Here is a 55,772-nt window from a genome sequence, read left to right as displayed (position 1 = left end):
GCGGCGCGGGTTCCAGCCGCGCGGCCGCGCGCTTGGGGGCTCCTCGGCGATCAACGCGATGCTCTACATTCGCGGCCATCCCGGCGATTACGACGCCTGGGCCGAGGCCGGATGTGACGGGTGGGACTGGCAGAGCGTGCTGCCCTATTTCCTGAAATCCGAAAACAACCAGCGCGGCGACAGCGATCTGCACGGCGCGCGTGGGCCGCTGGTGGTGTCCGACCAGTCCGAGCCGCGCGCCATCAGCCGCGCCTTTGTCGATGCCTGCGCGTCGCTGCAGATCCGCGAGACGGATGATTTCAACGGCCCCGAGCAAGAGGGCGCGGGGCTTTACCAGGTCACCCAGTTCCATGACGGTCCGAACCGGGGCGAAAGATGTTCGGCCGCCGCGGCCTACCTGCGGCCCAACCTCAATCGCCCGAACCTGACGATCCTGACAAAATGCCCGGTTCAAAAGGTTCTGTTCGATGGCAAACGCGCCACCGGCCTCCTTGTCCGCCACCAGGGCAAGGAACAGGAGATCCGCGCGCGTGCCGAGGTCATCCTTTCGGGCGGCGCTTTCGGGTCGCCGCAGATGCTGCTGCTGTCGGGGGTAGGGCCGCGTGACGAACTGGCCGCGCACGGGATCGAGGTGACGCATGAATTGCCAGGGGTCGGGCAGAACCTGCAGGATCATCTCGACTACATCATCAGCTACCATTCCAAGCGGCGCGACGTGGTCGGCCTGACGCCCGGTGGGCTGCGCGATCTCGCCCGTGACGGGATGCGGTGGCGACGCGAAGGCACCGGCCCTTTCGCCTCTCCCTTCGCCGAAGGCGGGGCCTTTTTGCGGTCCGATCCGGGGCAGGACCGCCCCGATCTGCAACTGCATTTCGTGGTGGGCATCGTCGACGACCACATGCGCAAGATTCACGTCAAGCACGGGTTCTCCTGCCATGTCTGCGTGCTGCGCCCCCACAGCCGCGGCCATGTCGGGCTGACCTCGACCAGGCCCGCCGCGCCACCGCGTATCGACCCGGCCTATCTCTCCGACCCGCGTGATCTGGACCTGCTCAAGAAAGGCGCCCGCATCATGGAGGGTATCCTCGAAGCACCCCCGCTGGAGCCGTGGCGGGGCAAGCGTCTTTACCCGCATGACGGCAGCGACACCGCGCTCGAGGCCGATATCCGCGCCCGTGCCGACACGATCTATCACCCCGTGGGTACCTGCCGGATGGGCACCGACGAGATGGCCGTGACCGACAGCGCCGGCCGCGTTCACGGGCTGGAAGGGCTGCGCGTGGTCGATGCGTCGCTGATGCCGACCCTGATCGGCGGCAACACCAACGCGCCGACCATGATGATGGCGGAAAAGATCGCCGCGGGCATGACCGGGACGCAGCCACACGGGGCCACTGGACCGGACCACGCATTTGTCGCAGGTTGAGCGCGAAATCGTGCAGCAGGAAAGAGAGACTGAAAGATGGAAGACATGATGGCCGAGGCAGCCCTTCTGGGGCCGCTGATCCTCAACGCGATCAAGGCGCTGATCGTCCTCGTGGTGGGCTGGATGGCCGCGGGCGCGATCTCGGGCGTCGTACGCCGGCGCATCAACAAGACGCCGCGCATCGACCCGACGCTTGGCAATTTCGCGGCAGGCGCGGTGAAATGGATCATCCTTGCCATCGTTCTGGTCGCGGTCCTCGGCCTGTTCGGAATTCAGGCGACCAGCATCGTCGCCATCCTCGGTGCCGCCTCGCTGGCCATCGGCCTGGCGCTTCAGGGCACGCTTGCCGATCTTGCCGCCGGGGTGATGCTGGTGGTGTTCCGCCCCTACAAGCTGGGCGATTTCGTCGATATCGCGGGCACTTCGGGCACGGTCAAGAACCTCGACCTCTTCACGACGGAACTGGTGACGCCGGACAATGTGCAGATCATAGTGCCCAACGGCAAGGCGTGGGGCCAGATCATCACCAATTTCTCGGCCCACCCGACCCGGCGGCTCGATATGACCTTCGGCATCGATTACGATGACGATCCCGAAAAGGCGATGGCCATCATCCTCGACATCGCCCGAGCCGAGCCGCGCATCCACGACGACCCCGAGCCGTGGGTCCGCGTCACCAACCTCAATGACAGCTCGGTCGATCTGACCGCGCGGCTGTGGTGCGATGCCGCCGATTACTGGGAGTTGAAGTTCCTGCTCTACAAGGAGGTCAAGAAATCCTTCGATGCGCAGGGAATTTCCATCCCCTATCCCCATCAGGTCATCAAGCAGGCCTGACCGCGACCGAAAAAAACGACGGTGCCGGACGGAAAGTTTCATATTTCCGTTTGACACCGCCCGTCAGCTTGGGTACCTGACGCGCCGTGGATACGGCGTGATAGCTCAGCTGGTTAGAGCACAGCACTCATAATGCTGGGGTCGGCGGTTCAAGTCCGCCTCACGCTACCATCCTCCCCCCGTATCCCTCCTGACAGACACGCCCCGCGCTGCTAGTCTCGCCTCTGGTGACAGAGGAGGCGCGCGCGATGATCACCGGAGAATGCCTCTGTGGTACGGTGCGCTGGCGCGTTGTCGGGCCGCTTGCACCACTCAGTCATTGCCACTGCGCGATGTGCCGCAAGGCTCATGCCACGCCTGTCGTCAGTTTCACCGCCTGTTCCGCCGATGCCTTCGACTGGATCTGCGGCGAGGATGCGATCGTCGCCTATGCCTCTTCGGCGGGCTTCATCCGCCCCTTCTGCGGCCATTGCGGGTCCTGCCTGCCGGGTACCACGCCCGACCCGAACGAGATCTCGCTGCCCGTGGGTACCCTGCAAGGCGATCCCGGCCTGCGCGGCGGGCGGCATATCTTCACCGCCGACAAATTGCCCTGGGTGACGATCTCCGCCTTCGCCGAAACCATCGCGGGCCATCCTCCGGGGACCGACCTGCCTGAACAGCCCGGCCCGGACCGGGCCGATGCCGCACCCGGCGGTCCGTTGCGCGGTTCCTGCCTCTGCGGCGCTGTGGCCTATGAACTGTCCCAGCTGCCCGAGTTCTACAACTGCCATTGCTCGCGCTGCCGTCGCGCCCGTGCCGCCGCCCATACGACCAATGGCGTTGTTGCGATCGACGCGCTGCGCTTCACGCATGGAGAAAACAACGTGACCACATTCCGCCTACCGGGGGCTCGGCGTTTCGGCCAGGCGTTCTGCCGGACCTGCGGCTCAGGGCTGCCCCGGCGGGACGTGAGCTTCGGCACCGCGATCGTGCCGCTTGGCAGCCTCGACAGCCCCGCGCCCGGACCTGGCTGGCACATCTTCACTGCCTCAATGGCACCATGGTGGCAGATCTCGGACGATCTGCCCCGATTTCCCGGTGCGCGCCCTACTTGATGACGAGCGAGGGTGAAACCACGTCAATCCCCAGCGCCCGGCCCACCGCGTAATAGGTCAGCTGCCCCGCGTGCACGTTCAACCCGTTCAGCAGGTGCGGATCCTCGGCACAGGCCTGTTTCCAGCCCTTGTCGGCCAGGTTCAGCAAAAAGGGCAGGGTGGCATTGCCCAGCGCGATGGTCGAGGTGCGCGCCACTGCGCCCGGCATGTTGGCGACGCAGTAATGCATGATCCCGTCCACCTCGTATATCGGGTCGGCATGGGTGGTTGGCTTCGAGGTCTCGAAACACCCGCCCTGGTCGATGGCCACGTCCACCAGCGCCGCCCCCGGCTTCATTTCGGACAGCTGCGCCCGGCTCACCAGCTTGGGTGCGGCGGCGCCGGGGATCAGCACCGCGCCGATCACCATATCCGCCTGAGCTACCAGCTCGGCCGTCGCCCCGGCCGTCGAATACTGGTTCTTGAACTGACCGCCGAACACGTCGTCCAGGTAACGCAGGCGCGGCAGCGATCGGTCCAGCACTGTCACATCCGCACCCATACCCGCGGCGATCCGCGCCGCATGGGTGCCGACAACGCCGCCACCGATCACGATGACCCGCGCCGGGCCAACGCCCGGGACACCGCCCATCAAAACGCCGCGACCGCCATTGGCCTTTTGCAACGTCCACGCGCCGACCTGCGGCGCCAGCCGCCCGGCGACCTCGGACATCGGCGCCAGCAGGGGCAGCCCGCCCCGGTCGTCGGTCACCGTTTCATAGGCGATGCAGGTCGCGCCCGAGGCCAACAGGTCATGCGTCTGCTCGGGGTCCGGGGCGAGGTGCAGATATGTGAACAGGACCTGGCCTTCGCGCAGCATCTTGCGCTCTCCCGCCTGCGGCTCCTTCACCTTCACGATCATGTCGGCGCGGGCGAACACCTCCTCGGCGGTCTGCACGATTTCGGCGCCCGCATCGACATAGGCCGCGTCGTCAAAGCCCGAGCCCGCGCCAGCCTGCGTTTCGATCAGAACCTCGTGGCCATGCGCCACCGCCTCGCGCGCCGCGTTGGGGGTCATGCCCACGCGGAACTCCTGCGACTTGATCTCTTTCGGACAGCCGATCTTCATGACGTTTCCTCCCGTCGTGCCTTGGCCAGAATCATGCCTGAAACGGTCCGGAATTTCTCTGAAATTCCGCTCGCCAAACTCGGCGTATGCGCGATATTGTTGCGTGTTACTGGCACTCTACGCAAAGGAAACGCGCTATTGGCCCTCGACGCGACCGACCGCAAGATTCTCACCGCGCTTCAGCGCAAAGGGCGGATGTCCAACGCCGAACTCTCCGAGACCGCGAATCTCTCGCCGTCGGCCTGTCACCGGCGCGTCCAGCGGCTCGAATCCGAAGGGTACATCCGTGATTACGTGGCCCTGCTCGACGCGCGCAAGCTGGGCGTGCCCACCACGGTCTTCGTCGAAATCACGCTGCAAGGCCAGGCCGACGACCTGCTCGAAGCCTTCGAAAAGGCGGTCGCGCGTATCCCGGACGTGCTCGAATGCCACTTGATGGCGGGTACTGCGGATTACATCCTCAAGATCGTGGCGGAAAACACCGACGATTTCGCCCGCATCCATCGACAATACCTGTCGCGACTACCCGGCGTCGCGCAAATGCAAAGCTCGTTTGCGCTGCGCACCGTGTTCAATACCACGGCGCTTCCTGTATGATGGCGCGGATTGATCTGGCGCATTCCGCAACCCGACACGATCACGTTACAATCAGACGATAGCGGGACCCAACCCGCCGAGACATGAGGAGACGACCTTGACCGAGCGATCCGACAACGAACCCAAGGACTGGCTCGAAGCCGAGCTCGAAGACACGCTCGACGAGGATTTCGAGATCGAGTTCAGCGAACCGATGCTGTCGATGGAGATCCGCAAGATCTACAACAAGCAGCACCCCGACATGCTCGACCGCAAGGTCTATTTCCGAAACCTGCTGCGCTTGCAGGCGGAACTGATCAAGGTGCAGGACTGGGTTCAGCACACCGGCGCAAAGGTCTGCATCCTGTTCGAGGGCCGCGACTCCGCTGGCAAGGGCGGGGTGATCAAACGTATCACCCAGCGCCTGAACCCGCGCGTCGCCCGCGTGGTGGCGCTGCCCGCGCCCTCGCGCCGCGAGCAGAGCCAATGGTACTTCCAGCGCTACGTCCCACACCTGCCGGCGGCGGGCGAAATCGTGCTTTTCGACCGGTCCTGGTACAACCGCGCCGGGGTTGAGCGGGTGATGGGTTTCGCGACCGAGGATCAGGTCGAACAGTTTTTCCAGGACGTTCCCGAATTCGAACGCATGCTCGTGCGATCCGGCATCATCCTGCTGAAATACTGGTTCTCGATCACTGACGAAGAACAGCAGCTCCGCTTCCTCATGCGTATTCACGATCCGATGAAACAGTGGAAGCTCTCGCCAATGGATCTCGAATCCCGCATCCGGTGGGAGCAGTACACGAAGGCCAAGGAGGACATGTTCGCCCGTACGAACATCCCGGAGGCGCCCTGGTACATCGTGGAGGGGAACGACAAGAAACGCGAGCGGCTCAACTGCATCGAGCATCTTCTGACCAAGATCCCTTACGAGGACGTGCCGAGCGAAAAGGTCACCCTGCCGGATCGCAAGTACAATCCGGACTACGAAAGACAGGTTCTGCCGGACGAGCTCTACGTCCCCAAGATCTACTGAGCCGGGCGCCGAAGTTTTGCGAGGCTCTGCCTCGCGCTCCGGGATACTTCTAGCAAGAGGAAAGACAAACGCGCACCCAGCCTCCTTCCTCTTGCCCAAAATATCCCGGGGGAGACGCCCGGAACGGGCGGCGGGGGCAGCGCCCCCATAGCTAGTTTTCGGCTTGGCTCAGACGGTCGATGTTTCCAAGAAACCGGCGCAGGTAGTCCGTGAAAGCTTCGACGTCCTGCGGGGTAAATCCGTCGAGCAGGTCGCGTTGCCGTCTCAGCGCGCTGTCGAGGATCCGCCCGTGCAGGTCCCGCCCCAGATCCGTTAGCGCCCAGTCCTTGCGCCGGTCGTCTCCCGGCTGGGCTACGGAGCTGACATATCCCTTTGTTTCGAGACGGCGCAGCGACCGGCTGACCGCGGCCTTGTCGATGCCGATGATCCGCGCGGCATGGGAGACAGAGCTTCCTGGCTCGCGCGTCAGCATCACGAGGATGCGCCAGTCCATCGCGCCGATCCCGAATTCTTCCTGGTAGTGTCGCGCCGCCGCACGCGTGAAGCGGTTGCCGGCAAAGGTGATCAGCACCGTCGGTGAACGCGAAAAACTGAGCGTGGCGGCCGCCGGGCCGTCGTCTTCCTTGTCCGGATGGACGAGAAACAGGTCGTCAGGGAGTGGCTCGGGATCCGTCATGGTCAGAGCCTAGCGAAAATGTGTTGACATGACAACACGTGTCGCGCACCGTGATATGAGTTGACATGACAACAGTGAGGAGGGGCCATGTCCAACGCACCGGTATTCGAGATCGAACCGCAGGCCTTCTGGCGCGATCCCTATCCCACTCTCAAGCGCATGCGCGCAAAGGCTCCTATCGCTTACGTACCGCAATTGGGCGCGACCCTGATCACCCGCCGTGACGACATCTTTGCAGAGGAAAAGCGCGTGGAGGTTTTCTCCTCGGATCAGCCCCAGGGTTTGATGACGGTGTTGATGGGGCAGAACCTGATGCGCAAGGACGGGGTGGACCATGCAGCGGAACGGCGCGCGATTTTCCCCACAGTCTCGCCTCGCACGGTCAAAGAGGTCTGGACCGAACAGTTCCGTCTCGCCACCACGCGCATCCTTGATGATCTTGCAGCGGGTGCAAACTGTGACCTGGTGCGCGATTACGCGATGCCCGTTTCGGGTGAGGCGCTCAAGGCGATCACCGGATTGACGCAGATCACCGCAGCCGAGATGGACAGGGTCAGCCAGGGCATGATCGATGGCTGCGCCAACTATGCCGGGGATCCGCAGGTCGAGGCCACTTGCCATGACTGTACTGCCGCCATCGACCGCTACATCACCGAGCGGCTTCCCGCATTGCGTGCTACGCCGGATCATTCGCTGATCTCGGTCCAGGATCGTGCGGGCCTGTCGGAGGCGCAGTTGCGCGCGAATGTGAAACTGGCCATTTCCGGGGGGCAGAACGAGCCGCGGGACGCCATTGCCGGTACTGTCTGGGCCTTGTTATCTCATCCGCACGCCCTGGCGCGGGTGCGGGCAGGGGAGGTCTCGTGGTTGGCAGCCTTCGAGGAATACGGGCGTTGGATTTCCCCTATCGGCATGTCGCCGCGCCGCGTCGCGACGCGTTACGAGAGGGACGGCATCGTCTTTGAGCCCGAGGACCGCGTTTTCCTGATGTTCGGCTCCGGCAATCGTGATGAAACGGTGTTCACCAATCCCGATGCCTATGACCTCGACCAGGACAATTCTGGTGCGATCACCTTTGGCGCGGGTCCGCATTTCTGCGCCGGCGCCTGGGCCAGCCGCGCGCTGATTGCCGATGTCGCCCTGCCATTGCTGTTCGACCGCTTCCCGGGACTGGCGCTGGACGGCGAGACCGAGTTCGGCGGCTGGGCCTTTCGTGGTCCGCTGCGGATGCCTGTGCGATTGATTTAGGGGGTACCGTTAAGGGATCGATAAGTACAAAACGGCCATACCGCGCCCGGAACCGTGTACAAAACGGTCAAACCGGGCGGTACCCATCTTGTCATCGGTCGGGAGCTCAAAAAAGACAAACCCCCGGGGCGGGGCCGCGGGGGTCGTCACATCTTCAAGTGTTCCAAACGGAAGGTAGCTTAGAGCATGCCTTCGCGCTGGGCTTTCTTGCGTGCCAGCTTGCGGGCCCGGCGAATCGCCTCGGCCTTCTCGCGCGCTTTCTTCTCGGACGGTTTCTCGAAATGCTGCTTGAGCTTCATTTCACGGAACACGCCTTCGCGCTGCAGCTTCTTTTTCAGGGCACGAAGCGCCTGATCGACATTGTTGTCGCGAACACTAACCTGCATGTGGTTGTCACCACCTTTCTAAGTTTCGGGTTGCAAGGAAATTTGCAGGAGTTGGGCGTATAACAGTGCTTTTCGCGTTTGTCCAGCCTGCACGGGGGTGGTCGCAGGGTCTGCCTTGCGCCATATCAACAGGAAGACACCCAATGGCGAAAGGGTATGACATGACCGACACGACAGAAGAGATCATCGACAAACTCCTCGACGCGGCGCTGGCGCATGTGCCTTTCGACGGCTGGTCCGAGGCAAGTTTCCGGGCCGCCATTGACGATAGTGGCGTAGAGGAGTCGGTGGCACGGGCAATCTGCCCACGCGGCGCTGTGGATCTGGCGCTTGCCTTCCACGCGCGTGGCGACCGCGCCATGTTGGAGCGTTTGCAGGCCACCGACCTCGACGCGATGAAAATCCGCGACAAGATCGCCTTTGCGGTCAGAACGAGGCTTGAGGTCATCGAAGATCGCGAAGCCGTCCGCCGCGGCGTGACCCTGTTTGCATTGCCAGCTTATGCCGGGGACGGGGCCAAGGCGGTCTGGGGCACTTGCGACCTGATTTGGACAGCGATCGGAGACAGGTCCGACGATGTCAACTGGTACACCAAGCGCGCTACACTCTCGGGGGTCTATTCCTCGACCGTGCTTTACTGGCTGGGCGACGATTCGCTCGATCATCAGGCGACGTGGGAGTTCCTCGACCGCCGGATCGCCGACGTCATGCTGTTCGAGAAATTCAAGGCGCAGGTCAACGGGAACCCGTTGCTCAAGCCCTTGCTCGCGGGACCGAACTGGCTGGCCAGCCAGATCAAGGCCCCCGTGCGGCTGACCGAACGCCAATTCCCCGGCCAGCTGACCCCTCGGTCCTGACCCGTTTCCACCCGCCCCGCGCAGTGCTAGGCAATAGGAAACGGAAAAGGATGCTCAAATGACAGAGATGATGCGCGCGGTCGAGATCACCGAACCTGGCGGACCGGAAGTACTGAAGCCGACCGAGCGGCCCGTGCCGCAACCGGACCATGGCCAGGTGGTGATTAAGCTCGCTTATGCCGGGGTAAACCGACCTGATGCGCTGCAACGGGCGGGTTCCTATGCGCCTCCGCCCGATGCAAGTGACCTGCCGGGTCTCGAAGGGGCGGGCGAGGTCGTAGCGGTCGGCGCCGGAGCCGAGGGGGTGGCCGTGGGCGACAAGGTCTGCGCTTTGCTGCCCGGTGGTGGATATGCCGAATATGTCGCGACAGCTGCCGCGCATTGCCTTCCTGTGCCCAAGGGCATGAGCCTGAAGGACGCGGCCTGCCTGCCCGAAACCTTCTTTACCGTCTGGTCCAACGTCTTTACGCGTGGTGGCCTCAAGGCTGGCGAACGTTTCCTTGTTCACGGCGGGTCCAGCGGTATCGGGACGACGGCCATCCAGCTGGCCAATGCCTTTGGTGCGCGCGTCTTCGCGACCGCCGGGTCCGAAGAAAAGTGCGCGGCCTGCCGCAAGCTCGGTGCCGAGAGGGCCATCAACTACAAGGATGAGGATTTCTCCGACGTTCTGAAACAGGAAGGCGGCGCCGACCTGATCCTTGACATGGTCGGTGGCGATTACATTCCCCGCAACATCAAGGCCTTGGCCGAGGATGGTCGCCTCGTGCAGATCGCATTCCTTCAGGGGCCGGTTGTCGAGGTCAACTTTGCCATGATGATGGTGAAGCGTCTTACCATCACCGGAAGCACCCTGCGTCCGCAAAGCGTGCTGGCCAAGGCGCGCATTGCGCAGGACCTGCGCGAAGCGGTTTGGCCGCTGCTCGATGCCGGGCGCATTGCCCCGGTCATGGACAGCGAGTTCGACCTCGATGATGCGGCCAAGGCCCACGCCCGCATGGAAAGCTCGGGCCATATCGGCAAGATCGTCCTCAAGATCGGCGGCTGAGAATTCGCGATTGCCCGGACGGGCATTGCTGCTACCCTCCGGCAAAATCTGCGGGAGGGTAGACATGACCGATAAAGCGCGCACCGTCGTCTTTCACGAAACCGGAGGCCCCGAGATCCTGAGACTGGAGGATCGGACGCTTGGCGAACCGGGGGCGGGGGAAATTCGTATCCGGCAAAAAGCCTGCGGTCTGAATTTCATCGACACCTATCAGCGCAGCGGGCTTTACCCGATGGACCTGCCGCATGCCTTGGGAATGGAGGCCGCCGGTGTCGTCGAAGCCGTAGGGCCCGGCGTCGATCATCTGAAACCGGGAGATCGGGCCGCCTATGCCGCAACGCCACCCGGCGCTTACGCCGAGGCGCGCGTGATGCCCGCGGCGCAGGTCTGTCCGCTGCCCGAAGGGATCGGGTTCGACACCGGCGCGGCGATGATGCTCAAGGGTTTGACGGTCGAATACCTGTTTCACCGAACGACCCCCATTTCCAAAGGCGATACGGTCCTGTTCCATGCCGCTGCCGGCGGTGTCGGATTGATCGCCTGTCAATGGGCGCGATCCGAAGGCATCACATTGATCGGGACGGCGGGGACGGACGAAAAGTGTCAGCTGGCGCTCGATCACGGTGCCACGCATTGCATCAACTACCGGACCGAAGATTTTGCAGCGCGGGTTCGGGAATTGACCGATGGCCGGGGCGTGGATGTCGTGATGGACTCGGTCGGCAAGGACACGTTCGAGGGATCGCTCGACTGCCTCAAACCTCTTGGGATGATGATTTCCTTTGGCAATGCGTCGGGGCCGGTGCCGCCGGTCAACCTTGGATTGCTGGCTCAGAAGGGATCGTTGAAGGTCACGCGGCCGACGCTGTTTACCCACATTGCCGATCACGACACCTGCCAGTCGATGGCAATGACGTTGTTCGACAAGGTCAAAACCGGTGCCGTCGAGATCCGGATAGATCAGCGGTTTCCTCTGGAACAAGTGGCCGAAGCACATCGCACGCTGGAGGCGCGCAAGACGACCGGCTGCACGATTCTGACGCTTTAGGGGCTGGCAGAACTGGTCTGCGCGGGCGGACGGAGGCCTCGACATAAAAAAGGGGACCGATGCCTACCGCGCCGGTCCCTTGTTTGGTTCATGACCTTGCTTGTCAGCCGAACACGCGGCCCAACGCGCCGTCCACCGCTTCGGTGATGCGGTCGATGTCGTCGGCGGTCGCGATCAGTGCGGGCGAGAAGCACAGCGTATTGTTCTTTCCCGGGACCGACCGGTTGGTGACGCCGATGATGACGCCCTGCGCCATGCAGTCGGCGACCACGGCCTGACCCAGTTTTTCGTCAACCGGCTCCTTGGTGTCGCGATCCGCGACAAGCTCGGCCCCCTGGAACAGGCCTTTTCCACGCACGTCGCCGATTACCTTGTGCTTGCCCATGAGTTCGCGCAGGTTCGCATCCAGCCGCGCGCCCATGTCGGTGCAGTTTTGCAGCAGGTTCTCGTCCTCGATGATCCGCATGTTCTCGATCGCGGCAGCGGGGCCTGCCGTGCAGCCTCCGAAGGTCGAGATGTCGCGGAAATAGTTCAGCGGATCGCTGGCATCGTCCTTGAACATGTCGAAAACGCGCTCGGTCGTGACCATGCAGGCGATGGCTGCATAGCCCGAGGCGACGCCCTTGGCCATCGTCACGAAATCGGGTTCGACCCCGTAGTGCTGGTAGCCGAACCACTCGGTGCCGGTGCGGCCGACGCCACAGACGACCTCATCGATGTGCAGCAGGATATCGTATTTGCGGCAGATCTCTTGCACACGCGGCCAGTATCCCTCGGGCGCCTCGATCACGCCACCGCCGGCGGTCACAGGCTCAAGGCAAAGCGCGCCCACCGTGTCGGGGTCTTCGCGAAGGATGACCTCTTCGATCAGGTTGGCAGCCGCGATGCCGAAATCCTCACCCGACAGATTCTCGAGCCCCAGTTCGTGCTTGCGGTATTCCATGCAATGCGGCACGCGGACGAAGCCCGGCGCGAACGGGCCATATTGCACGTTCCGTTCATCCTGTCCGCCTGCGGACATCGCCGCCAGCGTGCCGCCGTGATAGTCGCGGTCGCGGTAGAGGATCTTGTACTTCTTGCCGCCATAGCGCTTGTGCGCGATCTGGCGCACCATCTTGAACGCTTTCTCGTTCGCCTCGGAACCCGAGTTGGTGTAGTAGACCCGGCTCATCCCCGGCATCTTGTCGATCAGCATTTCGGCAAAGATCGAACCCGGGATGGAACCTGCCGACTGCGCGAAATAGTTCATCTTCATCAGCTGGTTGTAAACCGCCTTGCAGATCGACTCGCGGCCATAGCCGACGTTGACCGTCCACACTCCTCCGGAGACGGCGTCGAGATGCTCCTTGCCCTTCTGGTCCCAGACACGCATGCCCTTGCCCTCGACAATGATGCGGGGATCGTTTGTTTCCAGCGGCTTGTGCTGGAACAGGTGATGCCAGATATGGGCGCGATCAGCTTCGACCACGCGGCTGATGTCATTCTCGTTGAACGTGCCGTCCATGACATGTTCCTTTCTAGAAAAAATAACGGACCGTCCCGTCCGAGCACAGCTTGCACTTACAGGATATCAAAATCCAGAGGGGCCGAACCTCGTCCGTGATGATAGGGCCAGAGCATCCGCAATTCTATGTCCAGTGGCCGGTCAAGCACGGACTAATCTTTGGCAGACAAGCGGAATTCCTTGTCGCAGGGGGCTTGCACACTTCAATTTCGTCTTTCCGTAGCACCGGAATCTGCCTAGATTGGCCGTTGATCAGGGGGCAGGACAGGTCGCCGATCGCAACGGATCGTGGGCCCGCGGGTCGACTGCCGGATCACTGGAAGGCGGAAAACCGCCAAGACTTTAGGCCGCCCATACGGCGGATGAACAGGGAGACGACGAATGACTTCGAAACACAAGCTGATGGGGGCGGCTGCGGCATTGGCGATGATCGCCGGGGCAAGCCAGTCCCTCGCCGAGGAAATCACTGTCGGCTATTTCCTGGAGTGGCCGATGCCGTTCCAGTACGCCAAGGTCAACGGGACCTACGACGAGGAAATGGGCGTGACCGTGAACTGGGTCAGCTTCGACACCGGAACCGCGATGAGCGCTGCTATGGCCAGCGGCGACGTTCAGCTTTCCGTCAGCCAGGGTGTACCCCCCTTCGTGGTCGCGACCAGCGCGGGTCAGGACCTTCAGATCCTTGACGTGGCGGTCAGCTATTCCGACAACGACAACTGCGTCGTCCGCTCCGATCTTGAAATTGACAAGGACAGTGCGGGCGAACTGGCTGGCAAGAAGGTCGCGGTTCCGCTGGGCACCGCTGCGCATTACGGCTTCCTCAAGCAGATGAACCATTTCGGCGTCGATATCGGGTCGATGGAAATCGTGGACATGGCTCCGCCCGACGGTGCCGCCGCGATTGCTCAGGGGTCGGTTGACATGGCCTGTGGCTGGGGCGGTTCGCTGCGCCGCATGAAAGAGCACGGCAACGTCCTGCTGACGGGTGCCGAGAAGGAAGAGCTGGGCATCCTGGTCTTCGACGTGACCTCTGGTCCGGCCAGCTGGGTTGCAGAGAACTCCGACCTCGTGGCGTCCTTCCTCAAGGTGACGGCCGATGCCAACGCCATGTGGAATGCAGGCGGCGCCGATGCCGAAAAGATGCTTCCGATCATCGCCAAGGACGCGGGTATGGATGAAGAGGCCACGAAGGCCACGATTTCGACTTTCGTGTTCCCCTCGGTCGAAGAGCAGATGAACGAAAAGTGGCTTGGCGGTGGCGCTCAGGAATTCATGAAGGGCGTAGCGGATGTGTTCGTCGAGGCGGGCAGCATCGACGCTGCGCTGGACAGCTATTCCGATGCCGTGAACACCGGCCCGCTGGGCGGCGTGTCCAACTAAGCGCAAGGCAACCGGCGGCGGGTTATTGACCGCCGCCAGGGAATGGGCGCTCGTCCAATTGTGGATGGGACCCATTCCCGCTTCATTTTCAAGAAAGGTAAAGATGTCGGGATTGGCGATCGACAAGATCTCGATGCGTTTCGATTTGGCGAACGGAACCTCTGTTCAAGCCTTGAAGGATGTATCGCTGTTTCTTGAGGAAGGCGAATTGATGAGCGTGCTGGGGCCATCCGGCTGCGGAAAGACGACGCTCCTCAACATCGTGGCAGGATTTCTGGCGCCCACCGAGGGACAGATCGTGATGAACGGTCACACGGTGACCGGACCGGATGCCGAACGTGGCATGGTGTTTCAGCAAGGCGCCCTGTTCGAGTGGATGAGCGTGCGCGAGAACGTCAGTTTTGGCCCGAGGATGGCTGGACAGCGTGAGAAGGAATGGGGCGGCAATGTCGACCACCTTCTCGATGTCGTGGGCCTTCGGGATTTCAAGGAAAAGGCTGTTTATGAACTGTCGGGCGGTATGCAGCAGCGTGTGGCGCTGGCCCGTTGCCTTGCCAACGACCCGGACGTCATCTTGATGGACGAACCTCTGGGTGCGCTTGACGCGCTGACCCGCGAGAAGATGCAGAGTCTGGTTCTGAAGCTGTGGAAAGAGACCGGCAAGACGATCATCCTGATCACCCACTCGGTCGAGGAGGCGCTTTTGCTTGGCGAACGCCTGCTTGTCATGGCGCCACGCCCGGGACGCATCCACCGTGAATATCGGCTGCCCTTTGCCGATCTGGGCGTCGGCCAGGACCTGCGCGAGGTCAAGAAGCATCCCGAGTTCAACGAACGCCGCGAAGAAATCCTGGGCATGATCTGGGACATGGAAGAAGAGATCATGGGCCGGACGGAGGAAGCGTCATGATCGTTTTCCTTATCTATGTTGCGATCTTTGTCGCGTCATTCTTCATCGTCAAGTTCGTCGCGCGGAAAACGGTCACCGATTACACCTCGCTCAAGACAGTGACATTCGGTGACGAAAGCGCGGTTACACCGAACCGTGTGGCGTCTGTCATTTCGGTTCTGACGATATTTCTGCTGTGGGGGGCGTTCACCGGTTCCAAGCTGGTGCCGGGGTTCCTGCATGCGCCTGGCCCGTTCATCGGCGATGCCACTTTTAGCTACACGGCCGAGGCCGATGACGGCACACAGGACGATGCGACGGTTACGGTGCGTGTCTTCGAAGTCGGGACCGAGGTCGATGCGCCCGATGTCGAACCGGGCGAAGGCTGGGCCAAGAACGACGCCGAAACTGTGGGCGCTTGGCGCTCCGGCCTGATCCGCGTCGACCAGAACGATGAGAAGGGCCGTGACCAGGGTCACCGCGTGGTCGCGGTAAACGGCGAAGCCATTGCGCCCGGCGGGAGCGTTCAGACCGAGTTTGGCCGTGTCGGCATGTCGCCAAAGGGAACGCTGAACTTCGAACCGGCGAAGGGATGGCAGATGGAGCCGATCTGGCTCCCCGCGCCCGAGGCTGTCTGGGCGCGTTTCCTTGAAATCGCGTCCGAAGGGTTCCGAGGCTCAACGCTGTGGGAGCATCTGGGCTATTCGCTGATGCGGGTCATCGTGGGCTTTTTCTTCGGCGCTTTGGTCGGCATCCCCCTTGGATATGCCATGGGGCTGAGCGACTGGTTCCGCGGCTGGTTCGACCCGATCGTCGAATTCATGCGCCCCGTGCCGCCGCTGGCGCTGATCCCTCTGGTCATCATATGGGCCGGCATCGGCGAAGTGGGCAAGATCATCCTGCTGTTCCTTGCCGCACTATGGATCATGGCGATCGCAGCACGATCGGGTGTCTCGGGCGTCCGAATTTCCAAGGTTCACGCCGCCTATTCGCTCGGCGCGAGCAAACCCCAGATCATGCGCCACGTGATCATGCCGAACTCTTTGCCCGAGATCTTTACCGGGGCGCGGGTTGCGATGGGTGTCTGCTGGGGCACGGTGGTTGCGGCCGAACTTGTCGCGGCCGAGAAGGGCGCGGGCATGATGATCATGGTCGCGTCGAAGTTCCAGAATACGGACATCGTGATCATGGGTATCATCCTGATCGGCATCATCGGTTTCGGTATCGACATACTGATGCGCTGGGCCGAAAGGGTCCTGGTTCCTTGGAAGGGTAAGGGCTGACGCCCTGTTCAACTGTCAGGAAACAGACCGGGGCCAAGGCGGCCCCGGTTTTTTGTTGCGGAACCTGCGTAGTTTTACGATCTTTTCTTGCCGGTGATACTTGTGGCAGATCTCCGGCCAGACCGCTCAAGGGAGGAAAGCAAGGTGACAGGGACCAGCATCTATGACCGTGATCTCGACAGGACGGCGGCAAACTTCGCCGCTCTGACACCGCTGAGTTTTCTCGAGCGCACCGCGCGCGTCTATCCGGATTACCCCTCGGTCGTCTACGGCGCGCGGCGCTATACTTGGGACGAAACCTATGCACGCTGCCGCAAGCTGGCCTCGGCGCTGCGCGCGCGTGGCATTGGCCAAGGCGACACCGTATCGATCATAGCTGCGAACATCCCCGAGATGTACGAGGCGCATTTCGGCGTGCCTATGTCGGGCGCGGTCCTGAATACGATCAACACGCGGCTTGATGCACACATCATTGCCTTCATCCTCGATCATGCCGAATCCAAGGTGCTGATCGTCGATCCGGAGTTTTCGGATGTCGTGGCCGAGGCGCTTGAGGAGGTGGGTCACGACATGCTTGTGGTCGACATTGTGGATGAAAGTTTCGACGGGGGAACCCGGATCGGCGCGCTGAGCTATGACGAGTTGCTGGCCGAAGGGAACGCCGAGCAGGATTGGGATTTGCCTGCGGATGAATGGGACGCCATTGCGCTGAACTATACATCCGGCACCACGGGCAACCCCAAGGGGGTCGTCTATCACCATCGCGGCGCGGCGCTGAACGCGATGTCGAACATCCTGACCTGGGGCATGCCGCAACACTCAGTCTACCTGTGGACCCTGCCGATGTTTCACTGCAATGGCTGGTGCTTTCCCTGGACCATGGCCGCCAATGCGGGCACCTCGGTCTGCTTGCGCGCGGTAAGGGACGAACCGATCTATCGCGCCTTTCGCGAAGAGAAGGTGACGCATTTCTGCGGTGCGCCGATCGTCTTGAACATGCTTGCGAATGCACCGGACGAGATGAAGGACTTTACCCATCAGATCAAGGTGATGACCGCAGGTGCACCGCCACCGGCAAAGGTGATCGCGGGGATGGAGGAAATGGGCATCGAGGTCACCCATGTCTATGGTCTGACCGAGACCTATGGCCCGTCCGTCGGCTGCGCCTGGAAATCGGAATGGGACGCCCGTAGCGTCGAGGAGCGCGCGGCGCTCAAGGTGCGTCAGGGCGTCAAGTACATCGCGTTGTCAGGGCTCATGGTCGCCGACCCTGAAACGCTGGAACCGGTTCCGTCGGATGGCGAGACGATCGGCGAGATTTTCATGCAAGGCAACATTGTCATGAAAGGATACCTCAAGAACCCCGACGCGACGGCCAAGTCGTTTCGCGGCGGCTGGTTTGCAAGCGGCGACCTTGGGGTGATGCATCCTGACGGCTATGTGCAGATCAAGGACCGGTCCAAGGACATCATCATCTCGGGGGGCGAGAATATCTCTTCGGTGGAGGTGGAAGACATCCTTTACAAGCATCCCGCGGTGATGGAGGCCGCGGTTGTCGCCCGTCCAGACGAGAAATGGGGTGAGACGCCTTGCGCTTTTGTCGAACTGAAGCCGGGAAAAGAGGTCAGCGAAAGCGAACTGATCTCGTTCTGTCGCGATAACATGGCGCATTTCAAGGCCCCCAAGACTATTGTGTTCGGGGCGCTTCCAAAGACCTCGACCGGCAAGATCCAGAAATTCGTGCTGCGCGATCAGGCCCGCAATCTGTGATCTTTCGGACGCCATTGGCGGATTGCCGCCATTATGCGCCCGTCTTGCAGGAGAGGGGCGTGGCATACGGGGCGTCGCCTCGACTCGGACCTGTGGGCCTTTATACTCGGCAGGAAACCGTCCGGTGCCGACCGGCCCGAAGCGGTGGCAGTTTCACCCCGGAACGCAACGTTCCCAAGTTGAGGTAAGCCCATGCGTCATATTGTTTTCGCCCTTTCCGCTCCTGCTCTGATTTCTCTGGCGGCTTGTTCCAATGTCGGGGCAAATTACCAGCCTGTGGTCGATGGTCCGGTCGGGCCCAACTATAACGCCGATCTCGCGCAATGTCAGGCGCTCGCCCGTTCGCAACCCACAATCAACGAGCGCACGGCGGCCTCGGCCCTGACGGGTGCTGCGACAGGGGCCGCTGCCTCGGCGATCATCAATGACAGCAGCGACGATCTGGGACGCTCGGCCGCGGCCGGTGCCCTTGTCGGCGCCACGGCCAGCGCGATCCAGCAGACCCAGAACCAAGAGGTCATCGTGCGCAATTGCATGCGCGGGCGTGGATATAACGTCGTAGGATAATGAACCGGCAGGCGCGGCAAGGTCCGGGCCTGCCTCATCCGACCGGGGTCAGGCGTTTTTGGTGCGGTGATGCAGAACACGGCCCAAGGCGTTCATCAGAAGCTGCGCGGCGAGGATCGACGTGCTCCCGGTCGGGTCATAATCTGGAGCAACCTCGACAAGGTCGATCCCGACGATCTCTCCGCGTTGAGCCAGCCCGTCGATGAATTCCAGCACTTCGTAATAGAGAAAACCCCCATCGCTGGGTGTCCCGGTCCCGGGCGCAATGGACGGGTCGAACGCGTCGATATCTATGGTGAGGTAGTAACGCTCACCTGCCGGAATTCGTTCTAACAACTTCTCAATGCCCAATTGTCGCACGTGGCGGACCGACAAGATGTCGGACCCCATGCGCCGTGCATCCTCGTACCCGTCGCGTGCGGTTGAGGACACGTTGCGGATTCCGATCTGGGTCAGACCGCTGACATAGGGTTTCTCGGCGGCACGCCGCATCGGATTGCCGTGGCCATGACGCACACCATGACGCTCGTCCACGAAGTCGAGATGCGCGTCGATCTGCACGAGATGCACCGGGGGTTGGTCGTCGAACGCGTTGATGCAGGGAATGTTGATCGAATGATCGCCGCCGATCACCACAGGCAGAGCGCCTGCGGCAAGGATCTTGCGCACGCCGGCCTCGATGTTCGCGTGGCTTTGAACCGTATCGGTATGGATGATATCGGCGTCGCCAATATCGACAATCCGCACCTGTTCCGGATCGAGATAGGTAATGTCGTCCTCGAAATCATAGGCCCCGGCGTGACCGAAGGAGAACAGCGTGGAAGCCTCGCGCACGGCGCGGGGACCCATCCGCGCCCCGGACCGCCATTGCGTTCCCGCGTCGAAAGGCGCTCCGAGGATCGCTGCATCGGCCTCGATCCGGTCCCAATCCTCGACATAGGGATATTTGCCGAATGTGCAGATGCCCACGAAAGGCAGGTTGAGACGGCCGGTTTGATACCCGTGATCGGCCATATGCGATCTACCCCTCGGGTTTGTGGTTGTCGGGATGCGCAGCTGCAAATGCCGGGTGATCGGCGCAGGCGGCCTCGACCGCAAGGGTCCTCTCCAATCCCGAAAGGTCCACTTCCCATCGCCGGGCGTTGTACATTTGGGGCATCAGGCAGATATCGGCGAAACCGGGGGCATCGCCCGTTGCAAACGGCGCTTGGTCAAACCCCTCCAGCAGGGTCTCGAAAGCTTCGAGGCCCGGCCGGATGAAATGGCGCATCCAAGCTCCCGGCATGTCATCCCGCCCACCGGACAATTCGGTTGCGAACTTCGCGACTTTGAGGTTGCAGACAGGATGGATGTCCACCGCCAGAACATGCGCGAGGGCCTGCACCCGCGCCCGTGCTGCGGGATCCTTGGGAAGCAGGTTCAGGCCGCGCGTCTGATCGAGATAGTCGAGGATCGCCAGGGATTGCGTGAGGCGCAATCCGTCGATCTCGAGCACCGGCACCAATCCCTGGGGGTTGCGCGCAAGATGCTCGGCGCTGCGATGTTCGCCCTTGGTCAGGTCTACGGGTATCTGGTCATAGCCGATTTCGGCCATGTTCAACGCAATCCTCAGCCGGTAGCTGGCCGATGACCGCCAATAGTCGTAAAGCGTCGCAGCACTCATCGCGTCTTCCCTTCAAATTGTTGTCCCGGTCGGAACGGATGCATCGCTCCGACCGGGATATCGGCCCTTGGCCGGGTTCACCGCACCCAAAGCCTTTCGGCTCGGAGCGCCGATCCGTTCAGACGCTACTCAATTCCTTGGCATGAAGCCAATCGGCATGCTTGGGGGCCTTCTTGGTTTTCGACCATTCCTCAAGCATCTCCCATTTGACTTCGTTCAACCGGGACAGCATTTTCTCTTCTTCGGGATCGGGACAGGCCAGTTCCACGCGGTGCCCGTTCGGATCGAAAAAGTAGATCGAATGAAAGATCGAATGATCCGTTACGCCAAGAACGTCGACGCCGTTCGCTTCGAGATGGTCCTTGAATTCCAGCAGTTCATCGCGGTCTTTCACCTTGAAGGCAATGTGCTGCACCCAAGGGGGGGTGTTCGGGTCGCGCCCCATCTCCGGCTTGGTCGGCAGTTCGAAAAAGGCCAGAACATTGCCGTCCCCTGCATCAAGGAACAGATGCATATAGGGATCCGGCTCATGCGTGGATGGTACATGATCTTCGGCGATTGCCAAGATGAAGTCCATGTTCAGCATCTTGCCGTACCATTCGACCGTTTCCTTCGCGTCCTTGCAGCGATAGGCGACGTGATGAATCTTTTCGATTTTCATGAGAGTTCCTCCTCCTTCAATGCAGCGGCTACCAATGCTTGGCGCAGCACGTCGCGGTCACCGATGTGATTTGCCAGCACGAGGACAAGCCGCGCGTTCAGCGCATCGCTTTCGGATTTTTCCAACCCTTCATGCGTTGCCAGCAATTCGGCATAAAAATCGTCCGGTGTGTCGATATTCGGTGTCAGGATCAGGTCGGCCATCACTGCAGGTCCTTTCCGGTGGCCCGGCGGATCGCATGCCGGAACTGGTTCTCGTCAAAGCTGGGGCGCCGCGCCGCGACATGCTGGTCAGGCCGGATAAGGTAGACACCGCTGTCGCAGTCACCGAGGTACCGGCGCTTGAGTTCGAGTGTCGGGTCGTCCTTCACCGAAAGTGCGAGCCGTTCGACGCGAATGCCGTCTTCCTCGATCACGTCGGGCGCGTCGGCATCTATGGTCAGCAGTGTGAACTTGCCGGCAAGTTTGGGTAGCAGGAATTCATCGCCGAGCGGCGCATCGGGACAGGGTGCACCGGGCCGCGTGCGATCCGGGCCGCCCAGGGCATCGGCCGAGTTCAGCGGTGAACCGTCATAGGTGCAGGGCACCGAAAGTCTGCCGGAATTGACCAGCGGGCGTGCGAATTCATACTGCTCGCTCAGATCGAGGACTGCATCCCGCAATACGCGGCTCATCTCGGATTTCGGCGTGATGAAATCGGTTGAGCGCGAAGAGTTGAGGATATTTTCGTCCGCGCCGTGCACCCTTTCGACATCGTAGCTGTCGAGCAAGCTTTCCGGTGCATTACCGTCGATCACCATCTTGAGCTTCCAGCACAGGTTGTCGGTGTCCTGCAGGCCCGAGTTGGCGCCGCGCGCGCCAAAGGGGCTGACCTGATGCGCGGCATCGCCGGCAAAGATCACGCGACCGTGCCGGAACTTTTCCATGCGGCGGCACTGGAAGGTATAGATGGACACCCATTCGAGTTCGAATTCCACGTCCTCGCCCAGCATCTGTTTCAGGCGCGGGATCACGTTTTCGGGGCGTTTCTCGCGTTCCTTGTCGATGTCCCAACCCAATTGCAGGTCGATCCGCCAGACTCCGTCGGGTTGCTTGTGCAGCAGGGCCGACTGTCCTTTGTTGAAGGGGGGATCGAACCAGAACCATCGCTCGGTCGGGAAATCGGCTTCCATGATCACATCGGCGATCAGGAAGTTGTCCTCGAAAACCCGGCCCACGAAATCGAGCCCCATCATCCTCCGGGTAGGTGAGCCGGCACCGTCGCAGGCGACCAGCCAATCGGCTTCTACTGTATAGGACCCTTCGGGGGTCTCGACCTCCAGCTTGACGTGATCATGATGGGTGCCAATCGCCTCGACCTTGTTGCGGCCGCGTATCTCGATCGGAGCGCCTTCGGATTGCAATTCGCGAACGCGATTCACGAGGTACTCTTCGAAGTAGTACTGCTGAAGGTTGATGAAGGCGGGGCGCTGATGGCCTTTTTCCGGCAACAGATCGAACTCGAATACCTTGCGGTCGTCAAAGAAGACCTTGCCGAGGTTCCAGACAACGCCTTTGTCCACCATCGGCTGACCGCATCCCAGCCTGTCGAGTATTTCAAGTGGCCGCTTGGCGAAACAGATCGCACGACTGCCGAAGCTGACCTTGTCGTTGTCGTCCAGCACCAGAACCTCGACCCCTTGCTGCCCGAGGTCGATCGCGGCGGCGAGGCCGACAGGACCTGCTCCGATAATGATCACCTGGTGGCGTACGGGGGCCGGCGCATCCTGGTCAGGACTTCTCTGGTAGCCGTAGATAGGCGTTTCAAAAATCTTGTTCACGGGGCGGTTCCTCCCAAACGAAATGCCGCATATGGGCACAGGTATCAGGTTTCCCGGCGCGCATTGACGCCGGGAGGGTTGCATCAAACTCCCAAAAATTTTTGCCGGGCGACACGATCTGGATCAATGTCGCCCGGTTAGATCAGCCCTGCAGGGCCTCCCACATCTCCAGATCGCGCTGAGCGGTCCAGATCCGGGGTGTCTCGATGCCTTGGGCTTCGTCATAGGCGCGGGCAACGTTAAAGGGCAGGCAGTGCTCGTAGATTGCGTAATCCGCGAACTTCGGGTCGCACTCCTCGCGCACCGCATCCCACGCCTCTTTCAGAGAGCCGCCACGAGCTGCGACCTTGGCGGCGGGGCGATACGTGCTTTCGACGAAATCCCGGGTGTTCTCGATGGCGGCATTCACCATTTCTTCGCCCACCAGCGCATCCCCGCGGCCCGGTGCGATTGCGTCGACGTTGAAGGCCTTGATGTTGTCGAGCGTGTTGCCCCAATCGGCAAAGTGCCCGTCGCCACAATAGCAGGCCGAGTGATACTCGACGATGTCGCCGGTGAACATCACGTTCTGATCGGGCACATGAATCACCGCGTCGCCTGCGGTGTGCGCGCGGCCAAGCTGCATGATGTCGACGCGGCGATTGCCGAGATAGACGCTCATCTTGCCGTCGAACGTCGTGGTGGGCCAAGTCAGGCCCGGGATGCTCTCATGCCCTTCGAACAGACGGGGAAAGCGCTGGAACTCGCTGTCCCAGTCTTCCTGACCGCGCTCCGCGACCATCCCGCGGGCTGCGCCGGACATGATGACCTGCTGCGCGTTAAAGGCGCTGGCGCCAAGCACGCGCACAGCATGATAATGGGTCAGAACCACGTGGCTGATCGGCTTGTCGGTGACACTCCGAACACATTCGATCACCTTGTTTGCGAGGCGCGGGGTGGCCTGCGCCTCGACGATCATCACGCTGTCATCGCCAATGATTACGCCCGAGTTGGGGTCGCCCTCGGCGGTGAAGGCGTAAAGCCCTTCGCCGACCTCGGTAAAGGTGATTTTCTTTTCGGTCATGTCGCCTTGCGACGCGAAAGCCTTGGCCATGCTTCAGTCCTTTTCAAGGAATTCCAGCCGGTTGCCGAAGGGATCTTCGGCAAAGAACCGGCGTCTGTTTTCGATTGTCTCGTCCCAGCGTGGGGTCTGGCCGGTGGCCTCAACCCTCTCCGCGACGATGTCGATATCGGTCACCGCGAAGCCCGGATGGGCCTTGCGGGCAGGGGCGAAACGTTCTTCCACCCCCAGATGCAGCTCGGCGCCGTCAAGCGCGAGCCATAGTCCACCACGCCCGCGCAGCGGCGCGGGTTTCTCGATCTCGACCAATCCCAGCCCGGCGCACCAGAACGCGCGTGCGGCATCCTCGCCGCCCGCAGGCATCGCAAGCTGGATATGATCGAGACCGAACATCGTGATTTACCGCGCGAACGGGTCTTTCAGCGCAGGCAGTACGGTGCCGACGCAATCGCCGAAACCGATCGTGTAGCCATCGCCCTTTGCCGCGCCCTTGAGCGAGAGTGTATCGCCGTCCTCGATGAAGCTGCGGGTTTCACCGCTGTCCAGCGTGATCGGTTCCTTGCCGCCCCAGCTCAGTTCGAGAAGCGACCCGCGCTGGGACTTCTCTGCGCCCGAGATCGTGCCTGAGCCGAGTAGGTCACCGGTATTCATCGGGCAGCCGGCGCTTGTGTGATGGGCCAGTTGCTGCGCGGCGGAATAGTACATCTCGTCGTAATTCGTGCGGGCAATCGTCGTGGCCGGTTTGCCCTCCGGTGCAATCGTAACCTCAAGGTCGATGTCATAGAGCATAGGCCCGCAATCCTTGAGGTGGTCGAGAAGCTCGAATTCGCGCGCCGGGGTGTCGGTGCGGAACGGCTCCAGCGCGGCTTTGGTGACGATCCAGGGGCTGATCGACGTCGCCGTCGCCTTCGCCTGGAAGGGGCCCAGCGGCTGGTACTCCCACGCCTGAATGTCACGCGCGGACCAGTCGTTCAGCAAGACGTAGCCGAAAATATGATCGTCGGCCTCTTGCACGGTGATCGGGCCATCCGACGGCGTGCCAACGATGGCTCCCATTTCCAGTTCAATATCGAACCGGCGGCAGGGCATGAAGGCGGGCTGGTCGTGGTCCGGCGATTTGAGCTGGCCCCACGGACGCCGGATCTCGGTTCCTGACACCACCACAGACGACGCGCGGCCATTATAGCCGATCGGGATATGCAGCCAGTTCGGCGGCAGCGCGTTTTCGGCTCCGCGAAACATGGTGCCGACATTCGTCGCATGGTGACGGCCAGCGTAGAAATCGGTGTACTCGCTGACGGCAAAGGGCATGTGCATCTCTGCCTCGTCCATCGGCACCAGAAGGGGCTCGACCTTGGCCTGTTCCTCGGCCCCTTCGGCAAGCAGGGCGAGCAGCCTTTCGCGCAGCGCGGCCCAAACGGCAGGGCCTTCTTCCATCAGTTCGTTCCAGAAAGGTACATCGAAAAGTGGCGTGTCCGACAGGGTAATCAACCCTTCGGCCTCTGCCGCGGTTACATCCAGAATCATGTCGCCGATGGCGACGCCACACCGCGGGTCGGTGCCTTCGGTCGAGAATACGCCATAGGGCAGATTGTTGAGGGGGAAGGGGTGCGCGGCGTCGTTCGCCGACGTCACCCAGGATTTCATTAAAGGCATTCGCGTTTCCTTTGGCGGTGCGGTGAAGATATGTCCACCATGATTTTTCGTTCAGCTTTCCAGCGACTTGAGACCCAACAGCGCGGCTGCTGCGATCATGAAGCCGCCACCGATCCGGTCAAGCCAGAGTTTGGCGTGCCCCTGAAGCCGTGCCGCCAGCCAGCTTGCGCTTGCGCCGTAGGCTGTCAGGAACATCCCGTCGATCACGAGGTAAGTCACTGACAGGAGGGCTAGTTGCGGCCAGAAGGGCAGGGCCGGGTCAATGAACTGTGGGAAAAGCGCAGCGAAGAACACGACAGCTTTGGGATTTGCGGCCGATGTCAGGAAGCCCTGCATCCACAAGGTTCTGCGGGATGATTTGAGGGCCATGCCGGCACTCTTTGCCTCGGCCCGCAGGATCGTGCGCAGGCCGAGAAACACCAGATATGCCACGCCCATCCACTTGATCGCGCTCAGAGCGGTCGCAGATGCGGCAAGGATCGCGGCAAGACCAAGCCCGGCTGCGAGCATCTGCAACAAGTTTGCCGTCAGGTCGCCCGCCGCCGTAAACAGACCCCGTTCCAGCCCATTGGCTGCCGAGTTGGACAGCATCAACAGTTGGCTGGGTCCGGGCGTGCTCATCAGCAGCAGGACGGTTGCCAAGTAGGTGATCCAGGTTTCCCAAGCCATCACGCGGTCACTTCTTTCCCGGTGTCCCGTCGAACTTTTTCTCGAGGCTTTCCCAGCAATCGATATAGTCGTCCTGCATCGGAGCCTCCTTTCCTGCAAACTCCGTCAGGTGCTGCGGGAAACGGGTTTCGAACATAAAGGACATCGTCCGATCCAGCTTGTCGGGGCCAAGATTGGCATTGGACGCCTTTTCGAAGGCTTCCTTGTCCGGACCGTGCGGCAACATCATGTTGTGCAAGCTCATGCCACCCGGCACAAAACCCTGCGGTTTGGCGTCGTATTGCCCATAGATGTTGCCCATCAGTTCGGACATGATGTTCTTGTGATACCACGGCGGGCGGAACGTATCCTCCATCACCATCCAGCGTTCGCGGAACAGCACGAAGTCGATGTTCGCCGTACCCGGCACGCCCGAGGGCGCGGTCAACACTGTAAAGATCGACGGGTCGGGGTGGTCGAACAGGATGGCGCCGACAGGGCAGTAGGTGCGCAGGTCGTATTTCACGGGTGCGTAGTTGCCATGCCACGCGACGACGTCGAGCGGGCTGTGGCCGATCTTGGTCGTGTGGAACTGGCCACACCATTTGACCGTCACGGTCGAGGGCACCTCGCGATCTTCAAAAGCGGCCACAGGCGATTTGAAATCGCGCGGGTTCGCCATGCAGTTCGCGCCAATGGGCCCGCGGCCGGGTAGTTCGAACTTTTGACCATAGTTTTCGCAGACGAAGCCTCTTGCCGGGCCGTCCAGTACCTCTACGCGGTAGACAAGGCCGCGGGGGATGATAGCGATTTCCTTGGGTTCAAGGTCGATGATCCCCAGCTCGGTCGCAAAACGCAGACGGCCCTCTTGGGGCACGACCAGCAGCTCGCTGTCGGCTGAAAAGAAATAGTCGTCACGCATCGACTCGGTCACAAGGTAGATGTGGCTGGCCATGCCGACCTGCGTGTTCACGTCACCAGCGGTTGTCATAGTGCGCATGCCGGTCAGCCAGGTTAGCTTGTCCTCGGTGTGCGGGACCGGATCCCAGCGGTACTGGCCCAACGATGTCACGTCTTCGACAACATGGGGGGCCGATTTCCAATAGGGCAGGTCGATACGGTTATAGCGATGCGAGTGCTTCACCGATGGCCGGATCCGATAGCACCATGTCCGCTCGGGACGTTCGGCGGTAAATGCAGTACCTGAAAGCTGTTCACCATAAAGCCCATAGTTGCATTTCTGCGGGCTGTTCATTCCCTGTGGCAGTGCACCGGGCAGCGCCTCGGTCTCGAAATCATTGCCGAAACCGGGCATGTAACCTTCGGTGGTGCCCACGGGCGTTGCGGCCTGCGTCAGCGTATGGGGATCTGTCGGACGGTTCATTGCGCGTTCCTCCGTTTGCTGCTTGCGGAATAATAGTTGATTTTGTAACTAACAACCATGCCAAAGCCTGAATCTGCCGAAAAAGATGAATTCGACCTGCGGGATTTCCTGCCGTTCCTCTTGAACCAAGCGGCCGAGGAAAGCTCGTTGCGCTTTCAAAACGTGTACAAGGGCCGCTATGGCATGCTGCGCACGGAATGGCGTGTGCTGTTCCACCTTGGGATCTACGGCGAGTTGACCGCCAAGGAGATTGGAGACCGTGCGCGCATCCACAAGACCAAGGTCAGCCGGGCAGTCGCGAAACTGGCCGAGAGGCGCTTTCTCGTCCGTACGCGCGACGACAATGACCGCCGGTCGGAAAAACTGCAACTCACTCAGCAGGGGCAGTCCGTGTATCGCGAACTGCGCGACGTCGCGCAAAGCTACGATTCGCAATTGGCCGCCATGTTCACCAAGGGCGAAGCCATCTTGTTGCGTATGATGCTGCGCAGGTTGGCGAACAAAGATCACGAATGATTCGAGGCATGCGCTCTGCGTTACAAGCGTCAGCATCCCTGTTTGTGTTTCTGATTTGTGAACAATCCATGACGTTGCGCCAGTTTTAAGGGTATTGCGTTGCTCAAAATCGCGGTTTCATTGCATGCAGGCGCGTCTGTGGTATGATTGTCTAGGTTCCTTTGGGGAAGATTGAGATGTCCGTTATCAAGAATGCAATTCTGTCCGCTGCCGCAATCGTTGCGAGCACAGGCGCTGCATCAGCGCAGTCGTCTTCTTTCTGGGATCGCTGGCGCGACTGGTTTGCCAACATTAACGATGGCAATACCGGCGGAAATACTGGTGGAAGCTACTCGCAGGTGCCGGAAATCGATGCATCCTCCGGACTTTTGGCCTTGGCTGCGATTCTGGCCGCCTCGTTGCTGATCTGGGAGATTCGCCGCCGCCGTCGGCGCGGCTAACCCACCTTTTCAGATAAGTGACCATTGCATTGTCGCCGCGGCCCACGCGGCGATTATTCCGTTTGCGACAACATGTGCCTGAATCGGGCTTGCCAGATGTCGCGTGCGCAACATCAAAAGACCAAACACGAGCCCTGAAACCAGTGCTGCGGCAAACCGGTCGTGCAACAGTGCGAAGGCCAAGCTTGATACACAAAGCGCGACGGCACGCCAGCCCCATCCGTCGCGGTCCAAACGGGTCAACAGGTATCCGCGGAAAAACAGCTCTTCGATCAGGGGGATCAAGGCGACGGTCGCGAAGACGCGCACCATGATCCACCCCGGTCCGCGTTCGGTCACCGACATATCAGGTTGGGCTGTCACAAGCCAGCCGACACCTACCGCGGTGCCGGCGACAAGGGCGATGCCGTCCATTCGCCAAGGGATCTGTCGCAGGGCAGGCAAACACCAGATCAACACGCCGACCATCATCGCGACCCGCAGAGGATAACCGCTTTCGGGATCCGGCCAGAAGGCTTGTGCGACAAGGCCCGAGATCATCATCACGATGAAAGGGGCAATCTGTGCGACAATTGGGTCGCGTGAAAGGGGGGGCTCTTCGGTCGGCGATACGTCTTGCCGGTGAAGCCAGCGCCAGCGATGCGCCACTGCCAGCACACCGATCGCCAGCAAGGTGAAAAGCAACCAGCCGGCGTAGGAATGAAAGCCGTTGAGCGCGTGATCCGGCGAGACCCAAGCGCCGATCATGATCAAAAGCGAGATCCGCAGGACGTTCAGCGTCCAACTTGTCAGCAGCGCCAAAGGATAAAGGACCAGCCAATACCGGGCCTGCCGGATTTCGCCGCGCATCAGCAAGGCATAAAGCGCCATGAAGATCGAGATGAGGGCGATCCCCTCGACTCCAGAGCACGGGCTGCCGACCTGCACGTTGAATCCGTCCATGCCGATCAGATGCATGTCGGGGTTGGCCCAGACGTCCGCGCCGGTCGAAAGCAGGACCAGATAGACCAAGGCAAAGGTCAGGTCTGTCAATGCCTGAAGATACCAAAGGGGTCTGAGACTATCGGCGAGATCGGGAACCAGCAGCGCGCCGGTCAGGACAAGTGGCAACAGGAACCCATCGCCCCGCAGCCACTCAAGCCATGCGCCTTCACGTCCGGTTGCAAGGAAAGCCCCCACAGCTCCAATCATTGCGCCCGTTCCCATCATCGCGAGGCTGGGAAGAAATCGCAGGTTGATCGCCTCCACCCCAAAAAGTGGAAGAGGCAGGAAGATCAGTATCAACCCGGCGATGTGAACTGCCCACCAGGTTGACGCGCCCGGCTGCACCGTGACCAGCCCCGCCAGCCGCCGAAAGGATGCGGGCCTGAGCCAGAAAAACAGGGCCAGCGCAGTGATGATTGCAAGCCCGCGCGCCGTCATCGAGCGCAATGCGCGGCAGGCCAGTTCCATTTCCGTGAGGCGACACTCTATAGACGCGATGACCTGGTAGACGATTATGATCGCAAGCAATTCCACCACGGCAAGTGCCGCAAGCAGGATAAGCCGACGCGCGCCAATATTCCCGGTCATCGGCATGACCCGGTCAGAACCGGACCTCGACGCCCGGAAGCTTGAGTTCCTTCATCATGTCGCGCAATTCCTGACGCGCCGCGATGTTCGAGATGTTCAATTGGCGCACGCCGATATCCTTGAGGTCGAGGAGTGTAAGCCCGCGCGGAAACAGTTCGCGAAAGATGACACGTTCCGAAAAGCCGGGCGCGATGCGAAAGCCGATGCGCTTGGACAGCATGTTGATCGCCCGTTCCATCTTTTCCTTGTTAACCATGCGCTGCGTACCGACGCGGTTGCGCACGACGATCCAATCGATGGGTTTCAGCCCGGCTTGCGCGCGCAGTTGTCGCGCGTTCCAGACCATTTCGGAATAGATTGACGGGCCAAGTATCTTTTCGCCGCCCGAGTCGATCCGTGCCAACAGGTCGAAATCAACGAAACTGTCGTTCAGGGGCGTGACCAGTGTATCGGCCAGCGAATGGGCCACTTGGCTAAGCCGGGTGTGCGAACCGGGACAATCGATGAGGATGAAATCGCTGTCGGCCTCAAGCTCGGCCACGGCTGCCGAAAGCCGATGATCGTAGATGTTTTCGCCCGGGCCAAGGGAGGCAGGGTCGATCTCGGGCAAGTTGTGATGCCTTGGAGTGGGAAGCGACAGGTCGGATTTCTTGAGAAACGCAACGCGATTGTCGAAATACCGTCCAAGGCTGCGTTGACGCAGGTCTAGGTCCAGCGTGCTGACCTTGTGTCCCAGCCTGGCCAGTGCCGTTGCGACATGCATCGAAACGGTGGATTTCCCCGCTCCGCCCTTTTCGTTTCCCACGACGATGATATGCGCCATGTCCGTTCCCCTGCGGCCGTCTTGATGCGGCTAATGCCTTCTTCCCGTACCACATCTTGGGGGTAATGCAATGCAAAGCCCCCATTAAGGGGACAACCGTCTTGGACTGTGCCGCCTGTACACTGGCCGCTAGCTGGAATCGGCGTTTCAGGGTATCCTTCCTCTATTGGATTTCGAAAATTTCAGGCGGCGCAATGGACATATTTGAACGTGTCATGCGGGCAGGGGGCTTTGCGGTTGCCATCTCGGCGATGCTGGTCATGCCCGGGATTGCGCAGCAGCTAGGTCAGGTTCCCGGTTTGCGAACTCAACTTGCGGCGGTCGTCGATGCACAGGGCTTCGGGCAGCCTGTACCGGCGGCGCGGATCATGATCCCGGCGGGGTGGTCGACGAAAGGCGGCGTTATCTGGACGCCTCAGGACAGCTGCAACCCTTATGGCTATAATTACGAGTGGCAAGCCGGATCGCCGGATGAAACGCAGGGAGTGTTCCTTCTGCCGATGGTTCGGTGGGTGGAGCAGGCCGACGGGCGTGGCTGCCCGCAGAAAAGCATCCGCGATGCGCGTGGCCTTCTGCAATGGATCACCGAAGCTGTCCTGCCGCAGGCGCGGATCATCGACTATCGCGCGCGCCCTGACCTCGTGCAGGAAGCCAACCTGAGAGGCGGCCGCACCGATTATGGCTACGGCATGAGCATGACCACGACGGTGGATGCCGGCGAAGTCCTGATCGCATTTCAGGACAAAGGACGGGAGATGCGGGCCTCGATCGCGGTCGCGATGATGAGCTGGGTTTCCGAAATGCAGGGTTCTTACGGGATGCCCGGCATCCGGGTGGCCGGAGGATCGTCTTTGCCCGGCTTTGGCGCTGTCGCGCCTGACGGACAGCTTGACCTGCGTACGGTTGAACTGATCCGCCGCTCGATTACGCCCGATCCCGAGTGGTCTCGCCGGATCGCGCAGCATCACCGTGTCATCGACCGTCAAAATGCGAAGGGCGCCATGGATCGCAGCCGCATCGTGTCGCGCACGAATAGCGAAATCAGCGACATCATTCACCAAGGGTATCAGAATCGCTTGAACATCCGAGCGCGCGGGGACCGTGAGGCCAGCGAGTACTATGGCGGGTACGAGACCTACAATGACCCCACCACCGGCGGCACGATCGAGCTTGACAGCGGATACCGCAATGCGTGGCAGATGAATGACGGGACATTCATCCTGACCGATGATGACAATTTCAATCCGGCTGATTTGAACATGCTTGGCCAGCGTCTGGACGTGACGCAATAGGAGGACATGCCGTGAAACGGATCTTCGCGTGGACCGCCATCATAATATTGGGTGCTGCGCCGGGCTGGACTCAGAACAGCTTCAACCAACCCGTTCAGCAGGGTCAGTTCGGCCAGCAAGGCTATGGCCAGGGCCAGATGGGCCAACAAGGCTACGGCCAGGGTCAGATGGCTCAGCAAGGCTATGGCCAGGGCCAGATGGGCCAGCAGGGCTATGGCCAGGGTCAGATGGGCCAGCAAGGCTACGGCATGGGTCAGATGGGCCAGCAGGGCTTTGGCCAGGGCCAGATGGGCCAGCAGGGCTACGGCCAGGGTCAGATAGGCCAGCAGGGCTACGGCCATGGTCAGATGGGCCAGCAGGGTTACGGCCAGGGCCAGATGGGCCAGCAGGGCTACGGCCAAGGTCAGATGGGTCAGCAAGGCTACGGCCAGGGTCAGATGGGCCAGCAGGGCTATGGTCAGGGCCAGATGGGCCAGCAGGGTGGAAATCCGCTCGATCAATTGGCGCACTACGAACGTCAAGACTTTGGCGTTCAGCCCGTCCAGCAACTTCACGCAGGTCAGATGCATGGGCAAACCCCGGCGTCGATACCGGGAGGGCAACTCTTGACGACCAAGGGACTTGTTGAATTGGTCCAGTCGCGGCAAACGCCGTACCTTCTTTTCGATGTGCTTGGCGGCGGAGAGACCCTGCCAGGCGCGATTCCAGCGGTCCAGGCGTCTTCGCCCGGGCATTTCCAGGATCAGACGCAACAGGCCTTCGGGCAATTCCTTCAGCAAGCCACCCAAGGCAATCAGGAGGTGCCTTTGATCTTCTACTGTGCCTCGATCGAATGCTGGATGTCTTACAATGCCGCTTTGCGGGCGATCAACCTTGGGTACCGCAACGTGCTCTGGTACCGCGGAGGGCTTGCCGCGTGGAAACAGGCGGGCGGCCTGACAAGCCAAGCCGGGCAGGGCTGGGGACAATAAGATTCCCGAAACGCAAAGCGCCGCCCGAAGGGGCGGCGCAGAATCTTTTCGTAGCGGTCAGGCTCAGAAGCCCAGACCCTCGTATTTCTTCTTGAACTTCGACACGCGGCCGCCGGCGTCCATCAGGCGCGAGGAGCCACCGGTCCATGCCGGGTGCGAGGAGGGGTCGATTTCCAGCGCGAGGCTGTCGCCTTCGCTGCCCCAGGTCGATTTCATCTGAACCACGGTGCCATCGGTCAGCTTGACGTCGATGATGTGGTAATCGGGATGGATGTCTTTTTTCATGAATCCGGTCCTTACGCCTCGGCGCCCGACTTGGGCTTGTAATTGGTGACCTCTGCGATCCGAGCCGACTTGCCGCGGCGCGAGCGCAGGTAGTACAGCTTCGCGCGGCGAACCTTACCGCGGCGCACAACCGTGATGCTGTCGATATTGGTCGAGTAGAGGGGGAACACACGCTCCACGCCCTCACCGAACGAGATTTTGCGCACGGTGAACGATCCGGCAATGCCTTCGCCGTTCTTGCGGCTGATGCAGACGCCTTCGTAGTTCTGCACACGGGTGCGCGACCCTTCGGTCACTTTATAGCCGACACGCACGGTGTCGCCTGCCTTGAAATCGGGGATATCTTTCCCCAGGGCGGCAATCTGTTCCGCCTCAAGCTGTGCGATCAGGTCCATCGCAATTCTCCTTATGCTCGTGGTTGCCCCACGAAGGTGATGCTGACCGAGAGCTCTTGGTCTTCACCGGGTCCTGCACGCGCAGCCCGCCAGAGATCGGATCGGCTGTTCCTTGTCCGAGTAGTCGACCTACCATTCGCGCCGTCGAAGAAAACGGATGCACATTGGTTGGCACAACCTACAAAGGCCCGGAGCCGCGCAAGCGGATCCAGACCCGCGCGGCATAAGGGCTTTCGTGCCTGGGATCAAGCCCTTTTGAACGGCGGTAGACCGCGCACGGCTGTCGCAATAGCGGGGTAGGGTCTTTCCACTGCCCTGTCGTTTCTGTCACATCTGCACAAGTTCCGCAAAAGGAGATCGCCCTTGCGCCTGGTTCTGCTGATCGTTCTGTGTCTTCTGGCGTCCGCCTGTGGTCGTCGCGACCCTGCACCTGAAAGTTCGGCACCGCGCGCCTCGGCCGCGACATCCGATGCGATCTCCTCTCTCGTAACTTATCCGAAGTTCGGCGATGCGGACCCGCATTCCTGGACGGGGCGCGGGCCGAGTTCCTATCCGATCCATGGGATCGACATCTCGCGCTGGCAAGGCGACATCGACTGGCCGCGGGCTCGCAATGCCGGTGTCAGTTTTGCTTTCATCAAGGCGACAGAGGGGGGCGACATCGTCGACCCCAAGTTCGACACGTACCGTCGTGGCGCGCGCGCGGCAGGCGTTCCATGGGGGGCATACCACTTCTACTATTTCTGCCGGCCCGCAGCCGAGCAGGCGCGATGGTTCATTCGCAACGTACCTCGCGGCGCGGACCTGCCACATGTGCTCGACATGGAATGGAACCCGTTCTCGCCCACGTGCCGCCTGCGCCCCGAGGGCACAAAGGTGCGCGCCGAGGCCGAGATATTTCTCGACATGCTCGAGGCCCATTACGGCCGGAGGCCCATCGTCTACACCACAATCGATTTCTATCGCGAAACGGGGATCGGGCGCTTGCGCGGGACAGAGTTCTGGCTGCGTTCGGTGGCTGGCCATCCGCGCCAGGTTTATCCCGGTGCGTTCTGGACCTTCTGGCAGTATTCCGGCACCGGCCTTGTGCCTGGGATCAACGGCAAGGTAGATCTGAACGTGTTCCACGATTCCCCGGAAATCTGGCTGCGCTGGAAAGCGGGGCAGATCTCTCGCCGCTAAACGCTAGGTGTCTCGGTCCTTGTAAGCCTCCCAGAGATCGGGGCGGCGTTCGCGTGTGATCTCTTCGGCCATGTCCTGACGCCATTGGGCAACGCGCCCGTGATGACCCGACATCAGAACCTCGGGAATCGTGCGCCCCTGCCATTCCGCAGGGCGGGTATACTGGGGATGTTCCAGAAGACCGGAGGAGAAGCTCTCTTCCTCCGCCGACGCTTCGTTGCCCAAAACACCGGGGATCAACCGCACGGTTGCGTCGATCAGGGCCTGCGCCGCGATCTCGCCGCCTGTCATCACGAAATCGCCCAGTGACACCTCTTCGACACCGTAGTGATCAAGCACGCGCTGATCGACGCCTTCGAACCGTCCGCAAAGCAGCGTGACCCCGTCGCAACGCGCAAAGCGGCGCATCATGGCCTGGTCCATCGGTTTGCCACGCGGGCTGAGATAGACGAGAGGCCAATTGCCGCGAGCATCTCGCATCGCGTAGTCGATGGCCGCCCCCAGCACGTCGGCGCGCAGCACCATGCCAGCGCCGCCGCCTGCTGGCGTATCGTCGACATTGCGGTGTTTTCCGATTCCGTATTGCCGCAGATCAACGGTCTCTAACTGCCACAAACCCTCCTGCAAGGCGCGACCCGTAAGGCTTTCGCCTAGAACGCCGGGAAAGGCACCAGGGAAGAGGGTGATGATCTTGGCTTTCCAGGCTCCATGCAGGTCAGGCGTCGAGGTGATCAGTTCGCGCGGCTTCAGCACTTGGCGGATTGCCTTGCGTGCATGGGATCGCGGGGCAGAGGGTTGTTTATCGTCAGACATGGCCGCGTCTTAAGCCAAAGCTGTAGCCATGCAAACGCCGAATGGCGACGTCAGACAATCGGGAACACGCCAACTGTGGCTCAACGGCGACCAACGCCGAGAATAGCGGACCTCTCCGCGTTCCGTCAGAACAGCCCCTCGGGCGGATCCGCGATAATGCGCCCCCGATACAGATCGACTGTCGGTACGGCTTCAACCGTGAAGGGCAACAGAACTGTCGATTTCAGCCCCGGACCGTGAATCTCGAGCAGGTCGGACGCACCGTGATTGAGAACCGACCGAACCCGTCCAAGCAAGCCACCCCCGGTGTCATACACCTCAAGGCCAATGAGATCGGCATGGTAGAACTCGTCATCGGGCAGGGCAGGAAGTTGATCGCGCCGTGCAAACAGGCGAAGACCCCTGGCGGCATCGGCCTCTTCCTTGGTCTCGATCCCGCCGAGGCGCGCCGCGAAACCGTTCTTGACTGCACGGGTGATGACGATGGGGATACGTCGTCCGCCGTTTTCGTCCGTCAATGGGGAGTAAAGGGCAATATCTTCCGGCTCGGCGCAGAAACTTTTTAGTCGCACCTCTCCCCGAACACCGAAGGAGCCGGCAACGGCGCCGACGCAGATCAAATCCTTGTTGGTATCGTCCGTCATCTCGTCGCAATCCCGATGCGCGCATGGCAGGCCATGGCGAAGATAGCGGAAGTAACGTCCGGCCCCAGCGGCGCCGCATTGCTGCAAAAATGCGCCTCGGCCAGAACGCTTGGCCCCGAAGGTACGTCGAAGCGGCGCAATCGCACCGCCCCGACGTTTGAAACATCACTCTTCGGCAGGTGCTGCGTCGGCTTCGGCCGCTTCTGCTGCCTTGGCGGCTTTCTCTTCGGCCCGCTCCTGGGCTTTCTTGCCGGGTGCGCCTTTCTTGGGGTTGTTGCGCTCGGCCTTGTCGCGGGTGCCTGCAGCTTCAAGCATGCGCGCGATCCGGTCGGTGGGCTGTGCGCCCTGGTCCAGCCAGTACTGGATGCGCTCCATGTCCATCTTCACGCGATCTTCGCTGTCCTTGGGCAGGAGCGGGTTGTAGGTGCCCAGCTTCTCGATGAAGCGGCCATCGCGCGGCATGCGCGAGTCGGCCGCCACGATGCGGTAAAAGGGGCGCTTTTTCGAGCCACCACGGGCCAGGCGGATTTTCATTGCCATTTTATGTTCTCCTTTAATGGCGGGGTGACGGGGAATTCCCCGCCCTATGCTTGGTGTTGCTTATGGTGCTGAATGACTTCAGCGATGATGAAGTTCAGGAACTTCTTGGCGAATTCAGGGTCCAGATCGGCCTGAACCGCCAGGTCTTCGAGCCGTGCGATCTGCGCGGCTTCGCGCGCAGGGTCGGACGGGGGAAGGTCGTGCTGGGCCTTGAGTTTGCCCACGGATTGGGTGTGCTTGAACCGCTCGCCCAGCGTATAGACCAGGATCGCGTCGAGCCTGTCGATGCTTTCGCGATGGCCCTTCAACAGCTCGGCAGCGCGGGCAACGGAATCGGAAGCGGTCTCAGTCAAGGGCCCATCCTTTCGGTTTGAAGAGCGGGTCGGCATAATGCGCGATCTCCATGTCGATTCCGTGCGCCAGTTGCGTACCGTCCAGCTGCGAAGGCGACGGGTGGCGATAGACCGCGTCATTTCCGTCGATGGTTGGCGCGTCGTGGTCCTTCTTGGCACCAAGGCGTTCGGCAAGGCGGATCGAGTCGAGGTTCTTGGGGTCAATATAGCTGACGGCCGTTTCCCACCCGCGCTCGCGGTAGAACCAGGCGCGTGCCGCATGCGTAGCCTCCAGAGCGTAGCCTTTGCCAGCTGCATCGGGCCAGATCACCCACGCAATCTCGGCCTCGGGCCAGCCTGCGGGCTTCCAGCCCCCGGCCATGCCAAGCGTCGCATCCGTTTCCTTGTCATGGATCATCCACATGCCATAGCCGCGGATCTCCCAATGGCCGATTTCGGCAGCATAGAGCATCCATGCCTCGTAGGTATTGAGAGGTCCACCCATGAACCGGGCGCGGTAGCTGGTGAAAGTCGCCTTGAAATTCGGGTAATCCTCCGGCTCCGGCCCTCGCAGGACCAGCCGCCGTGTCTCGATTACCGGGATGTTGACTCCGCTCATGCCATGCCCTCCGAGGCAGGGGCACGGTGCCGCCAGATTTCCATCCGGCCGAATTCCGGATGGTCGTAGTTGCTCTCGAACGCGGCGCCGAGCCGAGCAGCAACCGCCTTGCTGGCATCGTTGGCCGGATCAATGAGCGAGATCGCTGTCGGCCAACCCAAGACCTCGTAGGCATGAGCGCGCGCCGCGCGGCCGGCTTCTGTCGCGTATCCCTGACCGGTCGCGTTTGTCATCAGCGTCCAGCCGATTTCCGGCTCGGGCCAGCCATAAGGGTTCCACAGGCCGACATGACCAAGATAAGCACCGGTTTCCTTCGAATCCACGCTCCAGAACCCGTAGCCGCGGATCACCCAATGACCGATCATGCCCGCGAGGGAGCGCCATGTCTGGTCGGGGCGTCTTGGGCCGCCGACAAAGCGCGATGCATCCGTTTCGAAGAACGCGGCTTCGGCAGCGAAATCCGCCTCGCTTGGTGCACGAAGGATCAGACGCTCGGTTTCGATCACCGGTATATCAAGGGTGATAGCGCTCATGCATAAGCCTCCACCCCGCCCTGCACCTCGTTCGGATGCGGGTGGCGATAGACGACATCGTCCGGGTCATGTGCGGATGCCGCCGCATCGTGATACGCACCGAGCCGTTTCGCCAGCGCGACGGAGCGTGCATTGTCACGGTGGATGTAGCTGACCAGCGTGGGCAGGCCGCGCACTTCGAATGCCCAGTCCAGCGCGGCGCGTGCGGCCTCTTCGGCATAGCCCCGGCCCTCGAAGCCGTCGAACAGGATCCAGCCCAGTTCAACTTCAGCGAAATGCGGCGGCTTGGTGATCGCAACCTGCCCGACAAGCGCGCCGTCGGGCGTCTCGATCGCCCATCCACCCCAATTGCATAGCGACCAACTGCCGACTTCGGAAGCGAAGCCGTACCACAGATGCGTCTCATCCGAAGGCCCGTCGACATAGCGCGCCCGATCGCTCCGAAAGAACTCCCGGAACGCATCCATGTCGCTCAGGACATGGGGCCGCAGGCGCAGCCGCTCTGTCGATATGATGGGCGCTTCGGTCATTTCATTTCTTCTTGCCGAACCCGCTCAGACCGGGGGGGAGGGCCATGCCGCCACCCATACCCGGCAAGCCACCCTTGCCGCGCCCCATCGCCTTGGCCGCCGCTTCCAGCGCCTTGGGGTCCATGCCCTGTGCCATCTCCTCGGGCGAGGGGCCGCCCTTGCCGAACATGCCCGACATGGCCTGTTTCAGCATCTTGCCTTTGCCCATCTTGCCCATCTTCTTCATCATGTCCGCCATCTGGCGGTGCATCTTGAGAAGCTTGTTGAGGTCGCTGACCTCCATCCCGGCACCGGCGGCGATCCGCTTCTTGCGGCTGGCCTGAAGCAGCTGGGGATTGGCGCGCTCGCGCTTGGTCATTGACTGGATCAGGGCGATCTGCCGGCGGATGACGGTGTCGTCCATGCCGGCATCCTCGACCTGCTTGGCCATTTTCCCCATGCCCGGCATCATCTGCATCATGCCTTGCATGCCGCCCATCTGGATCATTTGTTCAAGCTGCATCTTCAGGTCATTCATGTTGAAATGACCCTTCATCATGCGCTTCATCATCTTCTCGGCCTGCTCGGCCTCGATGGTCTCCTGCGCCTTCTCGACCAGGGCCACAATGTCGCCCATGCCGAGGATCCGACCGGCGATCCGGTCCGGCTCGAACGTTTCAAGCGCGTCCATCTTTTCGCCCAGACCGACAAAGCGGATGGGCTTGCCGGTCACGGCGCGCATGGACAGCGCGGCACCACCGCGCCCGTCGCCATCCATTCGGGTCAGGACGACACCCGAAATGCCGATCTTGGCGTCGAATTCCTCGGCCACTTCGACGGCGACCTGACCGGTCAGACCGTCGACAACCAAAAGCGTTTCGCGCGGGGTGACCACGTCGCGGACGTCTTCGACTTCCTTCATCAGAACTTCGTCGATCTGCAAGCGGCCCGCAGTATCGAGCATGTAGACGTCATAACCGCCCAGAGCTGCCTGCTGCTTGGCGCGGCGGGCGATGTCGACAGGTTTCTGACCCGGCACGATGGGAAGCGTGTCGACGCCGATCTGCGTGCCTAGCACGGCCAATTGGTCCATCGCAGCCGGGCGGTAGATGTCGAGCGAGGCCAGAAGCACCTTCTTGCCCTCGCGTTCCTTCAAGCGCTTGGCGATCTTGCCGGTGGTGGTCGTTTTGCCACCGCCCTGAAGGCCGACCATCAGGATGGGCGCGGGCGGGTTGTCGATCTTGAGCTTGCCCGGTTCCTCCTCGCCGCGCAGGACATCGACCAGCGCGTCATGCACGATCTTGACGACCTGCTGGCCCGGCGTGACCGAGCGGGTCACGGCCTGTCCGGTGGCCTGTTCCTGCACCTTCTTGACGAAATCCCGGGCGACCGGCAGCGACACGTCGGCCTCGAGCAGGGCAACGCGTACCTCGCGCAGGGCAGTCTTGACGTCATCCTCGGACAGCGCGCCCTGCTTGGTCAGGCGATCAAAGACGCCAGAGAGGCGTTCGGACAGATTTTCAAACATGGCCCTCTTGGCTCCTTCGCCGGTTGCTGTGGCGCCCTCAAACTAAGGACGAACGGGTGACTTCTCAAACCCCCAAGCCGGATGAGATGTAGCCAAATGGCTTTGCCCCCACGGGCGCAACGCGCTGGTGGGGGGCGATCCCTGAACGGCTCACGGGACCGGAAGGTGTTACGCCTCCGGAAGATTGATGGCTCGTTACGCGGGATGCCCTGCGGAGTCAACCCTACGGGCCTTGCACTCGAGCGGCTGACCGGGCAGGGAGGGGCCATCTAGACCGAGGGGATCATGGACGCTTCATCTGCCCACCAGGACAGCCTGCCGATTACTTCTGACGCATTGCTTGCCCGTTTCGACAGCTGGGGTCTGACCTATCGGCTGCACAGCCATGTTCCGCTACGCACCGTCGACGATGCCAAGGCGGTCGAAGATGCGTTCATGGTCGACGGCGAGAACGCGTTGCGCCTCAAGAACCTTTACCTGCGCGACAAGAAAAAGCGCAATTACCTTGTTACCGTGGAACAATCGCGCGACGTCGATCTCAAGGCGCTGGCATCCACGTTGGGCGCAGGGAACCTGTCCTTTGGTTCTCCCGATCGGTTGATGCAGAATCTCGGGATCCGGCCCGGCGCGGTCAGTCCGCTGGCGATGATCACCGGGGTTGGGCAGGGGGTGCAGTTCTACCTGGACGCCGCTGCGCAGCAGTGCGACGTGATCTACATGCACCCGCTGGTCAACGATCGAACGATTGCCATGCCGCGAACCGACCTGATGACATTTCTGGATCGGATCGGTTGCGCGGTGAACTGGCTGCAGGCCGCCTAGATATCCGAGAAATCGCCGCCTCGGCCCTTACCGGCGGCAAAGCGGGCTGCACCGGCCTTACCCTCGGCGGCAAAGGTCCGGGCCGAGCGCCACTCGCGGCGCAATGCATCGGCAAGACCGGCAGGGGTGATCCGCGCCGAAAGGTGATCTGCCAGCATGCATTCCTGCGGAAACCGCGTCAGGTCGCGGGCGATGTCCTGCGCGACGGCCAGCGCCTGACCCTTCGGGCAGACGCGGTTGGCAAACCCCAGCCCCAGCGCTTCTTCGGCTTCGACCGGACGACCGGTGAGGATCAGGTCATTGGCCCGACCCTGACCAAGGATGCGGGGGAACCGAATAGTGCCGCCGTCGATCAGTGGAACGCCCCAGCGGCGACAAAAAACGCCGGTAACGGCCCCCTCGGCCATGATGCGCATGTCGCACCACGCCGCCAGCTCCATGCCACCGGCGACGGCGTGACCCTCGATCGCAGCAATCACGGGTTTGGACAGCATCAGTCGCGACGGCCCCATCGGGCCGGGTATCGGTTCGTTGACCGGATCGCTCCAGTCATCCGGAATATCAATGTCATGTATCCATTGGTCCGAGTCGCCCGCCCCGGCTGCCTTGAGGTCGAACCCGGCACAAAACGCACCCGCAACTCCCGTCAGAATGGCGACGCGCTGTTCCGGATCGGCCTCGAAGGCAATAAACGCATCATAAAGGCGCTCAGCGGTCGCGGGATCAACCGCATTGCGCAGTTCGGGGCGATTGATTGTGATGGTCGTGACGCCCTCGGCGTGGTCGATGATGACGGTCATTTCAGTCCTCCCTTTGGGCGAAGTGTCGACAACGGCGTCATTGCGTGGCAAGCGTGACGTTGCGCCGAACCCGGTCAACAGGAAACATGTCATGCAGCATCTGGAAGAGCGGATTGCCCACTTGACGCGGGCGATCGACGAATTGAGTGACATAGTCGCGCGCCAGCAAAACGAAATCGACGTGCTGACACGGCGGGTGCGGATGCTCATTGAACGTGAAGCCGATCGCCAGCAGGAGGGATCCGGAGGCGTCGTCCTGGGGGACGAACGGCCACCGCATTACTGAACGGAACGGCACCACAACGGCAAAACCGTACAGTGATCTACGTTTTTCTGCCTACCTTTTGCGGTTTGGCGGGTTGGCATTTGGAACCCTGTGCCGAGATGCCATAAAATGGCGGTAGGCTGACACATCAAGAGAGGAACGCCATCGGATGACGCCCGATCAAAAGACCGAGAAGAACCTGCGGGCCGCCGTAGAAAAAATGCCGGTCGCTATCGTGATCACAGATGCGCAGGCCGAGGACAATCCGATCACATATGTCAACGACGCGTTCCAGCGCGTAACGCTCTACAGCCGCGAATACGCCGTTGGGCGCAACTGCCGTTTCCTGCAGGGTGAACGCAGCGAACCGGAGCAGGTCGAAAACATCCGCAAGGGCCTTAGAAACGAAGAAGAGTTTCAGGTCACGCTGACCAACTACAAGGCTGACGGGACGCCTTTTCGCAACCTGCTGATGATTTCCCCGATCCACGATGATCAGGGACATGTCTCGGCCTTTTTCGGTGTACAACGCGAACTGAAAGACGAAGAGCAGGAAAAAGTACCGCAAGGCGAAGCGCTGCCACTGCTGCGGGAGTTGCAACATCGGGTCAAGAACCACCTGTCCATGATTGTCGGCATGATCCGGATGCAAGCCCGACAAAAGGTTACGCCGGATTCGTTTCACGCCATTGCACGGCGAATCGAAAGCCTTGCCCTGCTTTATGACGAACTCCTTGATACAAGCAGGGGGTATGGCCGGGATGACGAGATCTGGGCCGGCGCGTATCTCAGCCGCATCGTTTCGGTGATCTCAGCGCTCGAAGGGCGTGCGGCGGTGCGGGTCAACGCCAATTGGGAAGAGATCCGCCTGCCCGTGGACCAGGCTGCACGGCTTGGCCTCCTGTTGTCCGAGCTTTTGACCAATGCGCTGGAACATGCGTTCGAAGGGAGAGAGAGCGGCAGTATCACGGTGGATTTTCGACAGCGTGAAGATGGCAGCGTCAGGCTGGTCGTCTCCGATGACGGAACAGGCTTGCCCGAAGGCAGCAACTGGCCTTTCGGCGCGATAAGCGTGGAGGACCAGCAAAGCCGCGCCCGCGCCACGGCAGACCAAAAAGGTCCACTGGACACACGCGGCGAGGAAGGTCGCGCAGGGGTGGGCGGCTCAATCGTTCTGTCCCTGACGGAATCCATGGGCGCCAAATTGTCCGTCAAAAACAACGACCCGGGTACACGCATCACGGTTGATCTGCCTAGACGTCAATAGCGGCGCAGACCAAGCTCTCCTCAGTTAGCCGGTGCCTCGTGTTTCAGGTAAATGCGACGAACAGTCCAAAGCAGACAAGAACGCCCCCGGTGACACGAGTGAATGTCTGACCCGCGCCAAGGATCTTTTCAGCAAGCACATAAAGGGCAAGGCCGACGATCCAGTACAGGTTCATAATGCCCCCCACGAACAGAAGTGCCATCAGGGCCCAGCAACAGCCGAGACAGTAAAGCCCGTGATGGGCACCTGTGCGAAAGGCGCCAACTGCGCCTGGCCTTGCATGGTCGGCAAGAAACTGTGCCGGTGACCGGCAATGGCGCAGGCAGGCTTCCTTCAGCCCGGTGAACTGGTAGATCCCTGCAAGAAGCAAGACAGCCCCGGCAACGGGCCGGGATTTCAACGTCATCATGGGACCATCCGACAGTCCTGTCGCCTCGGTTGCCCACTGAAGCCCTGTTGCCACGAAACTGAAGGCGCCCCAGGCAGCAAGGTAGCCGGAAAGGAACACGAGGCTCAGCATGACGGCCTTGTCGCTCTCTGGACCGCGTTTTTTCAGGGCTGTGTAAAGCAAAAGCATCGGCGCGGCGCTGGGCGTCATCATGGCGATCATCATGATCCACCACATGAAAAACATCAGCACGGCATAGGAAAGCGACCAGACGGGTTGCTGCCCCATCGACATCGGGTCGCCGATGGGGCCTGCCATCCTTGTCATATCGGCTGCCGTCATGGACATGCCGACGCCGAAATAGGTGTAGAGCGCCGCAAGCAGGAAGATTAGGCCGGTTGCCGCTATGACGATCTGCCGATCGTGGCGGACCAGTCTTTCGACCCGTCCGCCGGAGTTTGCCGGTTGCATCGTTGGATCAGGCCGCGACGCGACCGTTTCCTGTCAGGTGCAGCGACGCGATATGGGCATGTGTTCCTGTGTTCTTGAGAAGGTCGAGCGCACCGCCACTCGTGCGGCTTTGTCCCTTGGCCATTTCAGCCCTGCCGAACTCGAACCCGTGCGGAAGTTGGATGCTGACCCGGTGCGGGTCGCCAGTGACGATATTTGGTATCGGCATGACGTCGGTTTCGACGATGCCATCGATGCGCCCTTTGCCGATCCGGTTCTCGGCATCGATTTCGACCGAGACGGGGGCATAAAGGGTTTCGTGCTGGGTCGGGCTCATCGCTGTGAAAACGAACCACATCGTGGCCATCTCGGCGGTGTCTTTGCCGGTCATGATCGCCTCTAGCGCCGCGCGCTGTTCCGCAGAGGCGTTTTCGTCGATGATCAGTTGAAACTGGCCGTTGCCCTCATGGATCGGACCGGGCCACTTGTAGATCCCGGCAGCGGTCAGTCCGTCCAGTGAGACATCGCCGTAATGGCCCTTGTCGAACCGAAAGAACGCGACAGCCTCGCAGGTTCCGTCTGTCGGCGCCACGCTGAATTGGCATGGGCAGCCAAAGTTGCAGTTACAATTCGCCAGTTCTTCGCCTTGAATACTCCAGTCAATCATGGGTCCCCCCCGCGAAAAAGGCCGCTCAAGGCGGCTTGCATCAATGCGTATTGCTCCTCGACAAGGTACCCCGGTTGTTCTGAAAGAACTTGGTTTGCAGTTTTTTGGATGACGTCAGGATAGCATATCTCGACCGTTTCGAGAACCGGCTTGCGATACCTGGTCCTTTCCGCCCCGTTGGTCTCGACCGGGGGAAACCCCGATCGCATCGCGTGGTGTCGTCAAAGTTCCTCGACCGTCATCACCCCGTCGAGAGACTTAATTGCCCCTTTGATCTGGGGGCTGATTGGGAAATCTTGGCCCAGCTCCATCTCGACATCCCCCGGCAGGCCCGGCCCCAGCAGACACAGCTGGATCGGCCCGCGCGCCGCCCCGCGAGCGGCTTCCGTAGCCTCTTCCAGCACACGCGCGACGGTCGGCAGGGCGTTGGGCTGGTCGAGATAGATTTTCAGGCCGGCCGTGCCGGCATCGGCGACCGCCATGTCCACCGGACCCACGGTGCGGCCCAGCAGCTTCAGTTGATCCGCTTCCAACGTGGCCTCGGCGGTCAGGATGACCTTGGCTCCGGTTTCGAGAAAATCGCGCGATTTCTCCAATGCTTCGGAGAACAGCGTCACTTCGTACGCGCCGGACGGGTCGCTCATCTGCACGAATGCAAAGCGGTTGCCACGGGCCGATTTTCGCTCCTGGCGGCCTGCAACGACGCCTGCCATCTTGGCAACGATGGGGCCGGAGCGCGTCTTGTGCTCGACCTCTTCCAGTGTCAGCACGCCCTTGCGCTTGAGCGCGCCCATGTAGTCATCCAGCGGATGGCCGGACAGGTAGAAACCGACGGCCTTGAATTCTTCGCTCAACCGCTCTGCGGGAAGCCAGTCGGGCACTTGCGAAAGCCTTGGTTCGGGCAGGTCGTCCCCCGCATCGCCGAAGAGCGAGACCTGATCCGAGTTCTGCTGGTCATGCACGGCCGACGAATACTGCACCAGAGCATCGAGGCTTTCGAAGACGCGGCGACGGTTACTGTCCAGATTGTCGAACGCGCCTGCGCGGGCCATCATTTCCAGAGGACGCTTGCCGACCTTCTTCAGATCGACGCGGCGGGCAAAGTCATAGATGTTGACGAACGGCCGTTCGCCATTCTCCGTCTGTCGTCCGCGAACGACGAGGTTCATCGCCTCGCCCCCCACGTTCTTAAGCGCGCCGAGCGCATAGACCAGCTCGCCGTTCACCACGTCGAAGGTCGCCAGCGAACGGTTCACGCAGGGCGGCACCCAAGGCAGGCCAAGGCCTTTGCGGACCTCTTCGAAATAGACACCCAGCTTGTCAGTAAGGTGGATATCGCAGTTCATGACGCCGGCCATGAACTCCACCGGGTGGTTCGCCTTGAGCCACGCGGTCTGGTAGGAGACCACGGCATAGGCCGCCGCGTGCGATTTGTTGAAGCCGTAATTGGCGAACTTTTCCAACAGGTCGAAAACCTCGGTGGCCTTTTTCCGGTCCACGCCGTTCTCTGCTGCGCCCTTCTCGAACTTGGGCCGTTCGGCGTCCATCGCCTCCTTGATCTTCTTGCCCATCGCGCGGCGCAACAGGTCGGCGCCGCCCAGCGAATAGCCCGCCATGACCTGCGCGATCTGCATCACCTGTTCCTGGTAGACGATGATGCCCTGCGTTTCCTCCAGGATATGGTCGATCAGCGGGTGAACCGATGCGATTTCGCGCAGACCGTTCTTGACCTCGCAATAGGTCGGGATGTTTTCCATCGGGCCGGGCCGGTAGAGCGCGACAAGGGCCACGATGTCCTCGATGCAGGTGGGCTTCATGCGCTTGAGCGCATCCATCATGCCCGAACTTTCCACCTGGAACACGGCGACTGTCTTGGCGGCAGAGTAAAGTTTGTAGGTGGCCTCATCATCCAGCGGGATGAGGTTCATCTGGTTCTCGCCACCCGGCGCGGGTACATACAATTGCGTGCCATCCGCGGCTTGATGCAGCATGCGGCCTGATTTCAGGATCAGGTCCAATGCGTTCTGGATGACGGTGAGGGTCTTGAGCCCGAGAAAGTCGAACTTCACCAGCCCGGCCTGTTCGACCCATTTCATGTTGAATTGGGTGGCCGGCATGTCCGAGCGGGGGTCCTGATACAGCGGCACCAGCGCATCCAGCGGCCGGTCGCCGATCACGACACCCGCGGCGTGGGTCGACGCATTCCTGAGCAACCCCTCGACCTGCTGGCCATAGGTCAGCAACCGGTCAACAACCTCTTCACGACGGGCTTCCTCTGCCAGTCGCGGCTCATCCTGAAGTGCCTTTTCGATCGAGACGGGTTTGACCCCTTCGACCGGGATCATCTTTGACAGCCGGTCGACCTGACCATAGGGCATCTGCAACACGCGGCCGATATCGCGAACGGCGGCCTTGGACAGAAGCGCACCAAAGGTGATGATCTGGCCGACCTTGTCGCGCCCGTATTTCTCCTGCACGTAGCGGATGACTTCTTCGCGACGGTCCATGCAGAAGTCGATGTCGAAATCGGGCATCGAAACCCGCTCGGGGTTCAGGAAGCGTTCAAACAGCAAGCTGTAGCGCAGCGGGTCGAGGTCGGTAATGGTCAGCGCATATGCCACGAGCGAACCCGCGCCCGAGCCACGGCCTGGACCGACGGGAATGTCGTGATCCTTGGCCCATTTGATGAAGTCGGCAACGATCAGGAAGTAACCCGGAAAGCCCATCCCCTCGATGATGCCAAGCTCGAAATCCAGCCGCTTCTGGTATTCCTCGGGGCTAACCGCGTGGGGGATGACCTTGAGCCGCTCCTGCAGGCCCTCGTTGGCCTGCCGGCGAAGTTCTTCGACCTCGTCATCGGCGAATTTCGGCAGGATCGGATCACGGCGATAGGCCATGAAGGCGCATCGCTTTGCAATCTCGACAGTGTTCTCGATGGCCTCGGGCAGGTCGGCGAACAGGGTCACCATTTCCTGCTGTGACTTGAAATAATGCTGCGGCGTCAGGCGGCGGCGCGGATCGGCCTGATCGACATAAGCGCCCTCGGCGATACAGATCAGCGCGTCATGCGCCTCGTACATGTCCGAGTTTGGAAAATAGACGTCGTTGGTGGCCACCAGTGGCAGCGCCTTGGCATAGGCCATTTCCACATGCCCGCGTTCGGACAATTGCTCCGCCTCGGGCAGCCCGTCCTCACCCGGATGGCGCTGCAACTCGATATACAGCCGGTCGGGAAACATGGCTGCCAGCCTGTCCACCAAACCTTCTGCCGCCGGACGCTGCCCTGCGCGCAGCAGCCGCCCCACCGGACCGTCCGGTCCGCCCGACAGACAGATCAGCCCTTCGGAACGCGCTTCCAGTTCGTCCAGCGTAACATGTGGCAGCTCGCCCGGCTTTGCCACGTAAAGGCAGCTGGAGAGCTTCATCAGGTTCTCGTACCCCGCCTCGGACTGCGCCAGCAGCACGATGGGGGCAGGGGCGGCGGGACGGTCGCCGGGCCTTGTCTCGACATATGCCAGATCGACCTGACATCCGATGATGGGCTGGATGCCGGCCCCGGACAGGGTCACCGAAAATTCAAGCGCCGCGAACATCGAGTTGGTGTCGGTGACCGCGACCGCAGGCATCTCCATCTTCTCGCACAGGGCGGGCAGCTTTTTCAGCCGCATGGCGCCTTCGAGAAGAGAGTATTCGGTATGGGTGCGAAGATGAATGAATCGGGGGGTGCTGCTCATGGCGGCAGACTACTCCGGCCCGGGGCAGGGCGGAAGGGTGTCAGGTTGATGGAAAATGAGGCGGCATTCTCTTGTTTCGTTTGAAGCTGTTTCAGCCCCCGCCTTGTGCTTGGATGCGTAAACTGCTGAATACAAAAGCATACAGCTTCTTGGGCGCGACAGGATGTCCCGCCTTCATGGGGTGACGCGGCGGTTTCTCTTGCCAGACTGCAGGTCGGCTTTCTAACCTTTCCGCCAATATTAGGCCCGCTCTTTCTACGTCGCATCGAAAGAGGCATCCGGGCTTCAACAGGGTAACGCGACGGGTTTTGGTCCCATGGACATCACCTTTCTTCTCAATGGAGAGAGAGTGCGGCTGCATGACGTGGCTCCCACGGTCACGCTGCTCGACTGGCTGCGCGAAGAGCGCGGTCTGACAGGTACGAAAGAGGGCTGCAACGAGGGCGATTGCGGTGCCTGTACCGTCATGGTCAGTGACGAGCACGACGCCCGCGCGCTGAACGCCTGCATCCTGTTTTTGCCCCAACTGCATGGCAAGTCCGTTCGCACGGTCGAAGGCGTGGCTGACGGCGATACCCTGCATCCGGTGCAGCGGGCGATGATCGACCATCACGGCTCGCAATGCGGTTTCTGCACACCGGGTTTCGTCATGTCGATGGTTGCGGCCCATGCGAATGGTGCGACCGATCACGATGTGCAACTTGCCGGTAACCTGTGCCGCTGCACGGGCTACGCGCCGATCATCCGGGCAGCGAAAGCGGCTGAAACAGCGCCCAGGCCCGATTGGTTGGGGCGCGACCGATCCTTGCTGCCATCGGAAATATCTTCTGAGGAGGCCGCAGAAAAGAATGCAAAGCCTCTCGACGCCAATGAGGCAGGGGAGCAGACAGCGTTTGCACCCGGCAACGCGGACGAGTTGGCGGCGATCTATGTGGCCCATCCCGATGCAACGCTGGTGGCGGGTGCGACCGACGTAGGTCTCTGGGTTACAAAACAACTGCGCGATCTCGGGCCAGTGATCTTTCTCAACAGGTGCGAGGATCTGCGCGCCATCGACGTGAGCACCGACACGATCCGCATCGGAGCGATGGTCGACATGAACCGGCTGCGCCTTCTGATGGAAAACCACCACCCGTCTTATGCCGAGATGATCCGCCGCTATGCCAGCGTCCAGATCCGTCATGCCGCAACGATCGGGGGCAACATCGCCAATGGCTCGCCAATCGGGGACAACCCGCCGGCGCTGATCGCCTTGGGCGCGCGCTTGCATCTTCGCAAAGGGGATGCGCGGCGCGAGATACCGCTCGAAGAGTTCTTTCTGGATTACGGCAAACAGGATCGGGCACCCGGCGAATTCGTCGAGGCGGTCAGCATCCCGCGTCAGCCTGACCAGTTGAAATGCTACAAGCTGAGCAAGCGGTTTGATCAGGACATCTCGGCTGTTTGCGGATGTATCAGCGTATCCATTACCGATGGTGCAGTGACTGCGGCACGGATCGCCTTTGGCGGCATGGCTGGCATACCGAAACGCGCCCGGACCGCCGAGGCCGCATTGATCGGCTCTTCCTGGGACGAGGCGGCCATCGTGGCCGCGCAGGAAGCCCTTCTGGCCGATTTCTCACCACTCACGGATATGCGAGCCTCGGCGGGCTACCGGATGGAGGCGGCCAAGGCGATGCTGATGCGCTACTTTGCCGAGGACCACGGCATGACCACGGATGTGCTCGAGGTGCGGGCATGAGCGTCGCGAAACCCCTTCCGCACGATGCCGCGGGCCTGCATGTCACTGGGGCCGCGCGCTATGTCGACGATGTTCCGGTGCCAAAGGGCTGCCTGCATCTTGCTTTCGGGCAGTCGACCATCGCACGGGGCCGCATTGCAGCGATGTCTCTCGACGATGTCGCCAGCGCGCCCGGAGTGGTTGCGGTACTGACCGCCGATGATCTGCCCTTTGCCAACGATGTCTCGGCCTCGATCCATGACGAACCGCTTCTATCGGGCGGGGTGGTACACTACCTCGGGCAACCGCTCTTTCTCGTCGTGGCGACCAGCCATCTGGCGGCGCGGCGGGCCGCGCGACTTGCGAGCGTTGAATATGAAGAAGCAGAGCCGATCCTGACCGTCGACGCGGCACTGGCGGCCAATTCGCGGTTCGAAGATGGCCCGCGCATCTACGAGATGGGCGATGCGGCGACGGCCATTGCCGATGCCAAGCACGTGGTCGAAGGCCGCTTCGCCATCGGTGGGCAGGAGCATTTCTATCTCGAAGGGCAGGCTGCTTTGGCGCAGCCGGGCGAAAATGGTGACATGCATGTCATCAGTTCGACCCAGCACCCAACGGAAATCCAGCACAAGGTCGCCGATGCCATCGGTTTGCCGATGCACGCGGTACGTGTCGAGACGCGTCGCATGGGCGGCGGGTTCGGCGGCAAGGAAAGCCAGGGCAATGCGCTTGCAGTCGGTTGTGCAGTGGCCGCGCGGTTGACGGGCAAGCCCTGCAAGATGCGCTATGACCGGGATGATGACATGATCATCACCGGCAAACGTCACGCGTTCGAGATTGCCTATCGCGCCGGGTTCGATGCTTCGGGCCAGGTTAAGGGGGTCGAATTCACTCAATATGCGCTTTGCGGATGGGCGCAGGACCTGTCCTTGCCTGTTGCTGACCGGGCGATGCTGCATTCCGACAATGCCTATTTCCTGCCCAACGCCCGTATCGAAAGCCACCGTCTGAAAACCAACCACCAGTCGGCGACAGCCTTTCGTGGTTTCGGCGGTCCGCAAGGCATGGTGGGGATCGAACGGGTGATGGATCACGCGGCTTATGTGCTCGGGATGGACCCGGTGGAGCTGCGGCGGCGGAACTATTATGCGGCCGCAAGCGAGGCGTCGGACCCGTCCGAGCATGTCGACCCGACAGTGCCTGCCGCCGAACCCGGCAACGACCTTACAAGTCGCGGTGCCGTGCCGACCAGCGATCCGGACAAGGTCACGGTCCGCGCGGCGCAAGCGGCGCAGTCATCGCTCACCAACCCGGCTGCGCCTCGGACGAACAACCTGACGCCTTACGGTATGGCCGTCGAGGACTTCGAACTGCACGCAATGACGGATGCATTGCTGAAATCGTCGGATTATGCGGCGCGCAGGGTGCGGGTGGATGAGTGGAATGCCACGCACCCACATCTGAAACGCGGGATCGCGTTCTCTCCGGTAAAATTCGGAATATCCTTCACGCTGACCCACCTGAACCAGGCGGGGGCACTGGTGCATGTGTACCAGGATGGATCGGTTCACCTGAACCATGGTGGCACCGAGATGGGGCAGGGGCTGTTTCAGAAAGTCGCGCAAGTGGCGGCAAGCCGGTTCGGCATCGATCTGGACGCGGTTCGGATCACCGCGACGGATACCGCCAAGGTGCCCAATACCTCGGCCACGGCGGCATCTTCGGGATCGGATCTGAATGGGATGGCGGTTCGGGTTGCCTGCGACACGATCCGCGACCGCATTGCCGACGTGATCGCCGAACGCCATCAGGCCGAGCCCGCATCGGTTCGGTTCGCGGATGGCCGCGTGATGGTTGCCGATACAACGTACAGTTTCGCCGAGGCAGCCGCCTTGGCTTACCAAGCGCGGGTCAGCCTGTCCTCGACCGGGTATTACAAGACGCCAAAGATTGAATGGGATCGAATCCGTGGGCGCGGCAGGCCGTTTTTTTACTTTGCTTATGGCGCAGCGGTAACCGAGGTGGTGGTCAACGTCCTGACGGGGGAGAACCGGATTCTCCGGGCGGATATCCTGCACGACGCGGGCGCTTCGCTGAACCCCGCGCTCGACATAGGACAGGTCGAAGGTGGTTATGTTCAGGGCGCGGGCTGGCTGACGACCGAGGAACTGGTTTGGGATGCGCGCGGGGCCCTCAAGACACACGCGCCATCGACCTACAAGATCCCCGCCTGTTCCGACCGGCCGGAGGTGTTCAACGTGGCGCTTTGGGACGGGCAGAACCGGGAAGAGACGATCTATCGGTCGAAGGCGGTCGGTGAGCCGCCTTTCATGCTGGGAATCTCGGCTTGGCTGGCCCTTTCGGATGCCGTGTCTGGCTGTGGTCCGCATTACCCGGGCCTGAACGCCCCGGCGACGGCCGAGGAGGTCTGGAACGCAGTGCGGAGGGCGCGCGATGGGCTTTGACCTGAACGCCTTGCGCGCGGCGGTCGCAGCGCATGGCCGCGTGAGCCGCGTGGTCATCGCATCTGTGCGCGGATCGTCACCGCGCGAGGTCGGCGCGGCGATGCTTGTCTGGGACGCTGGCCAATCCGGCACGATTGGCGGCGGTGCGCTCGAATACGAAGCGGCCCGAAGAGCGCGTGCAGGCGCAAAAGGGTTGAGCAACCATGCATTGGGTCCGGAAATGGGCCAATGCTGCGGTGGCGCCGTGGTCCTGTTGACCGAGACCTTTGATGCCCAAGCGCTGGACCGCCTTAGTGACGATGTGATCGCAAGGCCGGTAGCAGGGGCGGCGATGCCTCTTGCGGTCAAGCGGCTTCTCGCTGCTGCCCGCAGTCAGGGAAGGTTGCCTGACCCGCAACTGCTCGATGGCTGGATGATCGAGCCTGTCGCTCGCCCCTCGCGCGAGCTGTGGATCTGGGGTGCGGGCCATGTCGGCCGGGCACTCGTGCAGGTGCTTTCTCCCTTGCCTGAAATGGCGATCACTTGGGTCGATACAGCGCCCGAGCGATTTCCGGCAAGGATCCCCGAAGGGGTGACAGTGGTACCGGCGGCCAGCCCGGCCGACCTTGTGCACCATGCGCCACGCAACGCCGAGCATCTTGTGCTCACTTTTTCGCATGCGCTCGACCTTGAGCTGTGTCACAGGCTGCTTGGGCAGGATTTCGCCTTTGCGGGGCTGATCGGGTCGGCTACGAAATGGGCGCGATTCCGTTCCCGACTGTCGGCGCTTGGCCATAAGCCTGAGCGGATCGCACGCATCACATGTCCGATCGGCACGCCGGAATTGGGCAAGCACCCGCAGATGATCGCCGTGGGCGTGGCAGCGCAGTTGCTACAACGCGCCGTCCCGGTGGCAGGACAAGAGGATCTGACCGCGTGAGCACGCCTTTGTTGCAGATCGAGGGCCTGACCAAGGCCTATCCCGGTGTCGTCGCCAACGATAGCGTCTCCTTCGATATCGGCGAAGGTGAGGTGCATGCGCTTCTCGGAGAGAACGGAGCGGGTAAATCCACCTTGGTCAAGATGATCTACGGGCTGGTAAAACCCGACAGCGGGCGCATGCTGCTGCGGGGGCGGCCATATGCCCCGCCCGAACCGCGTGCCGCGCGGGCCGATGGCGTTGCGATGGTCTTTCAGCATTTCTCGCTGTTCGAGGCGCTCGATGTCGCCGAAAACATCGCGCTGGGCATGGAAAACCCGCCCGCCATGCGTGATCTGGCCGACGACATCCGCCGGGTGAGCGAAACCTACGGCCTGCCGCTCGACCCCTATCGCCGGGTCGGTGACCTCTCCGCCGGTGAGCGGCAGAGGGTCGAGATCGTGCGCTGCCTGTTGCAGGATCCCAAGCTCTTGATCATGGACGAACCGACAAGCGTCTTGACCCCGCAGGAGGTGGACATCCTGTTCGAGACGCTGCGAAAGCTGCGCGAAGAGGGGACATCGATCCTGTATATCTCGCACAAGCTCGAAGAGATCCGGGCGCTGTGTGACCACGCGACGATCCTGCGGCTCGGCAAGAACGTGGGCGAATGCGACCCGCGCGAGACATCGGCCCGTGACATGGCCGAGATGATGGTGGGCAGCGCGCTCAAGACACCCGAGCGGGCTGGGCGCAGTTTTGGTGAGGTGGCCCTTGCCGTCGCGGGGCTGTCGGTGCGGTCGCCCTCGGAATTCGGCACGGCCCTCAAGAATGTGCACATGACCGTCCGCAAGGGCGAGATCCTCGGTATCGGGGGCGTCGCGGGCAACGGGCAGGACGAGCTGCTGGCCGTTTTGTCGGGTGAAATCCTCAGTGACGCATCGGCGGTGAACCTGCATGGTCGCCCGGTGGGCCGAATGGGACCGGGTGCACGGCGGGGACTGGGTCTTTTGACCGCACCCGAGGAGCGTCTGGGCCATGCGGCGGCGCCGGATATGAGCCTGACGGAAAATGCCCTTCTGACCGGGGCGGTGCGCGAAGGTCTCGTTTCGGGTGGCTTCCTGCGCTGGGCGGATACGCGAGCCTTTGCAGAGCGGATCATAAAGGCGTTCGACGTGCGGACGCCCGGGCCGGACAACGCTGCACGCTCGCTTTCCGGTGGCAACCTGCAGAAATTCGTGATCGGGCGCGAAGTATTGCAGCGTCCCGAGGTGCTGGTCGTCAACCAGCCGACCTGGGGGGTCGATGCGGCGGCCGCGGCCGCAATCCGGCAAGCCATTCTCGACCTCGCGGCAGATGGCGCGGCCATAATCTGCATCAGCCAGGATCTCGACGAGCTCATGGAGATATCCGACAGCTTCGCGGCGTTGAACGAGGGCCGCTTGAGTACGCCGCGCGAGACCGCCGAGCTGAGCGTCGACGAGATCGGCCTGATGATGGGTGGGGCGCATGGCATGGAGGTGGCCCATGTCTGACCCGCGCGCGTCCATTGCAAAAGAACACGAAGACAGGGGACGGTGCCCATGATCGTGCTGGAGAAACGGCCGCAGCCATCGCGGTTCTGGTCCCTTGCAACGCCGCTGGTCGCCGTTGTGGCAACCATGATCGCGGGGGG

At 61.6% G+C, this 55,772-nt stretch carries 57 protein-coding genes and 1 tRNA gene (2 of these 58 cut by a window edge); 28 read left to right on the top strand and 30 right to left on the bottom strand.

All coding sequences use genetic code 11. The features are described 5' to 3' along the window. The 4 genes from ACFORG_RS08115 to ACFORG_RS08100 form a co-directional block, all read left to right on the top strand. Positions 1–1,426 carry the 3' portion of a GMC family oxidoreductase gene (locus tag ACFORG_RS08115; protein ID WP_386734913.1) on the top strand. 221 nt of this gene lie to the left of the window's left edge, so the window shows 1,426 of its 1,647 coding nt (coding positions 222–1,647); its start codon lies off the left edge, out of view; it ends in the stop codon at positions 1,424–1,426. Between the two features lie 36 nt (positions 1,427–1,462). Further along, positions 1,463–2,263 (top strand): mechanosensitive ion channel family protein, encoded by an 801-nt coding sequence (locus tag ACFORG_RS08110; RefSeq protein ID WP_386734912.1) that lies wholly within the window; start codon positions 1,463–1,465, stop codon positions 2,261–2,263. A 94-nt stretch (positions 2,264–2,357) separates the two neighbouring features. Continuing rightward, a tRNA-Met gene (locus tag ACFORG_RS08105) sits at positions 2,358–2,434 on the top strand. Between the two features lie 77 nt (positions 2,435–2,511). Continuing rightward, positions 2,512–3,360, top strand: coding sequence for a GFA family protein (locus tag ACFORG_RS08100; RefSeq protein ID WP_386734911.1), 849 nt, complete (start codon positions 2,512–2,514; stop codon positions 3,358–3,360). On the opposite strand, the gene ald is transcribed toward ACFORG_RS08100, so the two are convergent. After that, positions 3,353–4,468, bottom strand: coding sequence for an alanine dehydrogenase (ald, locus tag ACFORG_RS08095; protein ID WP_386734910.1), 1,116 nt, complete (start codon positions 4,466–4,468; stop codon positions 3,353–3,355). The genes ACFORG_RS08100 and ald overlap by 8 nt on opposite strands. Before the next feature lie 138 nt (positions 4,469–4,606). Between ald and ACFORG_RS08090 the strand changes: the two genes are divergently transcribed. Continuing rightward, positions 4,607–5,065 carry an Lrp/AsnC family transcriptional regulator gene (locus tag ACFORG_RS08090; RefSeq protein ID WP_386734909.1) on the top strand — a complete coding sequence of 153 codons (459 nt, stop codon included), beginning with the start codon at positions 4,607–4,609 and terminating at the stop codon, positions 5,063–5,065. Between the two features lie 97 nt (positions 5,066–5,162). Beyond that, positions 5,163–6,080 carry a polyphosphate kinase 2 gene (ppk2, locus tag ACFORG_RS08085; RefSeq protein WP_386734908.1) on the top strand — a complete coding sequence of 306 codons (918 nt, stop codon included), beginning with the start codon at positions 5,163–5,165 and terminating at the stop codon, positions 6,078–6,080. Positions 6,081–6,231: 151 nt separating this feature from the next. On the opposite strand, the gene ACFORG_RS08080 is transcribed toward ppk2, so the two are convergent. Next, positions 6,232–6,756: a MarR family winged helix-turn-helix transcriptional regulator gene (locus tag ACFORG_RS08080; RefSeq protein WP_386734907.1), complete on the bottom strand. Its 525-nt coding sequence runs from the start codon at positions 6,754–6,756 to the stop codon at positions 6,232–6,234. Between the two features lie 87 nt (positions 6,757–6,843). Here ACFORG_RS08080 and ACFORG_RS08075 point away from each other — a divergent pair, with 87 nt between their 5' ends. Beyond that, the gene (locus tag ACFORG_RS08075; RefSeq protein ID WP_386734906.1) at positions 6,844–8,004 is read left to right on the top strand and encodes a cytochrome P450; all 1,161 of its coding nucleotides are present in this window, start codon (positions 6,844–6,846) and stop codon (positions 8,002–8,004) included. 179 nt (positions 8,005–8,183) lie between these two features. Here the strand turns inward: ACFORG_RS08075 and rpsU are convergent, their stop codons facing one another. Further along, complete coding sequence (gene rpsU / locus ACFORG_RS08070) at positions 8,184–8,390, bottom strand: 30S ribosomal protein S21 (protein WP_008207378.1); 207 nt, start codon at positions 8,388–8,390, stop codon at positions 8,184–8,186. Between the two features lie 161 nt (positions 8,391–8,551). Here rpsU and ACFORG_RS08065 point away from each other — a divergent pair, with 161 nt between their 5' ends. The 3 genes from ACFORG_RS08065 (at position 8,552) to ACFORG_RS08055 (ending at position 11,340) form a co-directional block, all read left to right on the top strand. Beyond that, complete coding sequence (locus ACFORG_RS08065) at positions 8,552–9,247, top strand: COQ9 family protein (RefSeq protein ID WP_386734905.1); 696 nt, start codon at positions 8,552–8,554, stop codon at positions 9,245–9,247. Positions 9,248–9,305: 58 nt separating this feature from the next. Next, positions 9,306–10,292, top strand: coding sequence for an NAD(P)H-quinone oxidoreductase (locus ACFORG_RS08060; protein ID WP_386734904.1), 987 nt, complete (start codon positions 9,306–9,308; stop codon positions 10,290–10,292). A 64-nt stretch (positions 10,293–10,356) separates the two neighbouring features. Then, positions 10,357–11,340 (top strand): quinone oxidoreductase family protein, encoded by a 984-nt coding sequence (locus tag ACFORG_RS08055; protein ID WP_386734903.1) that lies wholly within the window; start codon positions 10,357–10,359, stop codon positions 11,338–11,340. Positions 11,341–11,443: 103 nt separating this feature from the next. Here the strand turns inward: ACFORG_RS08055 and ACFORG_RS08050 are convergent, their stop codons facing one another. Beyond that, positions 11,444–12,844 carry an aminotransferase family protein gene (locus ACFORG_RS08050; RefSeq protein ID WP_386734902.1) on the bottom strand — a complete coding sequence of 467 codons (1,401 nt, stop codon included), beginning with the start codon at positions 12,842–12,844 and terminating at the stop codon, positions 11,444–11,446. 381 nt (positions 12,845–13,225) lie between these two features. On the opposite strand from ACFORG_RS08050, the gene ACFORG_RS08045 reads away from it, so the two are divergent. The 5 genes from ACFORG_RS08045 (at position 13,226) to ACFORG_RS08025 (ending at position 18,733) form a co-directional block, all read left to right on the top strand. Next, positions 13,226–14,224 carry a taurine ABC transporter substrate-binding protein gene (locus ACFORG_RS08045; RefSeq protein WP_386734901.1) on the top strand — a complete coding sequence of 333 codons (999 nt, stop codon included), beginning with the start codon at positions 13,226–13,228 and terminating at the stop codon, positions 14,222–14,224. A gap of 103 nt (positions 14,225–14,327) precedes the next feature. Then, positions 14,328–15,134, top strand: coding sequence for an ATP-binding cassette domain-containing protein (locus tag ACFORG_RS08040; protein ID WP_386734900.1), 807 nt, complete (start codon positions 14,328–14,330; stop codon positions 15,132–15,134). Next, entirely contained in the window at positions 15,131–16,396 is a 1,266-nt protein-coding gene (locus ACFORG_RS08035) for an ABC transporter permease (protein WP_386734899.1), read from the top strand. Before ACFORG_RS08040 ends, ACFORG_RS08035 begins: the two co-directional genes overlap by 4 nt. Positions 16,397–16,540: 144 nt before the next feature. Further along, entirely contained in the window at positions 16,541–18,166 is a 1,626-nt protein-coding gene (locus ACFORG_RS08030; protein WP_386734898.1) for an acyl-CoA synthetase, read from the top strand. 192 nt (positions 18,167–18,358) lie between these two features. Next, positions 18,359–18,733 (top strand): glycine zipper family protein, encoded by a 375-nt coding sequence (locus tag ACFORG_RS08025; protein ID WP_386734897.1) that lies wholly within the window; start codon positions 18,359–18,361, stop codon positions 18,731–18,733. A gap of 48 nt (positions 18,734–18,781) precedes the next feature. Here the strand turns inward: ACFORG_RS08025 and speB are convergent, their stop codons facing one another. The 10 genes from speB to hmgA form a co-directional block, all read right to left on the bottom strand. Beyond that, the gene (gene speB, locus ACFORG_RS08020) at positions 18,782–19,747 is read right to left on the bottom strand and encodes an agmatinase (RefSeq protein WP_386734896.1); all 966 of its coding nucleotides are present in this window, start codon (positions 19,745–19,747) and stop codon (positions 18,782–18,784) included. Between the two features lie 7 nt (positions 19,748–19,754). Then, a complete protein-coding gene (gene maiA / locus ACFORG_RS08015; protein ID WP_386734895.1) occupies positions 19,755–20,396 on the bottom strand; it encodes a maleylacetoacetate isomerase in 642 nt (213 codons plus the stop codon). 118 nt (positions 20,397–20,514) lie between these two features. Further along, on the bottom strand, positions 20,515–21,057 hold the full coding sequence (locus tag ACFORG_RS08010; protein WP_386734894.1) for a VOC family protein: 543 nt from the start codon (positions 21,055–21,057) through the stop codon (positions 20,515–20,517). Next, complete coding sequence (locus ACFORG_RS08005) at positions 21,054–21,260, bottom strand: DUF2783 domain-containing protein (RefSeq protein ID WP_386734893.1); 207 nt, start codon at positions 21,258–21,260, stop codon at positions 21,054–21,056. The genes ACFORG_RS08010 and ACFORG_RS08005 overlap by 4 nt, the downstream gene beginning before the upstream one ends. After that, entirely contained in the window at positions 21,260–22,876 is a 1,617-nt protein-coding gene (locus ACFORG_RS08000; RefSeq protein ID WP_386734892.1) for an FAD-dependent oxidoreductase, read from the bottom strand. The genes ACFORG_RS08005 and ACFORG_RS08000 overlap by 1 nt, the downstream gene beginning before the upstream one ends. A gap of 142 nt (positions 22,877–23,018) precedes the next feature. Next, positions 23,019–23,969: an MBL fold metallo-hydrolase gene (locus ACFORG_RS07995; RefSeq protein ID WP_386734891.1), complete on the bottom strand. Its 951-nt coding sequence runs from the start codon at positions 23,967–23,969 to the stop codon at positions 23,019–23,021. A gap of 3 nt (positions 23,970–23,972) precedes the next feature. Further along, positions 23,973–24,329 carry a VOC family protein gene (locus ACFORG_RS07990; protein WP_386734890.1) on the bottom strand — a complete coding sequence of 119 codons (357 nt, stop codon included), beginning with the start codon at positions 24,327–24,329 and terminating at the stop codon, positions 23,973–23,975. A gap of 6 nt (positions 24,330–24,335) precedes the next feature. Continuing rightward, positions 24,336–25,592: a fumarylacetoacetase gene (gene fahA / locus ACFORG_RS07985; protein ID WP_386734889.1), complete on the bottom strand. Its 1,257-nt coding sequence runs from the start codon at positions 25,590–25,592 to the stop codon at positions 24,336–24,338. Positions 25,593–25,643: 51 nt separating this feature from the next. Beyond that, positions 25,644–26,261, bottom strand: a complete 618-nt coding sequence (locus ACFORG_RS07980) for a LysE family translocator (RefSeq protein WP_386734888.1) — start codon at positions 26,259–26,261, stop codon at positions 25,644–25,646. 7 nt (positions 26,262–26,268) lie between these two features. Next, positions 26,269–27,624 (bottom strand): homogentisate 1,2-dioxygenase, encoded by a 1,356-nt coding sequence (gene hmgA / locus ACFORG_RS07975; protein ID WP_386734887.1) that lies wholly within the window; start codon positions 27,622–27,624, stop codon positions 26,269–26,271. Between the two features lie 57 nt (positions 27,625–27,681). Between hmgA and ACFORG_RS07970 the strand changes: the two genes are divergently transcribed. Both ACFORG_RS07970 and ACFORG_RS07965 read left to right on the top strand, forming a co-directional pair. Next, positions 27,682–28,140: a MarR family winged helix-turn-helix transcriptional regulator gene (locus tag ACFORG_RS07970; protein ID WP_386734885.1), complete on the top strand. Its 459-nt coding sequence runs from the start codon at positions 27,682–27,684 to the stop codon at positions 28,138–28,140. 176 nt (positions 28,141–28,316) lie between these two features. Further along, positions 28,317–28,580: a VPEID-CTERM sorting domain-containing protein gene (locus tag ACFORG_RS07965; RefSeq protein WP_386734884.1), complete on the top strand. Its 264-nt coding sequence runs from the start codon at positions 28,317–28,319 to the stop codon at positions 28,578–28,580. Positions 28,581–28,589: 9 nt separating this feature from the next. Here the strand turns inward: ACFORG_RS07965 and xrtE are convergent, their stop codons facing one another. Together xrtE and ACFORG_RS07955 are read right to left on the bottom strand one after the other, a co-directional pair. Next, a complete protein-coding gene (gene xrtE / locus ACFORG_RS07960) occupies positions 28,590–30,152 on the bottom strand; it encodes an exosortase E/protease, VPEID-CTERM system (protein ID WP_386734882.1) in 1,563 nt (520 codons plus the stop codon). A 13-nt stretch (positions 30,153–30,165) separates the two neighbouring features. Beyond that, a complete protein-coding gene (locus ACFORG_RS07955; RefSeq protein ID WP_386734881.1) occupies positions 30,166–30,975 on the bottom strand; it encodes a division plane positioning ATPase MipZ in 810 nt (269 codons plus the stop codon). Between the two features lie 194 nt (positions 30,976–31,169). On the opposite strand from ACFORG_RS07955, the gene ACFORG_RS07950 reads away from it, so the two are divergent. Together ACFORG_RS07950 and ACFORG_RS07945 are read left to right on the top strand one after the other, a co-directional pair. Next, positions 31,170–32,267 carry a hypothetical protein gene (locus ACFORG_RS07950; protein WP_386734880.1) on the top strand — a complete coding sequence of 366 codons (1,098 nt, stop codon included), beginning with the start codon at positions 31,170–31,172 and terminating at the stop codon, positions 32,265–32,267. 11 nt (positions 32,268–32,278) lie between these two features. Then, on the top strand, positions 32,279–33,238 hold the full coding sequence (locus tag ACFORG_RS07945; protein ID WP_386734879.1) for a rhodanese-like domain-containing protein: 960 nt from the start codon (positions 32,279–32,281) through the stop codon (positions 33,236–33,238). Positions 33,239–33,301: 63 nt separating this feature from the next. Here the strand turns inward: ACFORG_RS07945 and rpmE are convergent, their stop codons facing one another. Beyond that, positions 33,302–33,523: a 50S ribosomal protein L31 gene (gene rpmE / locus ACFORG_RS07940; RefSeq protein ID WP_386734878.1), complete on the bottom strand. Its 222-nt coding sequence runs from the start codon at positions 33,521–33,523 to the stop codon at positions 33,302–33,304. A gap of 11 nt (positions 33,524–33,534) precedes the next feature. Further along, positions 33,535–33,918, bottom strand: a complete 384-nt coding sequence (rplS, locus tag ACFORG_RS07935) for a 50S ribosomal protein L19 (RefSeq protein WP_386734877.1) — start codon at positions 33,916–33,918, stop codon at positions 33,535–33,537. 363 nt (positions 33,919–34,281) lie between these two features. On the opposite strand from rplS, the gene ACFORG_RS07930 reads away from it, so the two are divergent. Beyond that, positions 34,282–35,100, top strand: a complete 819-nt coding sequence (locus ACFORG_RS07930; protein WP_386734876.1) for a glycoside hydrolase family 25 protein — start codon at positions 34,282–34,284, stop codon at positions 35,098–35,100. 3 nt (positions 35,101–35,103) lie between these two features. On the opposite strand, the gene trmD is transcribed toward ACFORG_RS07930, so the two are convergent. The 8 genes from trmD to ffh form a co-directional block, all read right to left on the bottom strand. Beyond that, the gene (gene trmD, locus ACFORG_RS07925; RefSeq protein WP_386734875.1) at positions 35,104–35,913 is read right to left on the bottom strand and encodes a tRNA (guanosine(37)-N1)-methyltransferase TrmD; all 810 of its coding nucleotides are present in this window, start codon (positions 35,911–35,913) and stop codon (positions 35,104–35,106) included. Between the two features lie 125 nt (positions 35,914–36,038). Further along, entirely contained in the window at positions 36,039–36,557 is a 519-nt protein-coding gene (rimM, locus tag ACFORG_RS07920; protein WP_386734874.1) for a ribosome maturation factor RimM, read from the bottom strand. Positions 36,558–36,722: 165 nt separating this feature from the next. Beyond that, complete coding sequence (gene rpsP, locus ACFORG_RS07915) at positions 36,723–37,097, bottom strand: 30S ribosomal protein S16 (RefSeq protein WP_386734873.1); 375 nt, start codon at positions 37,095–37,097, stop codon at positions 36,723–36,725. 44 nt (positions 37,098–37,141) lie between these two features. Then, on the bottom strand, positions 37,142–37,486 hold the full coding sequence (locus ACFORG_RS07910) for a chorismate mutase (RefSeq protein ID WP_386734872.1): 345 nt from the start codon (positions 37,484–37,486) through the stop codon (positions 37,142–37,144). After that, a complete protein-coding gene (locus tag ACFORG_RS07905) occupies positions 37,443–38,048 on the bottom strand; it encodes a GNAT family N-acetyltransferase (RefSeq protein ID WP_386734871.1) in 606 nt (201 codons plus the stop codon). Before ACFORG_RS07905 ends, ACFORG_RS07910 begins: the two co-directional genes overlap by 44 nt. After that, the gene (locus ACFORG_RS07900; protein ID WP_386734870.1) at positions 38,045–38,581 is read right to left on the bottom strand and encodes a GNAT family N-acetyltransferase; all 537 of its coding nucleotides are present in this window, start codon (positions 38,579–38,581) and stop codon (positions 38,045–38,047) included. Before ACFORG_RS07900 ends, ACFORG_RS07905 begins: the two co-directional genes overlap by 4 nt. Continuing rightward, positions 38,578–39,111: a GNAT family N-acetyltransferase gene (locus tag ACFORG_RS07895; RefSeq protein WP_386734869.1), complete on the bottom strand. Its 534-nt coding sequence runs from the start codon at positions 39,109–39,111 to the stop codon at positions 38,578–38,580. The genes ACFORG_RS07900 and ACFORG_RS07895 overlap by 4 nt, the downstream gene beginning before the upstream one ends. 1 nt (position 39,112) lies before the next feature. Next, positions 39,113–40,618: a signal recognition particle protein gene (ffh, locus tag ACFORG_RS07890; RefSeq protein WP_386734868.1), complete on the bottom strand. Its 1,506-nt coding sequence runs from the start codon at positions 40,616–40,618 to the stop codon at positions 39,113–39,115. Between the two features lie 285 nt (positions 40,619–40,903). Between ffh and ACFORG_RS07885 the strand changes: the two genes are divergently transcribed. Next, a complete protein-coding gene (locus ACFORG_RS07885; protein ID WP_386734867.1) occupies positions 40,904–41,440 on the top strand; it encodes a prolyl-tRNA synthetase associated domain-containing protein in 537 nt (178 codons plus the stop codon). On the opposite strand, the gene ACFORG_RS07880 is transcribed toward ACFORG_RS07885, so the two are convergent. Continuing rightward, entirely contained in the window at positions 41,437–42,240 is an 804-nt protein-coding gene (locus ACFORG_RS07880; protein WP_386734866.1) for a crotonase/enoyl-CoA hydratase family protein, read from the bottom strand. The two genes, ACFORG_RS07885 and ACFORG_RS07880, sit on opposite strands and share 4 nt — an antisense overlap. Before the next feature lie 91 nt (positions 42,241–42,331). Here ACFORG_RS07880 and ACFORG_RS07875 point away from each other — a divergent pair, with 91 nt between their 5' ends. After that, positions 42,332–42,526 carry a SlyX family protein gene (locus tag ACFORG_RS07875; protein WP_386734865.1) on the top strand — a complete coding sequence of 65 codons (195 nt, stop codon included), beginning with the start codon at positions 42,332–42,334 and terminating at the stop codon, positions 42,524–42,526. Between the two features lie 148 nt (positions 42,527–42,674). Next, positions 42,675–43,772 carry a PAS domain-containing protein gene (locus ACFORG_RS07870; RefSeq protein WP_386734864.1) on the top strand — a complete coding sequence of 366 codons (1,098 nt, stop codon included), beginning with the start codon at positions 42,675–42,677 and terminating at the stop codon, positions 43,770–43,772. Positions 43,773–43,815: 43 nt separating this feature from the next. Here the strand turns inward: ACFORG_RS07870 and ACFORG_RS07865 are convergent, their stop codons facing one another. From ACFORG_RS07865 to dnaE, 3 genes are all read right to left on the bottom strand, one after another. Then, on the bottom strand, positions 43,816–44,631 hold the full coding sequence (locus ACFORG_RS07865) for a DUF2182 domain-containing protein (protein WP_386734863.1): 816 nt from the start codon (positions 44,629–44,631) through the stop codon (positions 43,816–43,818). Positions 44,632–44,638: 7 nt separating this feature from the next. Beyond that, positions 44,639–45,277, bottom strand: a complete 639-nt coding sequence (locus ACFORG_RS07860) for a DUF1326 domain-containing protein (RefSeq protein ID WP_386734862.1) — start codon at positions 45,275–45,277, stop codon at positions 44,639–44,641. 221 nt (positions 45,278–45,498) lie between these two features. Further along, entirely contained in the window at positions 45,499–49,011 is a 3,513-nt protein-coding gene (gene dnaE / locus ACFORG_RS07855) for a DNA polymerase III subunit alpha (RefSeq protein ID WP_386734861.1), read from the bottom strand. 316 nt (positions 49,012–49,327) lie between these two features. Between dnaE and xdhA the strand changes: the two genes are divergently transcribed. The 5 genes in view from xdhA to ACFORG_RS07830 are tightly spaced (at most 48 nt apart) and all read left to right on the top strand, a layout consistent with a single transcriptional unit that may run on beyond the window. Further along, on the top strand, positions 49,328–50,752 hold the full coding sequence (xdhA, locus tag ACFORG_RS07850; RefSeq protein WP_386734860.1) for a xanthine dehydrogenase small subunit: 1,425 nt from the start codon (positions 49,328–49,330) through the stop codon (positions 50,750–50,752). Beyond that, positions 50,749–53,199: a xanthine dehydrogenase molybdopterin binding subunit gene (locus ACFORG_RS07845; protein WP_386734859.1), complete on the top strand. Its 2,451-nt coding sequence runs from the start codon at positions 50,749–50,751 to the stop codon at positions 53,197–53,199. The genes xdhA and ACFORG_RS07845 overlap by 4 nt, the downstream gene beginning before the upstream one ends. Continuing rightward, a complete protein-coding gene (gene xdhC / locus ACFORG_RS07840; protein ID WP_386734858.1) occupies positions 53,189–54,118 on the top strand; it encodes a xanthine dehydrogenase accessory protein XdhC in 930 nt (309 codons plus the stop codon). Before ACFORG_RS07845 ends, xdhC begins: the two co-directional genes overlap by 11 nt. After that, positions 54,115–55,632, top strand: coding sequence for an ABC transporter ATP-binding protein (locus tag ACFORG_RS07835; protein WP_386734857.1), 1,518 nt, complete (start codon positions 54,115–54,117; stop codon positions 55,630–55,632). Before xdhC ends, ACFORG_RS07835 begins: the two co-directional genes overlap by 4 nt. Before the next feature lie 48 nt (positions 55,633–55,680). Continuing rightward, positions 55,681–55,772 carry the beginning of an ABC transporter permease gene (locus ACFORG_RS07830; protein WP_386734856.1) on the top strand. It continues 991 nt past the right edge of the window, so only the first 92 of its 1,083 coding nucleotides appear in the window; the start codon lies at positions 55,681–55,683; the stop codon falls past the right edge of the window.

Origin of the sequence: Lutimaribacter marinistellae (genome assembly GCF_042648365.1) — a bacterium.
Taxonomy (GTDB): domain Bacteria; phylum Pseudomonadota; class Alphaproteobacteria; order Rhodobacterales; family Rhodobacteraceae; genus Lutimaribacter_A; species Lutimaribacter_A marinistellae.
This window is presented reverse-complemented; position numbering and strand designations above follow the sequence as displayed.

Bases quoted from the DNA above. Each gene is read 5' to 3' on its own strand.
- ACFORG_RS08110 (WP_386734912.1), top strand. From the start codon at position 1,463: ATGGAAGACATGATGGCCGAGGCAGCCCTTCTGGGGCCGCTGATCCTC.
- ACFORG_RS08100 (WP_386734911.1), top strand. From the start codon at position 2,512: ATGATCACCGGAGAATGCCTCTGTGGTACGGTGCGCTGGCGCGTTGTC.
- ald (WP_386734910.1), bottom strand. From the start codon at position 4,468: ATGAAGATCGGCTGTCCGAAAGAGATCAAGTCGCAGGAGTTCCGCGTG.
- ACFORG_RS08080 (WP_386734907.1), bottom strand. From the start codon at position 6,756: ATGACGGATCCCGAGCCACTCCCTGACGACCTGTTTCTCGTCCATCCG.
- ACFORG_RS08075 (WP_386734906.1), top strand. From the start codon at position 6,844: ATGTCCAACGCACCGGTATTCGAGATCGAACCGCAGGCCTTCTGGCGC.
- rpsU (WP_008207378.1), bottom strand. From the start codon at position 8,390: ATGCAGGTTAGTGTTCGCGACAACAATGTCGATCAGGCGCTTCGTGCC.
- ACFORG_RS08065 (WP_386734905.1), top strand. From the start codon at position 8,552: ATGACCGACACGACAGAAGAGATCATCGACAAACTCCTCGACGCGGCG.
- ACFORG_RS08060 (WP_386734904.1), top strand. From the start codon at position 9,306: ATGACAGAGATGATGCGCGCGGTCGAGATCACCGAACCTGGCGGACCG.
- ACFORG_RS08055 (WP_386734903.1), top strand. From the start codon at position 10,357: ATGACCGATAAAGCGCGCACCGTCGTCTTTCACGAAACCGGAGGCCCC.
- ACFORG_RS08050 (WP_386734902.1), bottom strand. From the start codon at position 12,844: ATGGACGGCACGTTCAACGAGAATGACATCAGCCGCGTGGTCGAAGCT.
- ACFORG_RS08045 (WP_386734901.1), top strand. From the start codon at position 13,226: ATGACTTCGAAACACAAGCTGATGGGGGCGGCTGCGGCATTGGCGATG.
- ACFORG_RS08040 (WP_386734900.1), top strand. From the start codon at position 14,328: ATGTCGGGATTGGCGATCGACAAGATCTCGATGCGTTTCGATTTGGCG.
- ACFORG_RS08035 (WP_386734899.1), top strand. From the start codon at position 15,131: ATGATCGTTTTCCTTATCTATGTTGCGATCTTTGTCGCGTCATTCTTC.
- ACFORG_RS08025 (WP_386734897.1), top strand. From the start codon at position 18,359: ATGCGTCATATTGTTTTCGCCCTTTCCGCTCCTGCTCTGATTTCTCTG.
- speB (WP_386734896.1), bottom strand. From the start codon at position 19,747: ATGGCCGATCACGGGTATCAAACCGGCCGTCTCAACCTGCCTTTCGTG.
- maiA (WP_386734895.1), bottom strand. From the start codon at position 20,396: ATGAGTGCTGCGACGCTTTACGACTATTGGCGGTCATCGGCCAGCTAC.
- ACFORG_RS08010 (WP_386734894.1), bottom strand. From the start codon at position 21,057: ATGAAAATCGAAAAGATTCATCACGTCGCCTATCGCTGCAAGGACGCG.
- ACFORG_RS08005 (WP_386734893.1), bottom strand. From the start codon at position 21,260: ATGGCCGACCTGATCCTGACACCGAATATCGACACACCGGACGATTTT.
- ACFORG_RS07995 (WP_386734891.1), bottom strand. From the start codon at position 23,969: ATGGCCAAGGCTTTCGCGTCGCAAGGCGACATGACCGAAAAGAAAATC.
- ACFORG_RS07990 (WP_386734890.1), bottom strand. From the start codon at position 24,329: ATGTTCGGTCTCGATCATATCCAGCTTGCGATGCCTGCGGGCGGCGAG.
- fahA (WP_386734889.1), bottom strand. From the start codon at position 25,592: ATGCCTTTAATGAAATCCTGGGTGACGTCGGCGAACGACGCCGCGCAC.
- ACFORG_RS07980 (WP_386734888.1), bottom strand. From the start codon at position 26,261: ATGGCTTGGGAAACCTGGATCACCTACTTGGCAACCGTCCTGCTGCTG.
- hmgA (WP_386734887.1), bottom strand. From the start codon at position 27,624: ATGAACCGTCCGACAGATCCCCATACGCTGACGCAGGCCGCAACGCCC.
- ACFORG_RS07970 (WP_386734885.1), top strand. From the start codon at position 27,682: ATGCCAAAGCCTGAATCTGCCGAAAAAGATGAATTCGACCTGCGGGAT.
- ACFORG_RS07965 (WP_386734884.1), top strand. From the start codon at position 28,317: ATGTCCGTTATCAAGAATGCAATTCTGTCCGCTGCCGCAATCGTTGCG.
- xrtE (WP_386734882.1), bottom strand. From the start codon at position 30,152: ATGACCGGGAATATTGGCGCGCGTCGGCTTATCCTGCTTGCGGCACTT.
- ACFORG_RS07955 (WP_386734881.1), bottom strand. From the start codon at position 30,975: ATGGCGCATATCATCGTCGTGGGAAACGAAAAGGGCGGAGCGGGGAAA.
- ACFORG_RS07950 (WP_386734880.1), top strand. From the start codon at position 31,170: ATGGACATATTTGAACGTGTCATGCGGGCAGGGGGCTTTGCGGTTGCC.
- rpmE (WP_386734878.1), bottom strand. From the start codon at position 33,523: ATGAAAAAAGACATCCATCCCGATTACCACATCATCGACGTCAAGCTG.
- rplS (WP_386734877.1), bottom strand. From the start codon at position 33,918: ATGGACCTGATCGCACAGCTTGAGGCGGAACAGATTGCCGCCCTGGGG.
- trmD (WP_386734875.1), bottom strand. From the start codon at position 35,913: ATGTCTGACGATAAACAACCCTCTGCCCCGCGATCCCATGCACGCAAG.
- rimM (WP_386734874.1), bottom strand. From the start codon at position 36,557: ATGACGGACGATACCAACAAGGATTTGATCTGCGTCGGCGCCGTTGCC.
- rpsP (WP_386734873.1), bottom strand. From the start codon at position 37,097: ATGGCAATGAAAATCCGCCTGGCCCGTGGTGGCTCGAAAAAGCGCCCC.
- ACFORG_RS07910 (WP_386734872.1), bottom strand. From the start codon at position 37,486: ATGCCGACCCGCTCTTCAAACCGAAAGGATGGGCCCTTGACTGAGACC.
- ACFORG_RS07905 (WP_386734871.1), bottom strand. From the start codon at position 38,048: ATGAGCGGAGTCAACATCCCGGTAATCGAGACACGGCGGCTGGTCCTG.
- ACFORG_RS07900 (WP_386734870.1), bottom strand. From the start codon at position 38,581: ATGAGCGCTATCACCCTTGATATACCGGTGATCGAAACCGAGCGTCTG.
- ACFORG_RS07895 (WP_386734869.1), bottom strand. From the start codon at position 39,111: ATGACCGAAGCGCCCATCATATCGACAGAGCGGCTGCGCCTGCGGCCC.
- ffh (WP_386734868.1), bottom strand. From the start codon at position 40,618: ATGTTTGAAAATCTGTCCGAACGCCTCTCTGGCGTCTTTGATCGCCTG.
- ACFORG_RS07885 (WP_386734867.1), top strand. From the start codon at position 40,904: ATGGACGCTTCATCTGCCCACCAGGACAGCCTGCCGATTACTTCTGAC.
- ACFORG_RS07880 (WP_386734866.1), bottom strand. From the start codon at position 42,240: ATGACCGTCATCATCGACCACGCCGAGGGCGTCACGACCATCACAATC.
- ACFORG_RS07875 (WP_386734865.1), top strand. From the start codon at position 42,332: ATGCAGCATCTGGAAGAGCGGATTGCCCACTTGACGCGGGCGATCGAC.
- ACFORG_RS07870 (WP_386734864.1), top strand. From the start codon at position 42,675: ATGACGCCCGATCAAAAGACCGAGAAGAACCTGCGGGCCGCCGTAGAA.
- ACFORG_RS07865 (WP_386734863.1), bottom strand. From the start codon at position 44,631: ATGCAACCGGCAAACTCCGGCGGACGGGTCGAAAGACTGGTCCGCCAC.
- ACFORG_RS07860 (WP_386734862.1), bottom strand. From the start codon at position 45,277: ATGATTGACTGGAGTATTCAAGGCGAAGAACTGGCGAATTGTAACTGC.
- dnaE (WP_386734861.1), bottom strand. From the start codon at position 49,011: ATGAGCAGCACCCCCCGATTCATTCATCTTCGCACCCATACCGAATAC.
- xdhA (WP_386734860.1), top strand. From the start codon at position 49,328: ATGGACATCACCTTTCTTCTCAATGGAGAGAGAGTGCGGCTGCATGAC.
- ACFORG_RS07845 (WP_386734859.1), top strand. From the start codon at position 50,749: ATGAGCGTCGCGAAACCCCTTCCGCACGATGCCGCGGGCCTGCATGTC.
- xdhC (WP_386734858.1), top strand. From the start codon at position 53,189: ATGGGCTTTGACCTGAACGCCTTGCGCGCGGCGGTCGCAGCGCATGGC.